The organism is Nonomuraea sp. NPDC004702 (assembly GCF_053601695.1).
In genome coordinates this window covers 56,348-113,513 of record NZ_JBSGCE010000015.1, presented here as the reverse complement: position 1 = coordinate 113,513, position 57,166 = coordinate 56,348, and the positions used below count along the sequence as shown (strand labels likewise).

Annotated in this window: 53 protein-coding genes (2 of these 53 cut by a window edge); 44 read left to right on the top strand and 9 right to left on the bottom strand. The window is 71.5% G+C overall.

The window, feature by feature from the left end; translation table 11 throughout:
* The 3 genes from ACWEJ6_RS20470 to thrS all read left to right on the top strand — a co-directional run.
* Positions 1-666: the 3' portion of an LLM class F420-dependent oxidoreductase gene (locus ACWEJ6_RS20470; protein WP_352361378.1), read on the top strand. Its footprint begins 237 nt before the window's first position; the window shows 666 of its 903 coding nt (coding positions 238-903); its start codon lies off the left edge, out of view; the stop codon is at positions 664-666.
* 36 nt (positions 667-702) lie between these two features.
* A complete protein-coding gene (locus ACWEJ6_RS20465; RefSeq protein ID WP_352361380.1) occupies positions 703-1,299 on the top strand; it encodes a glycoside hydrolase family 25 protein in 597 nt (198 codons plus the stop codon).
* A 64-nt stretch (positions 1,300-1,363) separates the two neighbouring features.
* On the top strand, positions 1,364-3,325 hold the full coding sequence (gene thrS / locus ACWEJ6_RS20460; protein ID WP_358285709.1) for a threonine--tRNA ligase: 1,962 nt from the start codon (positions 1,364-1,366) through the stop codon (positions 3,323-3,325).
* Between the two features lie 115 nt (positions 3,326-3,440).
* Here thrS and ACWEJ6_RS20455 read toward each other — a convergent pair whose 3' ends face one another.
* Positions 3,441-4,163, bottom strand: a complete 723-nt coding sequence (locus ACWEJ6_RS20455) for a PIG-L deacetylase family protein (protein ID WP_452425329.1) — start codon at positions 4,161-4,163, stop codon at positions 3,441-3,443.
* An 83-nt stretch (positions 4,164-4,246) separates the two neighbouring features.
* Here ACWEJ6_RS20455 and ACWEJ6_RS20450 point away from each other — a divergent pair, with 83 nt between their 5' ends.
* On the top strand, positions 4,247-4,780 hold the full coding sequence (locus tag ACWEJ6_RS20450) for an HIT family protein (protein ID WP_387665085.1): 534 nt from the start codon (positions 4,247-4,249) through the stop codon (positions 4,778-4,780).
* An 88-nt stretch (positions 4,781-4,868) separates the two neighbouring features.
* Here ACWEJ6_RS20450 and ACWEJ6_RS20445 read toward each other — a convergent pair whose 3' ends face one another.
* Both ACWEJ6_RS20445 and ACWEJ6_RS20440 read right to left on the bottom strand, forming a co-directional pair.
* Positions 4,869-6,941: a hypothetical protein gene (locus ACWEJ6_RS20445; RefSeq protein ID WP_452425327.1), complete on the bottom strand. Its 2,073-nt coding sequence runs from the start codon at positions 6,939-6,941 to the stop codon at positions 4,869-4,871.
* A 107-nt stretch (positions 6,942-7,048) separates the two neighbouring features.
* Positions 7,049-7,948 carry a branched-chain amino acid transaminase gene (locus ACWEJ6_RS20440; RefSeq protein WP_452425325.1) on the bottom strand — a complete coding sequence of 300 codons (900 nt, stop codon included), beginning with the start codon at positions 7,946-7,948 and terminating at the stop codon, positions 7,049-7,051.
* Positions 7,949-8,038: 90 nt separating this feature from the next.
* Here ACWEJ6_RS20440 and ACWEJ6_RS20435 point away from each other — a divergent pair, with 90 nt between their 5' ends.
* Positions 8,039-9,364, top strand: coding sequence for an aminotransferase-like domain-containing protein (locus ACWEJ6_RS20435; RefSeq protein WP_452425323.1), 1,326 nt, complete (start codon positions 8,039-8,041; stop codon positions 9,362-9,364).
* Between the two features lie 83 nt (positions 9,365-9,447).
* On the opposite strand, the gene ACWEJ6_RS20430 is transcribed toward ACWEJ6_RS20435, so the two are convergent.
* Positions 9,448-10,965: a glycoside hydrolase family 10 protein gene (locus ACWEJ6_RS20430; protein WP_452425321.1), complete on the bottom strand. Its 1,518-nt coding sequence runs from the start codon at positions 10,963-10,965 to the stop codon at positions 9,448-9,450.
* 203 nt (positions 10,966-11,168) lie between these two features.
* Complete coding sequence (locus ACWEJ6_RS20425; protein WP_452425319.1) at positions 11,169-13,319, bottom strand: elongation factor G-like protein EF-G2; 2,151 nt, start codon at positions 13,317-13,319, stop codon at positions 11,169-11,171.
* Between the two features lie 163 nt (positions 13,320-13,482).
* Between ACWEJ6_RS20425 and pgsA the strand changes: the two genes are divergently transcribed.
* The 21 genes from pgsA (at position 13,483) to ACWEJ6_RS20320 (ending at position 35,747) form a co-directional block, all read left to right on the top strand.
* On the top strand, positions 13,483-14,085 hold the full coding sequence (gene pgsA, locus ACWEJ6_RS20420; protein ID WP_452425317.1) for a phosphatidylinositol phosphate synthase: 603 nt from the start codon (positions 13,483-13,485) through the stop codon (positions 14,083-14,085).
* The gene (locus tag ACWEJ6_RS20415; protein WP_397215985.1) at positions 14,082-14,990 is read left to right on the top strand and encodes a phosphatidylinositol mannoside acyltransferase; all 909 of its coding nucleotides are present in this window, start codon (positions 14,082-14,084) and stop codon (positions 14,988-14,990) included. The genes pgsA and ACWEJ6_RS20415 overlap by 4 nt, the downstream gene beginning before the upstream one ends.
* Entirely contained in the window at positions 14,987-16,117 is a 1,131-nt protein-coding gene (locus ACWEJ6_RS20410) for a glycosyltransferase family 4 protein (RefSeq protein ID WP_452425315.1), read from the top strand. The genes ACWEJ6_RS20415 and ACWEJ6_RS20410 overlap by 4 nt, the downstream gene beginning before the upstream one ends.
* Positions 16,118-16,149: 32 nt before the next feature.
* Positions 16,150-16,692, top strand: a complete 543-nt coding sequence (locus tag ACWEJ6_RS20405; protein WP_452425313.1) for a hypothetical protein — start codon at positions 16,150-16,152, stop codon at positions 16,690-16,692.
* Positions 16,693-16,771: 79 nt separating this feature from the next.
* On the top strand, positions 16,772-17,776 hold the full coding sequence (locus ACWEJ6_RS20400; RefSeq protein WP_387665102.1) for a DUF3048 domain-containing protein: 1,005 nt from the start codon (positions 16,772-16,774) through the stop codon (positions 17,774-17,776).
* A 112-nt stretch (positions 17,777-17,888) separates the two neighbouring features.
* Positions 17,889-18,806: a pyridoxal 5'-phosphate synthase lyase subunit PdxS gene (pdxS, locus tag ACWEJ6_RS20395; RefSeq protein WP_352322555.1), complete on the top strand. Its 918-nt coding sequence runs from the start codon at positions 17,889-17,891 to the stop codon at positions 18,804-18,806.
* A 191-nt stretch (positions 18,807-18,997) separates the two neighbouring features.
* The gene (locus ACWEJ6_RS20390; RefSeq protein WP_387665104.1) at positions 18,998-20,680 is read left to right on the top strand and encodes an alkaline phosphatase D family protein; all 1,683 of its coding nucleotides are present in this window, start codon (positions 18,998-19,000) and stop codon (positions 20,678-20,680) included.
* Positions 20,681-20,767: 87 nt separating this feature from the next.
* Entirely contained in the window at positions 20,768-21,202 is a 435-nt protein-coding gene (locus tag ACWEJ6_RS20385) for a MarR family winged helix-turn-helix transcriptional regulator (protein WP_352361412.1), read from the top strand.
* A gap of 9 nt (positions 21,203-21,211) precedes the next feature.
* Complete coding sequence (locus tag ACWEJ6_RS20380; RefSeq protein ID WP_452425310.1) at positions 21,212-22,408, top strand: MFS transporter; 1,197 nt, start codon at positions 21,212-21,214, stop codon at positions 22,406-22,408.
* A gap of 46 nt (positions 22,409-22,454) precedes the next feature.
* Positions 22,455-23,078 carry a pyridoxal 5'-phosphate synthase glutaminase subunit PdxT gene (gene pdxT / locus ACWEJ6_RS20375; RefSeq protein WP_387665108.1) on the top strand — a complete coding sequence of 208 codons (624 nt, stop codon included), beginning with the start codon at positions 22,455-22,457 and terminating at the stop codon, positions 23,076-23,078.
* Positions 23,079-23,081: 3 nt separating this feature from the next.
* Positions 23,082-23,831 (top strand): YebC/PmpR family DNA-binding transcriptional regulator, encoded by a 750-nt coding sequence (locus tag ACWEJ6_RS20370; RefSeq protein WP_352322550.1) that lies wholly within the window; start codon positions 23,082-23,084, stop codon positions 23,829-23,831.
* Between the two features lie 168 nt (positions 23,832-23,999).
* Positions 24,000-25,655 carry a carbohydrate ABC transporter permease gene (locus ACWEJ6_RS20365; protein WP_452425307.1) on the top strand — a complete coding sequence of 552 codons (1,656 nt, stop codon included), beginning with the start codon at positions 24,000-24,002 and terminating at the stop codon, positions 25,653-25,655.
* 11 nt (positions 25,656-25,666) lie between these two features.
* A complete protein-coding gene (locus ACWEJ6_RS20360) occupies positions 25,667-26,818 on the top strand; it encodes a GNAT family N-acetyltransferase (RefSeq protein ID WP_452425305.1) in 1,152 nt (383 codons plus the stop codon).
* Between the two features lie 105 nt (positions 26,819-26,923).
* Positions 26,924-27,445, top strand: coding sequence for a crossover junction endodeoxyribonuclease RuvC (gene ruvC / locus ACWEJ6_RS20355; RefSeq protein ID WP_358285996.1), 522 nt, complete (start codon positions 26,924-26,926; stop codon positions 27,443-27,445).
* Between the two features lie 59 nt (positions 27,446-27,504).
* Positions 27,505-28,125: a Holliday junction branch migration protein RuvA gene (gene ruvA, locus ACWEJ6_RS20350; protein WP_358285749.1), complete on the top strand. Its 621-nt coding sequence runs from the start codon at positions 27,505-27,507 to the stop codon at positions 28,123-28,125.
* Between the two features lie 48 nt (positions 28,126-28,173).
* On the top strand, positions 28,174-29,205 hold the full coding sequence (gene ruvB / locus ACWEJ6_RS20345; RefSeq protein ID WP_358285751.1) for a Holliday junction branch migration DNA helicase RuvB: 1,032 nt from the start codon (positions 28,174-28,176) through the stop codon (positions 29,203-29,205).
* A 212-nt stretch (positions 29,206-29,417) separates the two neighbouring features.
* Complete coding sequence (gene yajC, locus ACWEJ6_RS20340) at positions 29,418-29,804, top strand: preprotein translocase subunit YajC (protein ID WP_397165459.1); 387 nt, start codon at positions 29,418-29,420, stop codon at positions 29,802-29,804.
* Between the two features lie 91 nt (positions 29,805-29,895).
* Positions 29,896-31,644, top strand: coding sequence for a protein translocase subunit SecD (gene secD, locus ACWEJ6_RS20335; RefSeq protein WP_452425447.1), 1,749 nt, complete (start codon positions 29,896-29,898; stop codon positions 31,642-31,644).
* A gap of 1 nt (position 31,645) precedes the next feature.
* Positions 31,646-32,635, top strand: coding sequence for a protein translocase subunit SecF (gene secF, locus ACWEJ6_RS20330; RefSeq protein ID WP_352361431.1), 990 nt, complete (start codon positions 31,646-31,648; stop codon positions 32,633-32,635).
* A 231-nt stretch (positions 32,636-32,866) separates the two neighbouring features.
* Positions 32,867-33,385 carry an adenine phosphoribosyltransferase gene (locus ACWEJ6_RS20325; RefSeq protein WP_358285759.1) on the top strand — a complete coding sequence of 173 codons (519 nt, stop codon included), beginning with the start codon at positions 32,867-32,869 and terminating at the stop codon, positions 33,383-33,385.
* Between the two features lie 172 nt (positions 33,386-33,557).
* A complete protein-coding gene (locus ACWEJ6_RS20320) occupies positions 33,558-35,747 on the top strand; it encodes a RelA/SpoT family protein (RefSeq protein WP_352330550.1) in 2,190 nt (729 codons plus the stop codon).
* Positions 35,748-35,758: 11 nt separating this feature from the next.
* Here the strand turns inward: ACWEJ6_RS20320 and ACWEJ6_RS20315 are convergent, their stop codons facing one another.
* The 3 genes from ACWEJ6_RS20315 to ACWEJ6_RS20305 all read right to left on the bottom strand — a co-directional run bounded on the left by ACWEJ6_RS20315 (position 35,759) and on the right by ACWEJ6_RS20305 (position 39,067).
* Positions 35,759-36,847 (bottom strand): cupin domain-containing protein, encoded by a 1,089-nt coding sequence (locus tag ACWEJ6_RS20315; RefSeq protein WP_452425301.1) that lies wholly within the window; start codon positions 36,845-36,847, stop codon positions 35,759-35,761.
* Between the two features lie 40 nt (positions 36,848-36,887).
* The gene (locus ACWEJ6_RS20310; protein ID WP_364340886.1) at positions 36,888-38,117 is read right to left on the bottom strand and encodes a DUF349 domain-containing protein; all 1,230 of its coding nucleotides are present in this window, start codon (positions 38,115-38,117) and stop codon (positions 36,888-36,890) included.
* Positions 38,118-38,179: 62 nt separating this feature from the next.
* Positions 38,180-39,067, bottom strand: a complete 888-nt coding sequence (locus ACWEJ6_RS20305) for a peptidylprolyl isomerase (RefSeq protein WP_452425299.1) — start codon at positions 39,065-39,067, stop codon at positions 38,180-38,182.
* A gap of 123 nt (positions 39,068-39,190) precedes the next feature.
* On the opposite strand from ACWEJ6_RS20305, the gene ACWEJ6_RS20300 reads away from it, so the two are divergent.
* From ACWEJ6_RS20300 to aspS, 3 genes are read left to right on the top strand one after another with little or no spacing between them, the layout of a single operon-like run.
* A complete protein-coding gene (locus ACWEJ6_RS20300; protein ID WP_364340882.1) occupies positions 39,191-39,868 on the top strand; it encodes an MBL fold metallo-hydrolase in 678 nt (225 codons plus the stop codon).
* Positions 39,868-41,127: a histidine--tRNA ligase gene (gene hisS / locus ACWEJ6_RS20295; protein ID WP_358285769.1), complete on the top strand. Its 1,260-nt coding sequence runs from the start codon at positions 39,868-39,870 to the stop codon at positions 41,125-41,127. Before ACWEJ6_RS20300 ends, hisS begins: the two co-directional genes overlap by 1 nt.
* Complete coding sequence (gene aspS / locus ACWEJ6_RS20290; RefSeq protein ID WP_452425297.1) at positions 41,124-42,860, top strand: aspartate--tRNA ligase; 1,737 nt, start codon at positions 41,124-41,126, stop codon at positions 42,858-42,860. Before hisS ends, aspS begins: the two co-directional genes overlap by 4 nt.
* A 59-nt stretch (positions 42,861-42,919) precedes the next feature.
* Here aspS and ACWEJ6_RS20285 read toward each other — a convergent pair whose 3' ends face one another.
* Positions 42,920-43,807 carry a peptidylprolyl isomerase gene (locus ACWEJ6_RS20285; protein ID WP_452425295.1) on the bottom strand — a complete coding sequence of 296 codons (888 nt, stop codon included), beginning with the start codon at positions 43,805-43,807 and terminating at the stop codon, positions 42,920-42,922.
* A 169-nt stretch (positions 43,808-43,976) separates the two neighbouring features.
* On the opposite strand from ACWEJ6_RS20285, the gene ACWEJ6_RS20280 reads away from it, so the two are divergent.
* From ACWEJ6_RS20280 to ACWEJ6_RS20210, 15 genes are all read left to right on the top strand, one after another.
* Positions 43,977-44,477, top strand: coding sequence for a hypothetical protein (locus ACWEJ6_RS20280; RefSeq protein ID WP_452425293.1), 501 nt, complete (start codon positions 43,977-43,979; stop codon positions 44,475-44,477).
* A 69-nt stretch (positions 44,478-44,546) separates the two neighbouring features.
* A complete protein-coding gene (locus ACWEJ6_RS20275; protein ID WP_452425445.1) occupies positions 44,547-45,788 on the top strand; it encodes a replication-associated recombination protein A in 1,242 nt (413 codons plus the stop codon).
* 32 nt (positions 45,789-45,820) lie between these two features.
* The gene (locus tag ACWEJ6_RS20270; RefSeq protein ID WP_452425291.1) at positions 45,821-46,570 is read left to right on the top strand and encodes a hypothetical protein; all 750 of its coding nucleotides are present in this window, start codon (positions 45,821-45,823) and stop codon (positions 46,568-46,570) included.
* Between the two features lie 184 nt (positions 46,571-46,754).
* Complete coding sequence (locus ACWEJ6_RS20265) at positions 46,755-47,129, top strand: DUF948 domain-containing protein (protein WP_452425289.1); 375 nt, start codon at positions 46,755-46,757, stop codon at positions 47,127-47,129.
* Complete coding sequence (locus ACWEJ6_RS20260) at positions 47,126-47,356, top strand: hypothetical protein (RefSeq protein ID WP_452425287.1); 231 nt, start codon at positions 47,126-47,128, stop codon at positions 47,354-47,356. Before ACWEJ6_RS20265 ends, ACWEJ6_RS20260 begins: the two co-directional genes overlap by 4 nt.
* A 22-nt stretch (positions 47,357-47,378) precedes the next feature.
* On the top strand, positions 47,379-50,051 hold the full coding sequence (alaS, locus tag ACWEJ6_RS20255; RefSeq protein ID WP_387665143.1) for an alanine--tRNA ligase: 2,673 nt from the start codon (positions 47,379-47,381) through the stop codon (positions 50,049-50,051).
* A 1-nt stretch (position 50,052) separates the two neighbouring features.
* Positions 50,053-50,535: a Holliday junction resolvase RuvX gene (gene ruvX / locus ACWEJ6_RS20250; protein ID WP_352327834.1), complete on the top strand. Its 483-nt coding sequence runs from the start codon at positions 50,053-50,055 to the stop codon at positions 50,533-50,535.
* Between the two features lie 517 nt (positions 50,536-51,052).
* Positions 51,053-52,126, top strand: a complete 1,074-nt coding sequence (gene mltG / locus ACWEJ6_RS20245) for an endolytic transglycosylase MltG (protein ID WP_387665148.1) — start codon at positions 51,053-51,055, stop codon at positions 52,124-52,126.
* A 211-nt stretch (positions 52,127-52,337) separates the two neighbouring features.
* Positions 52,338-53,495 carry an endolytic transglycosylase MltG gene (mltG, locus tag ACWEJ6_RS20240; RefSeq protein WP_358285788.1) on the top strand — a complete coding sequence of 386 codons (1,158 nt, stop codon included), beginning with the start codon at positions 52,338-52,340 and terminating at the stop codon, positions 53,493-53,495.
* An 81-nt stretch (positions 53,496-53,576) separates the two neighbouring features.
* Positions 53,577-54,458 carry a shikimate dehydrogenase gene (locus ACWEJ6_RS20235; RefSeq protein WP_452425283.1) on the top strand — a complete coding sequence of 294 codons (882 nt, stop codon included), beginning with the start codon at positions 53,577-53,579 and terminating at the stop codon, positions 54,456-54,458.
* A 354-nt stretch (positions 54,459-54,812) separates the two neighbouring features.
* Positions 54,813-55,388 (top strand): translation initiation factor IF-3, encoded by a 576-nt coding sequence (gene infC, locus ACWEJ6_RS20230; RefSeq protein WP_452425281.1) that lies wholly within the window; start codon positions 54,813-54,815, stop codon positions 55,386-55,388.
* Positions 55,389-55,512: 124 nt separating this feature from the next.
* Positions 55,513-55,707, top strand: a complete 195-nt coding sequence (rpmI, locus tag ACWEJ6_RS20225; protein ID WP_125635662.1) for a 50S ribosomal protein L35 — start codon at positions 55,513-55,515, stop codon at positions 55,705-55,707.
* A gap of 24 nt (positions 55,708-55,731) precedes the next feature.
* On the top strand, positions 55,732-56,118 hold the full coding sequence (gene rplT, locus ACWEJ6_RS20220; RefSeq protein ID WP_358285792.1) for a 50S ribosomal protein L20: 387 nt from the start codon (positions 55,732-55,734) through the stop codon (positions 56,116-56,118).
* A 76-nt stretch (positions 56,119-56,194) separates the two neighbouring features.
* On the top strand, positions 56,195-56,998 hold the full coding sequence (locus ACWEJ6_RS20215) for a TrmH family RNA methyltransferase (RefSeq protein ID WP_357986153.1): 804 nt from the start codon (positions 56,195-56,197) through the stop codon (positions 56,996-56,998).
* A 50-nt stretch (positions 56,999-57,048) separates the two neighbouring features.
* On the top strand, positions 57,049-57,166 hold the 5' portion of the coding sequence (locus ACWEJ6_RS20210) for a sensor histidine kinase (RefSeq protein WP_352364892.1). The gene runs 974 nt beyond the window's last position; 118 of the gene's 1,092 nt are visible here — the first part of the coding sequence; its start codon is at positions 57,049-57,051; its stop codon lies off the right edge, out of view.

Below are 57,166 nucleotides of genomic sequence, written 5' to 3'. Positions count from 1 at the left end.
ATGACGGCCAACGCCGCGCTCGGCGGCCGGCTGGCCCTCGGCATCGGCCTGTCGCACCAGGTCGTCATCGAGCACATGTTCGGCCTCAGCTTCGAGCGCCCCTACCGCCACATGAAGGAGTACCTCGACGTGCTGCTCCCGGCCAGCCGGGGCGAGCAGGTCAAGGCGGCGGGCGAGACGATCAGGGCCGACGTGCGGCTCACCACGCCGGGCGCGGGCTTCCCGGTGCTCATCGCCGCCCTCGGCCCGCGCATGCTGAAGCTGGCCGGCACGGTCGCCGACGGCACGGTGCTGTGGATGACCGGCCCGAAGACGGTGGCCGAGCACGTCGCCCCGACCATCACCGCCGCCGCCGCGGAGGCGGGCCGCCCGGCGCCGCGGATCGTCTGCGCGCTGCCCGTCTGCGTCACCGACGACCCCGCCGCGGCCGTCGAGCGCGCCAACGAGATCTTCGCCGTCTACGGCACGCTGCCCTCCTATCGGGCCATGCTCGACCGCGAGGGCGCCGCCGGGCCCGGGAACGTCGCGGTGGTCGGCGACGAGGAGTCCGTGCTGGCCCAGCTCGAACGGCTGCGCCAGGCCGGGGTGACCGACTTCGTCGGCGCGACGTTCGCCGAGCGGGAACGCACCCGTGAGCTGCTCATCGGCGCGTCGAAGGGTTCATAGGGGGACATCTCAATAAACTCCGGCAAGGTGAAGCGCTTGCTGCATGGCATAGACGTGTCGAACTGGCAGGGCTCCGTCGACTGGGCCGGTCACGCCGAGGCCGGGGTGTCCTTCGCCTTCGCCAAGGCCACCGAGGGCGGCGACTGGACCGACCGGTGGTTCGCCCGCAACTGGTCAGGAATGCGCGAGAGCTGGCTGGTGTGCGGGGCGTACCACTTCGCCCGGCCCAAGGGCGACCCGATCGAGCACGCCCGGCACTTCCTGGCGGTGCTCAGGTCGGCGGGCGGCCTGCGCAGGGGCGACCTGGTGGCGCTCGACCTGGAGACCGGCGACGGGCAGCGCCCCGAGCAGGTCGCCAGGTACGCGCGCCGCTGGTGCCACCACGTCGAGCGGCACGCCGGCCTGCGGCCCTTCATCTACACCTTCCACTGGTTCGCCCGCTCGGGGAACTGCGCCGGCCTGGCCGACTACCCGCTGTGGATCGCCTCTCCGGAGAGGCCGCGCGGCGAACCCCTCGTGCCGCCGCCGTGGCGCGACTGGACAATCCACCAATATGCCAGCAGTCCGCTCGACCGGAACATCTTCCATGGCACCCGCCAGGACCTGACAAGGCTGGGGTTTCACCCGCGATAGCATCGGTGTTCACCATCGAACCAGCCTCGGTGCCGCACATCGAGCGCGATCCAAGGGAGACACCGTGTCAGCCGAGCTACGCATCACCCTCGCCGGAGCCGAGCGTGTGGTCGCGGCCGGCACGACGGCCGGTGAGGCGCTGGAGGCCGACGGCCGCACCGTCATCGCGGCCCGGGTCAACGGCGAGCCGCGCGACCTCGCCCACCCGCTGGCCCAGGACGACGTGGTCGAGCCGATCGAGGTCTCCAGCGAAGACGGCCGGGCCATCGTCCGCCACTCCACCGCGCACGTCATGGCGCAGGCGGTGCAGGAGCTGTTCCCCGAGGCCAAGCTGGGCATCGGCCCGCCCGTGGAGAACGGCTTCTACTACGACTTCGACGTCAAGCAGGCGTTCAACCCCGACGACCTCAAGCGCGTCGAGAAGCGCATGCGGGAGATCGTCAAGCAGGGGCAGCTGTTCTCCCGCCGGGCCGTCAGCGACGACGAGGCGCGCGAGGAGCTGGCCGGCGAGCCGTACAAGCTGGAGCTGATCGGGCTCAAGGGCGGCGCGGCCGACGAGGAGAGCGTCGAGGTCGGGGCCGGGCAGCTCACGATCTACGACAACCTCGACGCCAAGACCGGCGAGCTGTGCTGGAAGGACCTGTGCCGGGGGCCGCACGTGCCCTCCACCCGGTCGATCCCGGCGTTCAAGCTCATGCGCTCCGGCGGCGCCTACTGGCGCGGCAGCGAGAAGAACCCGCAGCTCCAGCGCATCTACGGCACCGCCTGGGAGTCCCGCGACAAGCAGGACGAATACCTGAAGATGCTGGAGGAGGCCGAGCGGCGCGACCACCGCAGGCTCGGCGCCGAGCTCGACCTGTTCTCCTTCCCCGACGAGCTGGGCTCGGGCCTGGCGGTCTTCCACCCCAAGGGCGGCGTGATCCGCAAGGTGATGGAGGACTACTCGCGGCGCAGGCACGAGGAGGCCGGCTACGAGTTCGTCAACACCCCGCACATCACCAAGGAGAACCTCTACCAGGTCTCGGGCCACCTCGACTGGTACAAGGACGGGATGTTCCCGCCCATGGAGCTGGAGGGCGCCCGCTACTACCTCAAGCCGATGAACTGCCCGATGCACAACCTGATCTTCAGGGCGCGCGGGCGGTCCTACCGCGAGCTGCCGCTGCGGCTGTTCGAGTTCGGCACGGTCTACCGCTACGAGAAGTCCGGCGTGGTCCACGGCCTGACCCGGGTGCGCGGCCTGACCCAGGACGACGCCCACATCTACTGCAGCCGCGAGCAGATGCGCGACGAGCTCACCTCGCTGCTGCGCTTCGTCCTCGACCTGCTGCGCGACTACGGCCTGGAGGACTTCTACCTCGAACTGTCCACCAAGGACCCGGAGAAGTTCGTCGGCTCCGACGAGGTGTGGGAGGAGGCCACCACCACGCTGCGCGAGGTGGCCGAGGCCGAGAACCTCCACCTGGTGATGGACCCGGGCGGCGCGGCCTTCTACGGGCCGAAGATCTCCGTCCAGGTGCGCGACGCCATCGGCCGCACCTGGCAGATGTCCACCATCCAGCTCGACTTCAACCTGCCCGAGCTGTTCGACCTGCAGTACCAGGCGGCCGACGGCTCCCGGCAGCAGCCGGTCATGATCCACCGGGCGCTGTTCGGCTCGGTCGAGCGTTTCTTCGGCGTCCTGGTCGAGCACTACGCCGGGGCGTTCCCCGCGTGGCTGGCGCCGGTGCAGGTGGTCGGCATCCCGATCGCCGACGCCCACGTGCCCTACCTCCAGGACGTCGCCAAGCGGCTGCGCGAGCGGGGCATCAGGGTCGAGGTCGACGCGGCCGACGACCGCATGCAGAAGAAGATCCGCAACGCCCAGAAGGCGAAGGTCCCGTACATGCTGCTGGCCGGTGACGACGACATCGCCAACGGCGCGGTGTCCTTCCGTTACCGCAACGGCGAGCAGAAGAACGGCGTGCCCGTCGAGGAGGCCATCGCCGAGATCGTCAACGCCGTGGAACGCCGCGTCCAGGTCTGACCCGCCGCTCCAGGCCCGGCGAGCCTTCCCGGCCTGCCGGGCCTGAGCCGTGCTCCGGGCGGCCCAGGCCCCGGCCGGGTGTCAGTGCCGGCAGGGTGTCAGCGTTGGCCGGGCGTCAGCGGGGGAACAGGCGGAAGGCGACCGCCGGGCGGCCGTCGAAGCGTTCGGCGGCCTCCCGCGCGGAGCCCTCGATCAGCTCGCGGGCGTAGACCTCCGGGGCCTGGTCGGTCAGGGCCTCGATGTAGGCGCGGTGCTCCAGCAGCGACCGAACGCCCCGCTCCAGCCCGTCGGTGACGTCCACGGCGTGGGTGGGGGAGTTGGAGCCGGCGACGGCGACCCAGCGCACGCCGTTCCAGGGCTCGGCGTCGGTGTCAGGAAATATCCAGCGATTTCCGGCGTCTCCGGCGGCGTCCAGCACGGCCCGGCCCACCGCCCGGTGGTCGGGCGTGTTCCAGTACGTGCCGCCCCACGTGTCGTCGGGGTTGAGGGTGATCACCAGCTCCGGGCGGTGCCTGCGGATGGCGGCGGCGATGTCCCTCCTGAGCGCCGTCCCGTACTCGACGACCCCGTCGGCGTGGTCGAGGAACTCCACGGTGGTCACCCCCACCACGGCGGCGCTGGCCCGCTCCTCGCGCTCGCGCACCGGCCCGCACGCGGCGGGGTCGAGCGTGTCGATGCCCGCCTCGCCGCGGGTGGCGATCAGGTAGGAGACCTCGCGCCCGGCGTCGGTCCAGGTGGCGACGGCGGAGGCGCAGCCGTACTCCAGGTCGTCGGGGTGGGCCACGACGGCCAGGGCGCGCTGCCAGTCGGCGGGCATGGGTTCGAGTCGCTGTGCCATGCCCTCACCTTAGGCCCGTCGCGGAGGGCGGAGGATCACGCCGGAAGAGCGGCCCCTCGGCGCGGGGTCCTATGCTGCTTGGTATGCACGATCAGGCAGGAGCCGGGGCGCCCGACAACTTCCAGCGGCTGTGGACCCCGCATCGCATGGCCTACATCAAGGGCGAGAACAAGCCGACCGGCACCGGGCCGGGCGACGGCTGCCCGTTCGACGAGATCCCCCGGATGAGCGACGAGGACGGCCTGATCGTGGCCAGGGGAGAGGTCGTCTACGCCGTCCTCAACCTCTACCCGTACAACTCCGGCCACCTGATGGTCGTGCCCTTCCGGCACGTGTCCGGCTACGACGAGCTGACCCAGGCCGAGGTCGCCGAGCTGGGCGAGTTCACCCAGCGGTCGTTGCGCGCGCTGCGCAAGGCCAGCGGCGCGCAGGGCTTCAACGTGGGCATGAACCTGGGCCAGGTCGCGGGCGCCGGCATCGCCGCCCACCTGCACCAGCACGTCGTGCCGAGGTGGGGCGGCGACACGAACTTCATGCCGGTCGTGGCCCAGACGAAGGTACTGCCCCAGCTCCTGCACGACACCCGGCAACTCCTGGCCGACGCCTGGGCGGACTGACGACACCGGTCGCGGGCCCGCCACCCGAGGCGGCGTCGGCCTGAGGCACCGGTCGGCGGCGTCGATCCCGGGCCCGCCGCCCGAGGCGTCAGTCGCCGGCGTGGGCCAGGTGGGCGGCGGCGGCCTCGGCCGGCTTCTCGCGGCCGAGCGCGCCGATGCCCGCCGCGAGCAGCAGCGGCACGGCCAGCGCCAGAGCCATCGACAACACCGCGGCGCCCGAGTCGTTGACCAGCATCCCGATCACCCCGCTGACCAGCGTGCCGATCAGGCCGGCCCGCAGGGCGGGGGAGTGGCGGAACGCCGCGGGCACCACGCCCGCACTGGCCTGCTCGGGCCGCAGGATCGCGTAGACGAGGAAGGCCACGGCCGCGATCACGATGGGCATGAGGTTGGGGCTGAGCAGGGTGGCCAGCATGGCCTGGAGCTTACGGAAGATCACCTCGAACGCCTCGCCGCTGAGCACCTGGCCCACGAACCTGCCCAGGTGCGTCTGCTCGTCGGGCGGACGCAGGTAGTTGAGCACGGCGAACGTCATCACGATCACCGCCCCGGCCACGCAGAACGCCCCCAGCTTCACGATCGACACCCGCTTGCCGGCCACCAGCAGCGCGGTCACCGCGATGCCCGGCACGAACGCGATCACGCCGCCGAAGTCGCTGCCCATGCCCGAGCCGCCCAGCACCATCGCGAACGCCCCGAGCACCACGATCGCGGCCACCCCCGGCCGCCCCGGCCAGCGGTGGGCGATCACGGTGGTGGCCAGCAGCGTGCCGGTGGCCAGCAGCGCGAACGGGATGTTGCCCAGGCCGTAGTAGCGGGCCCCGACCTCGGCGCTGTAGCCCATGACGCTGTTGAGCTGCAACGTCGTGCCCGTCAGCAGGTCGCCGGCGAGCGTGAGCGCGGTGATGCCGGCCACCACGGCGAGCGGGCCGAGCGGACGACGCCGCCAGGGCCCGCCGAAGGCCAGCGCGGTGACCAGGACGACCCAGCCCAGCACCCCGGCGACCAGTTGCGGCAGGGTGGACCAGGGCAGCAGGTTGACCAGGTAGCTGGAGACCGGCAGGGCGGCCAGCGCGACCGCGGCCAGGCGCACCGGCGACAGGCCCTTGCGCCGCCGCAGCAGCAGGAACGCGACCACGTAGAACAGCACCTGCAACACCGCCACGACGGTGAAGTAGACGCCCTTGACCGACCGGATGGCCTGCGCGGTGGCGTCGGCCCGGCGCAGCCGGTCGATCGTCGCACCGGCGTCGCCGAGTTGCAGCGGCACCCCGACGACCGTGGCCGGCGCCGGCACGCCGAGCCGGGCCAGCACGGTCGCGGTCAGGTCGGGCAGGATCGAGATGTCGGCGCGGCGGGTCGAGGCCGCGCCCAGCAACCGCCCCTGCGCCCCCGGCTCACGCAGCGCGGCCACCCGCAGGTGCGGCACGGAACCGTGGTCGGACAGGCCGGCGAGCAGCACGGTGGTGCCGGGCGGCAGGATCGACAGCAGCGCGCCGGCCTTGGCGTCGGCCAGGCGCAGCGCGTCGCGGCGCTCCTTCGGACCGAGCTGCTCGGGCACCTTGGGCAGCTTGCCACTGGCCAGGTAGGGGTGGACGAGGTCGTCGACGTCCATGGCGATCAGCGGGCACTGCTCCAGGTCGGCCGTGCGGACCTGGAGCGGGGAGGCGTGGTAGCGCTGCACCGCGCCCTGCCGGTCGGCCAGCGCGAGCGCGGCGCCGGGGCCGATCGCGATCGAGCACCGGCCCGCGGCCTTCAGCGCCTCGCCCAGCGTGCCGGCGTTGCGCTGCCCGGCCACGTCGATGAGGTAGCGGTAGTCGGGGATGGCCGCGCCCGCGCCCCGGGTCTCGGGGGCGGGAGGCGCGCCGCAGGCGTAACCGGCGGCGGACCTGGTGCCGGCCGACACCGTGAGCCAGCCGTCGTAGGGGCAGGTGATGTTGCTGACCGTGCGCACCGACAGCGAGCCGATCGCGCTGCCACGCGTCAGCTCCCACAGGTTGGGGGCGTCTGCCTGGTTGACGTCGTCCCAGCTGAGGCCGGAGACGCCGATGAGCGCCACCCTGCCCGCGCCGGGAGCCGAGCCGCCGGCCGTGGCCGTGCCCTGCAGGCCGAGCAGTACGGAACCGGCCAGAACGGCCAGCACCACGAGCGCGCGCCTCACCCCGACGACCTCCCGCGATCGATGACGTCCGTGGCACGCTAGAGCACGTCGCGATCCGGCGCCACCGATTCCCCTACCTTCTCACGGGCGGCGGCGGGCACGGTCCGTCAGCCGCGCACGGGGGTGAGCCAGTGGCGGTAGCGGTCGTCGCGCCCGTGCACGGCGGCCTCGTAGGCGTCGGCCAGCTTGCCGGTGACCGGTCCGGGGCCGCCGAACTCGCAGTGGTCGACCGCGCTGACGTGCACGATCCCGGCCGCCGTGCCGCAGACGAAGATCTCGTCGGCCGTGTACAGGTCGGTGCGCAGCAGATCCTCCCTGGTGACCGTCAGCCCCAGGTCGGCGGCCAGCCGCGCGACGGTGTCCTGCGTGATGCCCTCCAGCGCGCCGGCGTGCGGCGGAGGCGTGGTGAGCACGCCGTCGCGCACGACGAAGACGTTGGCGCCGGTGCACTCGCTGACGTTGCCGGCCGCGTTCAGCAGCACCGCCTCGTCGAAGCCCGCCTGCATGGCCTCGGACTTGGCCATCACCGAGTTCAGGTAGGGGCCGGTGGCCTTGGCCGCGGTCGGCGTCACCCGGTGGTCGTTGCGCTGCCACGAGCTGGTCATCAGCCGCACGCCCGCCTCCAGCAGCGCGCCCCACTCCCAGGACGCGATCGAGACCACCGTCGGGCAGCCGCGCGCCGCCACGCCCATCTCGCCGTAGCCGCGGTGGGCCAGGTGGCGGATGTAGCACGTGGACTGGCCATTGGCCGCGACCGTGGCCAGCGTGGCCGCGCGCAGCTCCTCCAAGGTGTACGGCAGCGGCATCCCGATGATCCGCGCGCTGCGCGCCAGCCGCCGCAGATGTTCGTCCAGCCGGAACACCGCCGGGCCGTCCGGCGTGTCGAAGGCCCTGGTGCCCTCCAGCACGGCGGTGCCGTAGTGCAGGGCGTGCGTCAGGACGTGCACCCGGGCCTCGCCCCAGGGCACCAGCTCGCCGTCCATCCAGATGTGCTCGGCCTCGCGCATCGTGCCGCTCCTCTCCGTAAATGGCCGCCAACAATCACAAGATGTAGGCCAATTCATTGATAAGTGGCACAGTAACCGGATAATAGTGGCGTGGGAAGAGAAGAAAACCTTGTCACCCTGGTCCGCGACCGGCTCCGGCTCCACGAGGGCACGGCCAGCCGGCGGCTCGCGGGCGCGCTGACCGACCTGGCCCAGACCGGCGCCATCGCCCCGGGCACCCGCCTGCCCTCCGAGCGCGACCTGGCCCAGGCGGTCGGGCTCAGCCGCGGGACGGTCGCCGCCGCCTTCAACGCCCTGTGCGAGGAGGGCCTGTGCGAACGCCGGCACGGCAGCGGCACGTACGTGCTGGGCGTCCCGACGTTCGGCGGCCTGCTCCAGGGCGGCGCGGTGCTGGCCGACCTGTCGACCTCGGTCGTCCCCGACCCCTCGCACCTGGCGGTGCCCCCGCTGGACGCCGCCGCCCTGATGCGCGCGCCGAGCGGCCACGGCTACGACGCCATGGGCGACTCGCGGCTGCGCGCCGTCCTGGCCGCCCTGGACGCCGGGCCGCACCGCGAGATCCTGGTGACCTCGGGCGCCCAGCAGGGCATCGACCTGGCGGCCCGGGTGCTGCTGCGGCCCGGCGACCGCGTGCTGGTCGGCGACCCGGCCTACGGAGGCGCGCTCAGCGTGTTCCGGCGTGCCGGGGCCCACGCCGTCCCCGTGGACCTCACTGACGCGGACGCCGTGCGCGACGCCCTGGCCCGCCACCGCCCGGCCGCCGTGTACGCGCTGCCGGTGGACAACCCGACCGGCCGCGTGGCCGACCTGCGGCACGTGGCCGAGCTGGCCGCGGCGGCGGACGTCCCGCTGGTGGAGGACCGGACTCTCGCGCCCGTGGTGTTCGACGGCCGGACGCCTCCCGAGCCGCTGGCCCTGGCCCATCCGCACGGCACGGTGACGGTGGGCTCGTTGTCGAAGGTGTTGTGGGGCGGCCTGCGGGTGGGCTGGCTCACCGCCCCCGAGCCGCTGCTGGCCCGGCTGCTGGAGGCCAAGCTCGACGCCGACCTGGCCACCAGCGCCGTCTCCCAGCGGCTGGCCGCCGACCTGCTCGACGGCGACCCCGTGCCGGCCTGGCTCGCCGAGCTGGCCCGCCGCCGCGACCACTTCACCGCCGCGCTGTCCGCGCGCCTGCCGTCGTGGACCTGGTCACGCCCGCAGGGCGGCCTGTCGGTGTGGGCCCGGCTGCCGGGCGCCGACACCGACCGGTTCGCCGCCGTCGCCCGCGAGCAGGGCGTGGCCGTCGCCCCCGGCTCGCTGTTCTCCCCGGACGGCCGCCACCGCGACCGCCTGCGCCTCAGCTTCGCCCTGCCGCCCGCCCTCCTCGACCAGGCGGTCGCCGCCCTGGCCCGCGCCTGGCAGCAGACCGGTCGCTGAGCCCCCGGCCCCGGAACACGGCGACGCCACGCCGGTGATCCGGCGTGGCGTCGGCGGACGAACGTGGCGGGACGGGCCTCGGCTCAGCCCACCTTGACCTTCACCGGCTTGCTCTCGTGGTGCTGCCGGTCGAGCGAGGTGATCAGGTACGTGCCCGGCTTGGCCGAGTACGACGCCGTCGTCACCACGGCCGCCAGGTTGCGGGCGTCGGTGGTGTGGCAGTCCTTGCCCGACTCCGGCACCCGGTACACCGCGTAGGCCCGCGCCCCCTCGGATGGAGTCCAGGACACGGTGGAGCCGCTCGCCTTGACGCCGGCCGGCTTGCCGGGGGCCTCGCCGCCGCGGTCCTCCATGATCGGCAGCAGCGCCGGACGGCTGTAGTGCTCCTTGGCCACCCGGTCGATCGCGCCGAGCGGGTTGGTCAGGAGCTGCTTGGCGCTGAAGTAGATGTCGCCGTCGACCTGCTCGTAGCGCCGGTTCACCGTCAGGTGCGCCGACAGCTCGCCCGGGTTGGCCCAGGCGGCGTTGGTCCTGGTGCCGACCTGGTAGAGCGCCTGGCCGATGTAGAGCTGGACGTCGGTGCCCTTGACCGCGCCCGCCCACCAGGCCGTCAGCGTCTTGTAGTCGGCCGCCTTGAAGCCGCGCGGCCAGTAGAGCTGCGGGGCGACGTAGTCGACCGTGCCGTCCTCGATCCAGGAGCGGGCGTCGGCGTAGATCGAGTCGTAGGCGGACATGCCGGCCGTGGCCGACCCGTCGGGGTCGTTGGACTTGTTGCGCCAGATGCCGAACGGGCTGATGCCGAACTTCACGTGGTTCTTCGTGTCGTGGACGGCCGCGTCGACCTTGGCCACCAGCTTGTTCACGTTGTGGCGGCGCCAGTCGGCCAGCGTCCGGCCCTTGCCGTACTTGGCGAAGGCGGCCTTGTCGTCGAACGTGCCGCCGCCGCCCGGATAGGGGTAGAAGTAGTCGTCGAAGTGCACGCCGTCGACGTCGTAGCGGCTGACCACGTCGGTGATGACCTTGGTGACGTGCTCGCGCACCTGCGGCAGGCCGGGGTTGTAGTAGAGGCCGCCGCCGTACTTGACCGTCCAGTCGCGGTGCTGCTTGGCCGGGTGGTTCGCCGGGAGCTTGGACAGGTCGGCGCCCTCGGCCGCGCGGTAGGGGTTGAACCAGGCGTGGAACTCCAGGTTGCGCTTGTGGGCCTCGTCGATGAGGAACGGGAGCGGGTCCCAGCCCGGGTCCTTGCCCGCGGTGCCCGTCAGGTACTGCGACCAGGGCTCCAGCGAGGAGCGGTAGAGCGCGTCGGAGGCGGGCCGGACCTGGACGAAGACGGCGTTGAGATTGCGCTTGACCGCGCTGTCGAGGATCTTGACGTACTCGGCCTTCTGGCGGGCCTGGCCGAGGCCGGCGCGCGAGGGCCAGTCGATGTTCTTGACCGTCGCGATCCACACCCCGCGCAGCTGGCGCTTGGGGTAGCGCGGGTCGGGCTTGCAGGCCGCCGTCGCCTCGGCGGTGGCGGGGGCGGTGGTCGTCGTCTTCTTGGTCGCTGCGGGGCTCTCGGTCGCGCCGGGGCCGAACACGTAGGCGGCGCTGGTGGTCACGACCGCGAGGGCTGCAGCGGCTAGGAGTGGGCGTCCAGTTCGCATAGTGCAAACCAGTCTGGCAGCTGCTCCCGCGTGATCGGACCTGAAAAAAGAAATGCAGTCGTGATGCTTCTGTTACGAAACGGTAGATGTGTGATCAAACGTGCGGGCCGGGAGGGACATGCCGCCCTCCCGGCTCAGCGCCGCTCAGTCCGTACCCCTTACTCGGTGGCCGCCACCTTGCTCGCCAGGTTCGGCGGCAGCGGCTCGTAGCGCAGGAACGTGCGCGTGAACGTCCCGGTGCCGTGCGACATCGAGCGCAGGTCGATGGCGTAGCGGGTGATCTCCAGCTCGGGCACCTCGGCCTTGACCAGCGTGCGCCCGGTGCCCACCGGCTCGGTGCCGAGCACGCGCCCGCGCCGCGAGGACAGGTCGGACATCACCGAGCCCACGTGGTCGTCGGCCACCAGCACCGACAGCTCGTCCACCGGCTCCAGCAGCAGGGTCGGGACCTTCGAGGCCGCCTCCTTCAGCGCGAGCTGGCCCGCGATCTGGAAGGCCATGTCGGAGGAGTCGACCGAGTGGGCCTTGCCGTCGTAGAGCGTGACGCGCACGTCCACCATGGGGTAGCCGGCCACCACGCCGCGCTCCATCTGGGCCCGCACGCCCTTCTCCACCGACGGGATGAACTGCCGGGGCACCACGCCGCCGACGATCTTGTCCACGAACTCGAACCCGCCGCCCGAGGGCAGGGGCTCGACCTCCAGGTGGCAGATCGCGTACTGGCCGTGGCCGCCGGTCTGCTTGACGTTGCGGCCCATCGCCTGGCACCGGCCGCCGAACGTCTCACGCAGCGGCACCCGCAGCTCGATCCGCTCGACCTCGACGCCGTGCCGGTTGGCCAGGCGGTCGAGCAGCACGTCGGTGTGCGCCTCGCCCATGCACCACAGCACGAGCTGCCGGGTCTCGGCGTTGTTCTCCAGGCGCAGCGTCGGGTCCTCGGCCACCAGCCGGCCGAGCGCCTGGGCCAGTTTGTCCTCGTCGGCCTTCGACTTCGCCCTGATCGCCACCGGCAGCAGCGGCTCGGGCATCTGCCAGGACGTCATCAGCAGCGGACGGTCCACCTCCGACAACGTGTCGCCGGTCTCGGCCCGCGACAGCTTGGCCACGGCCACGATGTCCCCGGCCGAGCCCTTGGCCGCCGGGCGTTGGGTCTTGCCCAGCGGGCTGGTCAGCGTGCCGATGCGCTCGTCGACGTCGTGGTCCTCGTGCCCGCGGTCGGCCAGGCCGTGGCCGGAGACGTGCACGGTCATGTCGGGGCGCAGCGTGCCGGAGAAGACGCGGACGAGGCTGATGCGGCCCACGTACGGGTCGCTGGTGGTCTTGACGACCTCGGCCACGAGCGGGCCGTCGGGGTCGCACGCGATGCCGCCGACCGGCTTGCCGGACAGGTCGGTGATCTCGGGCATCGGGTGTTCCAGCGGCGAGGGGAAGCCCTGGGTCACCAGCTCCAGCAGCTCCGTCATGCCCACCGCGTGGCCGTCGCCGAGCCCGCTGCACAGCACCGGGAAGAAGCTGCCGCGGGCGACCGCCTTCTCCAGGTCGTCCACCAGGACCTTGGTGTCGATGGGCTCGCCCGCCAGGTAGCGGTCCATGAGCGACTCGTCCTCGCTCTCCTGGATGATGCCCTCGATCAGCTCGCCGCGCCGCTCGTCGATCTGCGCCTTGTACTCGGCGCCCGGCTCCTTCTCGGTGCGGGCGCCGGTCGCGTAGTTGTAGAACTTCTGCGACAGCAGCCCGATCAGGCCGTTGACGTGCCCGTTGGTGATCACCGGCAGGTAGAGCGGCGCGACGCCGTCGCCGAAGACGTCCTGGCAGGTGGCCAGCACCTCGTCGAAGTCGGCTCGCTGGTGGTCGATCTTGGTGATCACCACCGCCCTGGGCATGGCGACCTGGGCGCACTCCTCCCAGAGCATCTGCGTGAGCCCGTCGATCCCCTCGGAGGCCGACACGACGAACAGGGCGGCGTCGGCGGCGCGCAGCCCGGCGCGCAGGTCGCCGACGAAGTCGGCGTAACCCGGGGTGTCGAGCAGGTTGATCTTGATGCCGTTGTGCACGAGCGGCGCCAGCGCCAGGTTGACCGACCGCTGCTGGCGCACCTCGACCTCGTCGAAGTCGGTGACCGTGTTGCCGTCCTCCACCCGGCCCGGCCGCTGGACGGTGCCCGTCGCCGCGAGCAGCTGCTCGACCAGGGTGGTCTTGCCCGCTCCCGAGTGGCCGACCAGCACGACGTTGCGTATCGCGTCCGCCCTGTCGGCCGTGGGTGCCCTGCCCGCGGCTCCCATGGCCCCGCCGGAGTTCCTTTCCGCCACTTCGCCTCCCACGTCGTCGGTGCATCCAACGCCGCGCCCGCGCGGAGGGTGTCAGGAACCGCATGGACGCGGTGTGTTCACCAAATACCCATGTGGCGAATATCACAAGGGGTGCGGGGCAAAGAAAGTGGCCGCTCACGTGATGGCCTACGATCGGACCGCGATGCTCAAACTCCTGCGACCGGCCATGACCCGGATACTCACCCCGCTGGGCAGGGCTCTCGTCGGCCGCGGGATCGGCCCGAACGCCGTCACGGCGATCGGCACCCTCGGCACGGTGATCTCGGCCCTGCTCCTGTTCCCGCTGGGCCAGCTGGCCTGGGGGGCGCTGCTCATCACCGTCTTCGTGCTGTTCGACCTGCTCGACGGCGTCGTGGCCCGGCTGGGCGGCAAGGGGGGCACCGTCTGGGGCGCCTTCCTCGACTCCACGCTCGACCGGGTGGCCGACGCCGCCATCTTCGCCGGCCTGATCCTGTACTTCGTCGCCGGGGGCGACACGCTGATGGCCGGCGTGACGCTGGCCTGCCTCGTCGCCGGGTCCCTGGTCTCCTACGCCAAGGCCAGGGCCGAGGGCCTCGGGCTCACCGCGGACGTGGGGCTGGCCGAGCGTCCCGAGCGGCTGGTCGTGGCCCTGGTCGCGACCTTCTTCTCGGGGATCGGGGTGCCGTACGTGCTGCCGCTCGGGATGTGGCTGCTGGCGGCGGCCTCCACCATCACCGTCGTGCAGCGGGTCGTGCACGTCCACCGGCAGACGAGGGAGCGATGAGCGAGAAGACCTCGATCGGCGACCGCATCGTGGCGGCGGGCTTCGCGGCGGGCTGGAAACTGGTCCCGCTGCTGCCCCAGCGGCCCACGGCGGCGGTCTTCCGCCTCCTGGCCGACCGGGTGTGGCGCAAGCGCGGCAAGTCCGTGCGCCGCCTGGAGTCCAACCTGGCCAGGGTCACCGGCATCGACGCCGGCAGCGCGGAGCTGCGCGAGCTGAGCAGGGCCGGCATGCGCTCCTACTTCCGCTACTTCCACGAGGTCTTCCGCCTGCCCTCGATCCCGCGGCCGGAGATCGTCCGGCGCACCCACGTCATCGGGGCCGAGCACATCCACGACACCCTGGCCACGGGCCGGGGCGTGGTGCTGGCCCTGCCGCACATGGGCAACTGGGACGCGGCGGGCGCCTGGCTGGTCGGCGTCGGCCACCCGTTCACCACGGTCGCCGAGCGGCTGAAGCCCGAGTCGCTGTTCCGGCGCTACGTCGCCTTCCGCGAGGGGCTCGGCATGGAGGTGCTGCCGCTCACCGGCGGCGACGGCCACAACTTCGGCACCCTCGCCGGCCGCGTGCGCAAGGGCGGCGTGGTCTGCCTGCCCGCCGAGCGCGACCTGACCAAGAGCGGCATCGAGGTGCGCTTCTTCGGCGCCGCCACCAAGGTGCCCGCAGGGCCGCCGCTGCTGGCCGTCCAGACCGGCGCCGCGCTGCTGCCGGCCACCGTCTACTTCGTGGGCGACGACTGGGGCATCCACATCCACGAGGAGATCCCGGTGCCCGCCGAGGGCACCCGGCAGGAGAAGGTCGCGGCCGTCGCCCAGGCCATGACGGACGTCTTCGAGAAGGGCATCGCCGAGCACCCGGAGGACTGGCACATGTTGCAGCGGCTCTGGCTGGAGGACCTGCCGAAATGAAGGTCGGCATCGTCTGCCCCTACTCCTGGGACATGCCGGGCGGGGTCAAGCAGCACATCGACGACCTGGCCCAGGCGCTGATGGCGCAGGGGCACGAGGTCTCGGTCATCGCGCCCGCCGCCGACGACGACGAGCTGCCCCCGTACGTGACGGGCGCCGGCCGGGCGGTGCCGGTGCCCTACAACGGGTCGGTGGCCCGGATGTCGTTCGGGTTCCTGTCGGCCGCGCGGGTGCGGCGCTGGGTGCGTACGGGCGACTTCGACGTGCTGCACATCCACGAGCCGCTGATCCCGAGCCTCGGCGTGCTGGCCTGCTGGGCGGCCAAGGGGCCGATCGTGGCCACCTTCCACGCCTCCTTCACCCGCTCGCGCGCCATCGCGGTGGCCGAGCCGCTGCTGCGCAGCGCGCTGGAGAAGCTGAGCGGCCGCATCGCGGTCTCCGACGCGGCGCGCAAGAGCCTGGTCGAGCAGTTCGGCGGCGACACCGTGCTGATCCCCAACGGGGTGACCGTGGCCCGCTACACCGAGGCCGAGCCGCTGCCCGGCTGGGGCCCCGACGGCGCCACGATCGGCTTCCTCGGCCGCATGGACGAGGAGCGCAAGGGCCTGCCGATCCTGCTCGACGCCTTCAACGTCCTGGCCGCCGAGCGTCCCGGCCTGAAGCTGCTCATCGCCGGGCCCGGCGACGCCAAGGACGTCTACGACAAGGTGCCCAAGCCCTTCCACGAGCGGGTCACCGTGCTCGGCATGGTGAGCGAGGCCGACAAGATCCGCGCCTACCACTCGGTCGACGTGTTCTGCGCCCCCAACACCCGGGGCGAGAGCTTCGGCATCGTGCTGGCCGAGGCCATGGCCTCGGGGGCGACGGTGCTGGCCAGCGACATCCCGGCCTTCCGCAAGGTGCTGGGCGAGGGGCAGGCCGGCGCGCTGTTCGCCAACGGCGACGCCGCCTCGCTCGCCCGCGAGGCCGCCGCGCTGCTCGACGCGCCCGAGCGGCGCGCCAAACTGGCCGCCGAGGCCCTGGTGGCGGTCAGGAAGTACGACTGGTCCACGGTCGCCCGCGACGTGGTGCGCGTCTACGAGACGGTGACCACCGGCGGCGCGGGCCGGGTGGAGGAAGACCTGTGACCGCCTGCCGAGAGCTCCTGTAGGGAACCGCTGTGACATCCACCATGATCGTGCTGATCGTGGGCATCGTCGTCGTGCTCACGGCCGTCTACATCTCCTGGCGCGCGGGCCGGCTCGACCGCCTGCACATCCGGCTCGAACTGGCCCGCGAGGCGCTGGACGCCGCGCTCATGCGGCGCCGGGCCGTGGTGCTCGAACTGGCCGGCTCGCGCTTGCTCGACCCCGCGACCTCGCTGGTGCTGGCCGCCGCCGCCCACGAGGCCAGGATCGCCGGGCCCGAGGAGCGCGAGCACGCCGAGAGCGACCTGTCGCGGGCCCTGCGGGCCGCGGTGGACCAGGAGCGTTTCCGGGAGAAGCTGGCCGAGGTGCCCGGGGGCGGCGACCTGCTGGAGGAGCTTGACGCGGCGGTGGCCAAGGTCGTCTATTCGCGCCGGTTCTACAACAACGCGGTCGGGGTCACCCGTACGGCGCAGCGGCGCTGGCTGGCCAGGACGCTGCGATTGGCCGGTCACACCGAGTTCCCGGAATTCTTCGAGATTGATGACAATCCGCCCGCAACTATGTCGCCTGAATGACCAAATGTGGGGAGGCCGGTAAGCTTCTCCCGATTTCTGGGCAAAGGCGAGGAGTTGTTGCAAGGTGCGGCTATCCCGGATGATCTCGGTGACTCTGGCAGGGGCGGCCGTGCTGGGGCCCGTCGCGGCCTGCTCGTCCGACGAGCCTCCCGCGTCCGGCAAGGCGCCGCAGGCGGCCACCGCCGCCCCCTCGGAGGAGCCCACCGAGCAGGCCGAGGGGCACCCGTTCACCGGACAGCCCTTCGAGGAGCTCAAGCCGGTGCTCGCGGTGAAGATCGAGAACACCGCCGCGGGCAAGCCCCAGCTCGGGCTCAAGAGCGCGGACGTCGTCTACGTCGAGCAGGTCGAGGCCGGCCTGACCCGGCTCATGGCGATCTTCTCCTCGAAGATCCCGGCCAAGGTGGGCCCGGTGCGCAGCGCCCGCATCTCCGACCTGCACATCGTCCCGCAGTTCGGCAAGCCGGCGTTCGCCTACTCCGGCGCGCAGACCAAGATGTTGCCGTTCATCGCCAAGGCCCCGCTGTACGACGTGGGCGACACCCGCAACCCCGGCGCCTACTTCCGCCAGCCGGGCCGCTACGCCCCCTACAACCTGTTCGCCAACACCAAGAAGCTGCTGTCGGGCGCCCCCAAGGCCACCGAGGCCAAGGACATCGGCTTCACCTTCGGCGACGCGCCCGCCGAGGGCGGCGTGGACAAGAAGTCGTACACCGTCAGGTGGCCCGCGGCGCGCTTCACCTTCGCCTGGTCGGAGGCCAAGAAGCAGTGGCTGATCTGGCAGGACGGCAAGAAGGACATGGCGGCCGAGGGCGGCCAGCTCGGCGCGCCCACGATCGTCGTGCAGTACACCAAGACCGAGCGCTCGCAGTTCCACGACTTCCACCAGAGCTACACCCCGCTCGTGCACACCACCGGCAAGGGCAAGGCCGTCGTGCTGCGCGACGGCAAAGCCTACGCGGCCAACTGGGAACGGGAATCGGAGGAGACCGGTACGACGTTCACCACTGAGAGCGGCGAGCCGATGAACTTCGCCCCCGGCCAGGTCTGGATCGCGCTCGCCAGCCGCAAGCCCGTCACCCCTTGATAGACCGTTCTGTATAAGTTGAGCGGCAAATCCTGACATCGTGGCATGTCGGGGGAGGGGTCCATCAGGACCTACGATGGGTTTGATAACTTACCGTCCGCCCTGAGAGCCCGTGAGGAAGACCGTGTCCAGCACGCCTGAAAGCACCCCCGTCACCGGAACGGCCCGCGTCAAGCGCGGCATGGCCGAGATGCTCAAGGGTGGCGTCATCATGGACGTCGTCACCCCCGAGCAGGCCAAGATCGCTGAGGATGCCGGCGCCGTCGCCGTCATGGCCCTTGAGCGTGTGCCCGCCGACATCCGCGCCCAGGGCGGCGTGTCCAGGATGAGCGACCCCGACATGATCGACGGCATCATCGCCGCCGTGTCGATCCCCGTCATGGCCAAGGCCCGCATCGGCCACTTCGTCGAGGCCAAGGTCCTGCAGTCGCTCGGCGTCGACTACGTCGACGAGTCCGAGGTGCTCACCCCGGCCGACTACGCCAACCACATCGACAAGTGGCAGTTCACCGTGCCCTTCGTCTGTGGCGCCACCAACCTGGGCGAGGCCCTGCGCCGCATCACCGAGGGCGCGGCCATGATCCGCTCCAAGGGCGAGGCCGGCACCGGCGACGTCTCCAACGCCGTCACCCACATGCGCACCATCCGCGCCGAGATCAGGCGCCTCACCACGCTGGCCGAGGACGAGCTCTACGTGGCCGCCAAGGAGCTGCAGGCCCCCTACGAGCTGGTCGCCGAGGTCGCCAGGAACGGCAAGCTGCCGGTCGTGCTGTTCACCGCGGGCGGCATCGCCACCCCGGCCGACGCCGCCATGATGATGCAGCTCGGCGCCGAGGGCGTGTTCGTCGGCTCGGGCATCTTCAAGTCGGGCGACCCGGCCAAGCGCGCCGCGGCCATCGTCAAGGCCACCACGTTCTACGACGACGCCGACGTCGTCGCCAAGGTCTCGCGCGGTCTCGGCGAGGCCATGGTCGGCATCAACGTCGACGAGATCCCGCAGCCGCACCGGCTGGCCGAGCGCGGCTGGTGAACCGGCGCGTCGTCGCAGGTCGGCGGCCCGCCGTAGGTCCATGATCGTCATGTGACGATGAAAAGCTTCGTAAGAGGCGGCATTCGCGAAGGATGTCGCCTCTTTCGTGTTGTCCGCGGTTCAGCGGCCTGTCATGCGACTCGGTCAGGCTACGGGCGTCCCTCACCCTTGATCGTCCCGAGGAGCGCACCGTGTCCCAGCTGAACCGACGGCACTTCCTGGTCACCGGCCTGGCGGCGGGCGCCGCCGCCGCGATCCCCGCCACCGCGGCGAGCGCCGAGCCGGACCCCGCCGCAGAGACCGCGCAGGCACTGGCCTCGCGCGGGCTGTCCACCGACCCCTTCACGCTCGGCGTGGCCTGCGGCGACCCCGACCACGAGGGGTTCGTGCTGTGGACCAGGCTGGCGCAGAACCCGCTGGCCGAGGACGGCTTCGGCGGCATGCCGCAGCGCCCGTTCCCGGTGCAGTGGCAGGTCTACGCCGACGAGCGCGGGCGCCGCGTCGTCCGGTCGGGGGTGGCCGTCGCCGTGCCGGAGTGGGGGCACAGCGTGCACGTCGAGGTCGACCGGCTGAGCTCGGACCGGGACTACTGGTACCGCTTCCGCGTCGGCCCGTACGTCTCGCCCATGGGACGGGCGCGCACGGCCCCCCACCCGCTGTCCTACGGCGGCGCGCTGTCGATGGCCTTCGTCTCCTGCGCCCAGTACGAGCACGGCTGGTTCACCTCCTACCGCAGGCTGGCCGAGGAGCACCCGGACCTGATCCTGCACCTGGGCGACTACCAGTACGAGTACACCAAGGACACCTACACCATCCCGGGCGGCAACGTCCGCGACCACGAGGGCCCCGAGACCGAGACCCTGGCCGGCTACCGCCAGCGGCACGCCCAGTACAAGGCCGACCCCGACCTGCAGGCCGCGCACGCCGCCGCGCCCTGGCTGGTCGTCTGGGACGACCACGAGCTGGACAACAACTGGGCCGACGAGGTGCCGGAGAAGCCGGAGGTGCCCCAGCCGGACTTCCTGGCCCGCCGCGCCGCCGCCTTCCGCGCCTACTACGAGAACATGCCGCTGCGCCGCACGTCGATCCCGCGCGGCATCGACATGCAGCTCTACCGGCGGATCCGGTGGGGCAGGATGGCCACCTTCCACATGATGGACACCCGCCAGTACCGCGACGACCAGGGCTGCGGCGACGGCTACCGCGACTGCCCGGCCGCCGTGGACCCGGCGCGCTCGATCACCGGCGCGGCGCAGGAGCAGTGGCTGATCGACGGCTTCCACCGCTCGCGCGCCCAGTGGGACATCCTGGGCCAGCAGGTGTTCTTCGCCCAGCGCGACAACAACGCCGGCCCCGCCAAGATCACCTCGATGGACGCCTGGGACGGCTACGTCGCCTCCCGCCGGCGCATCACCCAGGGCTGGGTGGACGCCGAGGTGCGCAACCCGGTGGTGCTGACCGGCGACGTGCACGCCCACTGGGCCAGCGACCTCAAGCTCGACTACGACGACCCGACCGGGCCCACCGTGGGCTCGGAACTCGTGGCCACCTCCATCACCACGGGCGGCGACGGCGCGGACTCCGACCCGGCGACGCATCCGTACCTGACGATCAACCCGCATCTGAAGTTCTACAACAACCAGCGCGGATACGTGCTGACGAAGATCGAGCGCGACCTGCTCACGGCCGACTTCAAGGTCGTGCCGCAGGTGCGCGAGCCTGGGGCGCAGGCGTACACGCGGGCGACGTTCGTGGTGGAGGACCGGGTGCCGGGGGTGCGGCAGACGTACCTGCGGCCGCTGGACCCGGCGATCGGCGCCAGGAAGCAGGTGACGGTGGAGGACACCGTCCGGCTGGAGACCGAACGCCCGTAGCCCTGAGGCAGGCGGCGTCCCCGGGGGCCGGGACGCCGCCTTTTCTTCGCCCGGAATATTAGCCAGACTAAGTTAGTTGGGCTAAGTATGAGGGACGATCCCACCCAGATGGCCGAGCAGGTCTCCAAGGTGCTGCGCCACCTGGTCCTGCTGCTGCGGCGCTCCAGCGCCGGCCAGCCCGTCACCACCCAGCAGTACGCCGTGCTCGGCTCGCTCGAACACGGCCCGCGCCGGATGACCGAGCTGGCCGAGGAGCACGCCGTCCAGTTGCCGACCATGACCGTGCAGATCAACCGGCTGGAGTACGCGGGCCTGGTGGCGCGCGGCTCCGACCCGGCCGACGCCCGCGTCAGGACGGTCGAGCTCACCGGCGAGGGCCGCGACCGGCTGCACGCCGTGCGCCGGGCCAGGATCGCCCGCCTCGCCCAGGACCTGGCCGCGCTCACCGACGACGAGCGCGACGTGCTCGCGGCGGCCCTGCCCGTCCTGGCCAAGCTCGGCATCGACAGAACCACCCAGTAAGGGGACAACATGCAAACCGGCGGCGGAATCCTGCGCCAGCCGATGTCCGTCTGGGCCACCGCGTTCGCCGCGGTCGTGGCCTTCATGGGCATCGGCCTCGTCGACCCCATCCTGCCCTCCATCGCCCAAGGGCTGCACGCCACGCCCAGCCAGGTGTCCCTGCTGTTCACCAGCTACTTCCTGGTCACCGCCGTGGCCATGCTGATCACCGGCTGGGTCTCCAGCCGCATCGGCGGCAAGCGCACGCTGCTGGCCGGGCTGGCGCTGGTCGTGCTGTTCGCCGCGCTGGCCGGCACCTCCGGCAGCGTCGCCGAGCTCGTCGGCTTCCGCGCCGGCTGGGGTCTCGGCAACGCCCTGTTCGTGGCCACCGCGCTGGCCGTCATCGTCGGCGCGGCCAGCGGCGGCGCGGAGTCGGCCATCATCCTGTACGAGGCCGCGCTCGGTCTCGGCATCTCGGCCGGCCCCCTGGTCGGCGCGCTGCTCGGCGACTGGAACTGGCGGGCGCCGTTCTTCGGCACCGCCACGCTGATGGCCGCCGGTTTCGTGCTGATCGCCACCCTGCTCAGGACGGGGCCGAGGCCCGCGGTCAAGACCAGGCTCAGCGCCCCCATCCGCGCCCTGGCCCACGGCGGGCTGTCCACGACCGCCTTCACCGCCCTGTTCTACAACTTCGCCTTCTTCACGATCCTCGCCTTCACCCCGTTCATCCTGCACATGTCGCCGTACGGCATCGGCGCGGTGTTCTTCGGCTGGGGCGTCTGCGTGGCGCTGGCCTCGGTGTTCGGCGCGCCGCCGCTGCAGCGCAGGATCGGCTCGGTGAACGTGCTGCACCTGGCCCTGGGCCTGCTCGCGCTCTTCCAGGTCGGCATCGCCGTGTCGGGGACGGCCGGGGCGCACGCCGGGATCATCGTGTTCACCGTCCTGTCCGGCATCCCGATCGGGCTGAACAACACCGTCTTCACCGAGTCGGCCATGGAGGTCTCCGACGCCCCGAGGCCCGTCGCCTCGGCCGGGTACAACTTCGTGCGCTGGATGGGCGGCGCGCTGGCGCCGTTCGTCGCGACCAAGCTCGGCGAGGAGATCGGCATCGCCGTCCCCTACGTCGTCGGGGCCGCCTGCTGCGCGATCGGCATGGCCTTCCTGTACGCCCGCCGCCACCACCTGAGCGCCCTGGCCCGCGTGGACGCCGTCCAGGCCGCCGCCTGACCCGCTTTTACGCCAGAGTGCTCTGGTAGGAAGATGCCGGGCCATCATGGTGTTGAATTGTCGGAAACCGGACCTTAACGGAAGGATCGCTGTGCCCACGATCGGTGTACTCGCTCTCCAGGGGGACGTGCGCGAGCATGCGCGCATGCTCCAGGAGGCCGGCGCGTCGGCCGTCGCCGTGCGCCGCCCGGCCGAGCTCGACGCGGTCGACGGCCTGGTGATCCCCGGCGGCGAGTCGACCACCATGTGGAAGCTCGCCGACACCTTCGACATGCTGGAACCGCTGCGGATGCGGATCAAGGAGGGCCTGCCCGCCTACGGCTCGTGCGCCGGCATGATCATGCTGGCCGACCGCATCGAGGACGGCATCGAGGGTCAGCAGACCATCGGCGGCATCGACATGGTGGTCAGGCGCAACGCCTTCGGCCGCCAGGTGGACTCGTTCGAGTCGGACCTGGACTTCGCGGGCGAACGCGTCCACGCTGTGTTCATCCGGGCTCCGTGGGTGGAATCGATCGGCACTGACGTTCAGGTGCTGGGCACGGCCGAGCCTGGGGATAGGATCGTCGCGGTCCGTCAAGGGCCGTTGCTCGCGACCTCGTTCCACCCCGAGCTGACCGGGGACACGCGCGTGCACCGTTACTTCGTAGACATGGTGAGGGAGCTCTAGGTAATGTCCGGCCACTCCAAATGGGCGACGACGAAGCACAAGAAGGCCGCGCTCGACGCCAAGCGCGGCAAGCTGTTCGCGAAGCTCATCAAGAACATCGAGGTGGCGGCACGGACCGGTGGCCCTGACCCGGACGCCAACCCCACCCTCTTCGACGCCATCTTCAAGGCCAAGAAGAACTCCGTGCCCAACGACAACATCGAGCGGGCGCGCAAGCGCGGCGGCGGCCTGGAGGCCGGCGGCGCCGACTGGCAGACCATCATGTACGAGGGCTACGCGCCCGGCGGCGTCGCGGTGCTCATCGAGTGCCTCACCGACAACCGCAACCGCGCCGCCTCCGAGGTCCGCGTCGCGCTGACCCGCAACGGCGGCTCGCTGGCCGACCCGGGCTCGGTGTCGTACATGTTCAACCGCAAGGGCGTCGTGATCGTGCCCAAGAACGGCCTCGACGAGGACACCGTCCTGATGGCCGTGCTCGACGCGGGCGCCGAAGAGGTCAACGACATGGGCGACTCCTTCGAGGTCGTCTCCGAGGCCGGCGACCTCGTGCCGGTCCGCAAGGCGCTCCAGGAGGCCGGCATCGACTACGACTCGGCCGAGTCGAGCTTCCTGCCGACGATGAGCGTGCCGCTCGACGAGGAGGGCGCCAAGAAGGTGTTCCGCCTGATCGACGCGCTGGAGGACAGCGACGACGTCCAGAACGTCTACGCCAACTTCGACGTCTCCGACGACGTCCTGGCCGCCCTCGACTGATCCCGCGCCACCGAGGGCCCGGGGGGCGACCCCCGGGCCCTCACTCTTTCCCGGGGCCGGTTTCCGCCCTTGACCTGGCACTTGCCGGGCCCGCGGGTGTTCGACACCAAATGCCCACCCGGCCGTTACGCGTGCGCCCGCGCCCTGACGCGGCTAGGGTCGGGCGACGTGAATTCCCCCATCCCACCGACTCCTGTCCCCGTGCCCCCGGCCGCCCGGCCCCCGGCGTCCTACCGCGCGCTGGGCTGGCTGCTGGCCGTGCCCGCGCTGCTCGGCACCCTGATCACGCTGGTCCTGCCGACGGTCCAGACGATCGTGCTCAGCCTGCACAGCGGCGGCGTGCTGCAGCCGAGCAGGTTCGTGGGCCTGGACAACTACGGCAAGGTGCTGGGCGGCGAGGAGTTCTGGCGGGCGCTCGGCTTCACGCTCTCGCTGACCGTGGGGCCGCTGCTGGTGGCCGTGGTCGTGGGGCCGCTGCTCGCCCTGGCGCTCGACCGGGGCGGCGCCCTGCCGCGGCGCGCGGGCCTGGTCGTGTCCTCGCTGGCGATCGTCACGTTCTCGCCGATCGGCGTGGCGGCGGCCTGGCTGCGGGGGACGTCGCCCGACGGTCCGGGCATCGCCACGCTGGCCGAGGGACTGCGCGACCCCGCCACGGCCCCGGGGACGCTGCGGCTCATCGTCGTGGCCGCCACCTTCGGGGTGGTGTGCGCGCTGGCGCTGACGGCGTTCCTGCCCGCGCTGCGCGGCGGCACCGCCGGGCGCGCCACGGTCGTGGTGGCGGTGCTGGTGGCGCTGGCGACCGTCGCCGTCGGGGCGCAGGCGTTCTCGATCGGCATGGCGCTCACCCGGGGAGGCCCTGAGCGCGCCACACAGACCCTCGCGGGCCTCCAGTACGACTTCGCCTTCAGAATGGCCCAGTTCGGCCCTGGCGCGGCCGTCGCGGCCCTGACGGGCGTGCTTCTCGGCGTGCTCGGCGTCGTCGCGGTGGTCGTCGCCGTGGCCGCCCGCCTCCGTGTCACCGTGCTCCCCAAGCGTGCTCGGCGTGGAGCGTTCCCCGGCTCGGATTCCGGGCGGGCGCGGGCCGGAGGCGGTGTCGTCGCCGGGGCCGTCGCGCTGGTGCTGGTGGTGGCCGTCGGGCTGGTCTGCGCCTGGCCGTGGATCTCCGGCGTGCTCGCGGGCGGCGACGGCGCCGCGTCCGGCGGGCTGCGCGCGCAGGTCAACACCTGGGTCCCCGCCGTGGCCGGCGCGCTGGTGTCGGTCGGCGTGGCCTACCTGGCCGCCCTCGGCATCGGCGGCCTGCGTCCCCTGGGCGCGCGCAGCGAGTGGCTGCTGCTGCCGTTCGCCCCCTGGCTGTTCGTCGGCACCGGCCCCCTCGGCGTGGCCGACTGGCAGAACATGCGCAACCTGCGGCTCGTGGACACCTTCTTCGCCCTGTTCCCGCCGCTGCTGGTCAGCGTCCCGGCGCTGCTGGTGCTGACGCTGCTGTGCAAGGGGCTGGCCGAGCGGAACGACCGGGACTTCTTCGGCGGCGTCCTGCTGCCGTCCCTGCCGATGGCGGGCGTGCTGGCCGGCGCCGTCACGCTGGTCAACGCCCAGGACGTGCTCTGGCCGCTGCTGGTGGCCCAGAGCCCGGAGCTGTTCACCGTGCCCGTCGCGCAGATGGGCCGGCTCGGCGGCTTCCACGGCGTCCCCGACGTCGGCGCGAGCACCCCGCTGGTCGTCGTCGTGGTCGCGCTGGCCGCCGTCGTGGCCGCCCAGCTGCGGTATCTCGACAGGCTCGCCGTCAGCGTAATCGGATCGCGACCCGCCCGTACCAGCCCGTAGGTTGAGTGGTTGTGGAAATTCGCGATCTCACCCCTGACGACCTCGACGACGTTCTCGACCTGCGTAAACGTTCCTTCGGCCCGATCTCCGGCGCGGAGGCCGAGCGGTGGCGCCGCACCGTGACGCCCACGCTCGGCGAGGGCCGCTACCTGGGCGCGTTCGAGGGCGGCAGGCTCGCCGCCTCGGCCCGGCTGCGCGGCTTCACCCAATGGTGGTACGGCCGTCCGCAGGCCATGGCCGGCGTCGCGGGGGTCACCGTCAACCCGGAGGACCGCGGCCACGGCGTCGGCACCGCCATCATGCGCGCCGTCATCGACCGCGCCGCCGCCCACGGCGACGCCGTCTCGGCGCTCTACCCGGCCACCACGCCCCTGTACCGCTCGCTCGGCTACGAGCACGCCGGAGCCCGGCACATGATCACGCTGCCCGCCGAGTCGCTGCGCCGCATCAGGCCGTCCGGCGAGGTCAAGCTGCGCAGGATGGGCCCCGCCGACGCCGCCGAGGTCGTCTCCCTGCTCCACCGCACGCACGAGGCGGCCCGCTCCAGCGGCCCCGTCGCCTGGGACGAGAACGCCTGGCGCGTCTGGCTGTCCAACGAGGACGACTTCCTCTACCTGGCCCCCGACGGCTATCTCGTCTACCGCTGGAACGGCGACGACATGCACGTCGAGAACCTGGTCGCCGGGTCCGGGGAGACGGCCAGGGCGCTGTGGTCGATGGTGGGCAGCTCGTCGTCCATCGCCAGGAAGGTCACCGCGCCGGTCGCCCCCGACGACCCGGTGCTGTGGCTGCTCGGCGAGCGCTCCACCGACCGCGTCACGCAGGTGCGCTGGATGTTCAGGGTGCTCGACGTGGCCGCGGCCGTGGCGCGCAGGGGTTTCCCCGCCGCCGTCACGGGCGGGGCCGTGGTCTCCGTGGACGACCCGCTGCGCGGCGGCGGCTCCTTCCGGCTGGAGTTCTCCGGCGGCTCCGGCACGGCCGTCCCGGCCACCCCGGCCGACGGCGAGGGCGCGGCGCTGAGCGTGGGCGGCTTCTCCGCCCTTTACGCGGGCGTGCCCACCGCGACGCTGCGCAGGACCGGCCTGATGTCCGGCGACGACCGTCACGACGAGCTGCTCGACACGGCCTTCGCCGCCAAGCCGTACATGCTCGACTACTTCTGACGGGCCTGCCCGCCGTTCGCGGCGGGCGATTCACGGTGCGCGGCCAGCTCAGCCGGGGTAGAGTCTCGTGCCGAACAGATGTTCGGCGGCGCGGGAGGCAAGCCGGTGCGGGTGATGGGCGTCGATCCGGGGCTGACCCGGTGCGGCCTGGGCGCGGTCGAGGGCCGGCCGGGCGCGCCGCTGTCGCTGGTGGCCGTCGGGGTGGTGCGCACGGGGTCCGACGAGGAGCTCGGCACCCGGCTGGTCGGCATCGAGGCGGGCATCGAGCGGTGGCTCGACGAGGTCCGTCCCGACGCGGTGGCCGTGGAGCGGGTCTTCGCCCAGCACAACGTCCGCACGGTCATGGGCACCGCGCAGGCGGCCGGGATCGCCGTGCTGTGCGCGGCCCGGCGTGGGCTGCCGGTCGCGCTGCACACGCCCTCGGAGGTCAAGGCCGCCGTCACCGGCAGCGGCACGGCCGACAAGAAGCAGGTCGGCACGATGATCACTCGGCTGCTGCGGCTGGCCGAGATGCCCAAGCCGGCCGACGCCGCCGACGCGCTGGCCCTGGCCATCTGCCACATCTGGCGCGGCGGCGCCCAGCACCGGCTGGCCGAGGCCATGGCCCGCGCCGGCAAGGGGCGCTGACCCGTGCGGCAAGCGCGGGCCGGCCGTTTCGTGGAGTTCGTGGAGAAGGAGATCGAGTCGTGATCGCGTCGGTGGCGGGCAGGGTGGCGTCGGTCGCGCCCGACGGAGCCGTGATCGAGGTCGGGGGCGTCGGCATCCTCGCCCACTGCACCCCCGGCACGCTGGCCACGCTGCGCGTGGGCGAGCAGGCCAGGCTGGCCACCTCGCTGGTGGTGCGCGAGGAGTCGCTGACCCTCTACGGCTTCGCCGGCGACGACGAGCGGGCCGTCTTCGAGATGCTCCAGACCGCCAGCGGCGTCGGCCCCAAGCTGGCGCTGGCGATGCTCGCCGTCCACACCCCCAACGCGCTGCGGGTGGCCGTGGCCGCCGCCGACCTCAAGGCACTCACGCGGGTGCCGGGCATCGGGCAGAAGGGCGCCCAGCGCATCGTCCTGGAGCTGAAGGACCGGCTCGGCACCCCCGAGGAGGCCGTCAACGCGGCGATCGGCGGGGAGCGGCGGGCCGCCCTGTGGCGCGAGCAGGTGCACTCCGGCCTGGTGGGCCTGGGCTATTCGAGCAAGGACGCCGACGAGGCGGTGGCCGGGGTCGCGCCCGAGGCCGAGGCCGACCTCGCCGCCGGGCGCCAGCCGCAGGTGGCCGCGCTGCTGAAGGCCGCGCTCCGGTCGCTCAGCGTACGATGATCATGAAGTCCGAGACGACGTCCCGGCGCGCGGGAAGGAGCGGTGGCCATGGACTATGAGCGCGAGCTGGTCTCCGCCGACGCCGGCGGCGACGAGCTGCAGATCGAGGCGGCGCTGCGGCCCAAGCGGCTGGGCGAGTTCATCGGCCAGGGCCGGGTGCGCGAGCAGCTGTCCCTGGTGCTGGAGAGCGCCATGCGCCGGCAGCGTCCGCCCGACCACGTGCTGATGAGCGGGTCACCCGGCCTGGGCAAGACCACCCTGGCCATGATCATCGCGGCCGAGCTCAACATGCCGCTCCGCATCACCTCCGGCCCCGCCCTGGAGCGGGCCGGCGACCTCGCCGCCATCCTGTCCACGCTGACGGAGGGCGAGGTGCTGTTCATCGACGAGATCCACCGCATGGCCAGGCCCGCCGAGGAGATGCTCTACCTGGCCATGGAGGACTTCCGGGTCGACATCGTCGTGGGCAAGGGGCCGGGCGCGACCGCGATCCCGCTCGACATCGCGCCGTTCACGCTGGTCGGCGCCACCACGCGGGCCGGCCTGCTGCCGGCGCCGCTGCGCGACCGGTTCGGGTTCACCGCCCACATGGACTTCTACGAGGTCGGCGAGCTGGAGCAGGTGCTCCACCGGTCGGCGCGGCTGCTCGGCGTCGTCCTGCCCGAGGAGGGCGCCCACGAGATCGCCCGGCGGTCGCGCGGCACGCCCCGCATCGCCAACCGGCTGCTGCGCCGCGTCCGCGACTTCGCCGACGTGCGCGCCGACGGAGTGATCGATCGAGACATTGCCTCGGCCGCGCTCAATCTTTACGAAGTCGACGCCGAAGGGCTCGACCGGCTCGACCGGGCGGTGCTCGGGGTGCTGCTGCGCAAGTTCGGCGGCGGTCCCGTCGGTCTCTCCACGCTCGCCGTGGCCGTGGGGGAGGAGCCCGAGACCGTCGAAGTGGTGGCCGAGCCGTTCCTCGTGCGGCAGGGGCTGCTGGCCAGGACCCCGCGCGGCCGGGTCGCGACCGCTTCCGCCTGGACACACCTGGGTATGACACCACCGCCGGACGCTTTCGGGGCCGCCGTTTCACCGTGATCACGAAACGGTTGCAACCATTTCAAATCGGGAACTTCCCCGCGCGCCGAATCGCTGCCTCGTTGCCGCGTTTCATAACAACCGCCTACACTCCGTGCCTTGGCTGGCTGTGTAGGCTGACGGGCTGAGCGGCGCGGCCCGAGAGCTACGCAACGGAATTTCCGGCGCGAGGCCGGTGTCAAATTCTTGAACGACTATGGAAGGTCGCCCCTATGGACATGGGACAACTCGGAAGCATCCTGCCGCTGATCCTTCTGGTGGTGGTGTTCTACTTCCTGCTGATCCGTCCGCAGCGCAAGCGCCAGCAGGAAGCGCAGCAGATGCAGAACTCCTTGACCCCGGGCGCCCGCGTCATGACCACGACCGGCCTGTTCGCCACGGTCGTCGCGGTGGACAACGAGGACGTCGTGCTGGAGGTCGCGCCCGGCATCGAGACGCGCTGGGTCAAGGCGGCCATCGGCCGGGTGGTCCAGCCCGGTGACGCTCCGGTGGTGGCCGACGAGCCGGTCGTGACCGACGTGGCCGACGGTGACGCCAAGGAGTCCGACACGACCGTCGAGCCCAACGGCGATCAGGGCTCCAGCAGCAAGCAGTCCTGACTAAGCTCTGCGACAAACCCCTATCTGAGAGAATCGACGACCAGTGGCCCGACCGACCAGCCGCCACAGCCGACCAGGGCGCACGCTCTTGGTGCTGCTGGCGCTCATCCTCGCCCTGGGCGGGACGATGTTCCTGCAGAAGGCGTTCACGCCGAAGCTGGGACTCGACCTCGCCGGCGGAACGACGGTGACGTTGTCACCCGTGACCCAGTCCGGTCAGTCTCCGCCTGAAGAGATCCTCGACCGCGCGGTCAACATCATCCGCGACCGGGTCAACGGCACCGGCATCTCCGACGCGGAGGTCGCCAAGTCCGGCGACAACATCATCATCTCCATCCCGGGCGTCGGACAGAGCGAGGCCATCAAGCTGGTCGCCACCACGGCGGAGCTGCGCTTCCGCCAGGTGCTCGCCATGGAGGCCACGCAGGTCCCGCAGAACCTGACCACCGAGGCGCCCACGCCGGGCGCCTCGCCGTCTGCCAAGCCGTCCTCGACCGCCAGGCCGTCGGGCAAGCCGTCCGGCACGCAGTCGGCGACCACGCCGAGCGCGTCCCCGACGGGCAAGGCGCTGTCGTCCGCGCTGACCGCGCCGACGCCGGGCGCCACGCCCGAGGCCACGCAGACCGGCCGCGGCCAGACGACCCAGAACCAGACGGGTCAGAAGCAGAACACCAAGGGCAGGAACGCCACGCCGACGCCGTCGCCGAGCACGCCGCCCACGCAGCCGAACCAGGACCCCAACGCCGGCATCAACACGCAGGGCATCGATCCCGCGGTGCTGCAGCAGTTCCACAAGCTCGACTGCTCCGACCCCAAGAACCGCGGCCAGGGCGTCCAGGACGACCCGAACAAGCAGTACGCGGCCTGCGAGACCGACGGCAGCTACAAGTACGTCCTCGACGTCGCCAAGGTCGTCGGCACCGACATCGACACCGCCTCGGCCGGCGTGCGCCAGGGCACCGTGGAGTGGATCGTCCAGCTCGACTTCAAGAGCAAGGGCGCGGGCGAGTGGAGCAAGCTCACCACCACCGCCTACAACGCCCAGGAGCCGCGCAACAAGGTGGCGGTCGTCCTCGACGGCGTGGTCATCACGGCCCCCAACATCATCAGCCCGATCCCCGGCGGCCGCGCCGAGATCACCGGCGGCTTCGACCAGGTCAGCGCCACCAACCTGGCCGACCAGCTCAAGTACGGCGCCCTCCCGCTGAAGTTCCAGCGCAGCTCGATCGACACCGTGTCCTCGACGCTCGGCGCCGACCAGCTCGAAGGCGGCCTGATCGCCGGCATCATCGGCCTCGGCCTGGTGGTCATCTACTCGCTGCTGTACTACCGCGGCCTCGGCATCGTCGCGGTGCTGAGCCTCGTCGTGGCCTCGATCCTGACGTACACGGCGGTGGTCGTGCTCGGCCACAACGCGGGCTTCCGGCTCTCGCTGCCGCACATCATCGGCCTGGTGGTCTCGATCGGCATCACCGCCGACTCCTTCATCGTGTACTTCGAACGCATACGTGATGAGATGAAGGAAGGCCGGCGGACGCTTCGCGCGGCCGTCGAGGTGGCCTGGGTCCGTGCCCGGCGCACGATCCTGATCGCCGACGCCGTCATGTTCATCGCCGCCATCGTGCTGTACTTCCTGGCGGTGGGCGGTGTGGCCGGGTTCGCCTTCGCGATGGGCCTGACCACGCTGATCGACATCGTGGTGGTGTTCATGTTCACCAAGCCGTTCATCGCCCTGCTGGCGAGGCTGAAGTTCTTCGCCAAGGGCCACCCGCTGTCCGGCCTCGACGCAGAGCGCATGAGCACCGAGCCGGCCGCCACGACCACTCCGCAGGAGGCCTGAGATGGGACTGGGGCGTCGCCTCTACCGCGGCGAGATCGATGTCGACTTCGTCGGCAAGTGGAGGCTCTGGTACAGCCTGTCCGGCCTGCTGCTGGCCGTCTCCCTGGCCGGCATCCTGTTCAACGGGCTCAACCTGGGCGTCGAGTTCAAGGGCGGAACGGTCTTCACGTTCCCGGCCAGCAGCGGCACCGTCGAGGAGGTCCGCGAGGACTTCCGCACGCAGGGCGCCCACCAGGTGATCGTGCAGCGGGCCCGCGACAACTGGCGGGTCACCACCGAGACCCTGACGGAGTCGACGCTCAACCAGATGCAGACGACGATCGCCAAGGAGTACAAGGTCCCGGTCAAGGACGTCAGCGTCCAGTCGATCGGCGCCTCCTGGGGCGGTGAGGTCTCCCAGAAGGCCTGGATCGGCCTGGGCGTCTTCATGCTGGCGATCATCCTGTACCTGTCGATGGCGTTCGAGCCGAAGATGGCGTTGTCGGCGATCGTCGCGCTCATCCACGACCTCGTCATCACCGCCGGCGTGTACGCCTGGTCGGGCTTCGAGGTCACGCCGGCGACGCTGCTGGGCTTCCTGACCATCCTCGGTTACTCGCTCTACGACGCGGTCGTGGTGTTCGACATGATCAAGGAGGTCACGGCCAAGCTGGGCACGACCTCCAAGATGACGTACTCGATGGCGGCCAACAACGCGCTCAACCACACGCTGATCCGGTCGCTGAACACCTCGCTGGTCGCGATCCTGCCGGTGGCGGCGATCCTGTTCATCGGCACCACGCTGCTCGGCGCGGGCACGCTGAAGGACCTGTCGCTGGCCCTGTTCGTCGGCATGATCGTCGGCACCTACTCGTCCCTGTGCGTGGCCACGCCGATGCTGGTGACGCTCAAGGAGCGGGAGCCGAAGTACCAGGCCATCGCGCGCCGGCTCGCCTCCACCACCGGCAAGGGGGCGAAGGGTTCCAAAAGCGCAGCCGTAGCGAAGGGCTGAGCCCCGTCCGTGGCTCGTCCCGGCGCCCCCGTCCGTCAGGGCGGGGGCGCCGTCGCGTTCAGGGGGGCCGTTCGGCGCCGGATGGGGTCCCGGGGCACCACGGGGGCGGGCTCGTTCCCGGCGGGCGTCTGAGGCCCGTCACAGGCCGTCCAGGGCGTCGCGCGGTCCGAGGAGGGTCCGGAGTAGGCCATCATGGAGCGCGGCACCCACGAGGAAGGCGATGGAAGCACGATGAGCGAGCTCAGCCAGTTGATCCTGGACCGGATCAGGGACGTCCCCGACTATCCCAAGCCCGGCGTGCTGTTCAAGGACATCACCCCGCTGCTCGGCGACCCCGTCGCGATGGCGGCCGTGGTGGAGGAGCTGGCCGGCCTCACCGAGGTGGACAAGATCGTCGGCATCGAGGCCAGGGGCTTCATCCTGGCGGCGCCGGTGGCCTACCGGGCGGCGGCCGGGTTCGTCCCGGTGCGCAAGAAGGGCAAGCTGCCGGCCGCGACGCTGGAGGAGTCCTACGACCTGGAGTACGGCTCGGCCACCATCGAGGTGCACCGCGACGCCTTCGCGCCCGGCGACCGGGTGCTCATCGTCGACGACGTGCTGGCGACCGGCGGCACGGCCAAGGCCACCATCGAGCTCGTCGAGCGGGCGGGCGCGCACGTGGTCGGCATCGCGGTGCTGATGGAGCTGGCTTTTCTCAAGGGGCGCGAGCGTCTGCCGGCCGTCGACCTGCACTCCCTGGTGATCGTCTGAGACGGCCCGAGCGAGTCCGGGTTCCCAGCCTGGATACACTGGGGAGATCTGGACTCGATCGTGAGGAGTCTGAGTGCCCCGTGATGTGGTCGCGCCCGACGTAACCGACGCTGGTAATGCCGACGCGCCCGGCGTTCCTGCGGTGCGTCGACGGCGGTTTGGGGGTGGGGCCATGAATCCGGTGCTGGAGCCGCTGTTCCGCACGGTCCGGGCCACCCATCCCAAGGCCGATCTGCGCCTGATCGAACGCGCCTACGACATGGCCGCCTACCACCACCGCGACCAGAAGCGGAAGTCGGGCGACCCGTACATCACCCACCCGCTCGCCGTCGCGACGATCCTGGCCGAGCTGGGCACCGACGACGAGACGTTGTGCGCCGCGCTGCTGCACGACACCGTCGAGGACACCGCCTACAGCCTCGACGAGCTGCGCGCCGACTTCGGCGACACGATCGGCTCGCTGGTCGACGGCGTCACCAAGCTCGACAAGGTCAAGTTCGGCGACGCGGCGCAGGCCGAGACCGTGCGCAAGATGGTCGTGGCGATGTCGCGCGACATCCGCGTGCTGATCATCAAGCTCGCCGATCGGCTGCACAACATGCGCACCATGCGCTACCTGCCCGAGCACAAGCGCCACCAGAAGTCCCGCGAGACGCTGGAGATCTTCGCGCCGCTGGCCCACCGGCTCGGCATGAACACGATCAAGTGGGAGCTGGAGGACCTCGCGTTCGCCATGCTCTACCCCAAGCGCTACGACGAGATCGCGCGCATGGTGTCCGAGCGCGCGCCGCGGCGCGACCTGTTCCTGCAGGAGGTCATCGAGAAGGTCTCCGGCGACCTGCGCGAGGCCAAGATCCGCGCGGTGGTCAAGGGCCGGCCCAAGCACTACTACTCCGTCTACCAGAAGATGATCGCCCGCGACGTCGCCTTCGACGACATCTACGACCTGGTGGGCATCCGGGTCCTGGTCGACAGCGTGCGCGACTGCTACGCGGCGCTGGGCACGATCCACGCGCGCTGGAACCCGGTCCCCGGCCGGTTCAAGGACTACATCGCGATGCCCAAGTTCAACATGTACCAGTCGCTGCACACCACGGTGATCGGTCCCGAGGGCAAGCCGGTCGAGCTGCAGATCCGCACCCACGCGATGCACCACAGGGCCGAGTACGGCGTGGCCGCCCACTGGAAGTACAAGGAGGAGGTCGGCGCGCCGGGGCCCACCGGCAAGGTCAAGCCGGGCAGCGACATGGCCTGGCTGCGCCAGCTCCTCGACTGGCAGAAGGAGACCTCCGACCCGGGCGAGTTCCTGGAGTCGCTGCGCTTCGACCTGTCGGTCTCCGAGGTCTACGTGTTCACCCCGAAGGGCCAGGTCATCGCCCTGCCCGAGGGCGGCACGCCGGTCGACTTCGCCTACGCCGTCCACACCGAGGTCGGCCATCGCTGCATCGGCGCGCGCGTCAACGGGCGGCTGGTGCCGCTGGAGTCGCGGCTCGGCAACGGCGACACGGTCGAGATCTTCACCTCCAAGTCGCCCGACGCCGGTCCGTCGCGCGACTGGCTGAAGTTCGTCAAGTCCGGCCGGGCCCGCAACAAGATCCGGCAGTGGTTCTCCAAGGAGCGCCGCGAGACCGCGATCGAGGCGGGCAAGGAGGCCATCGGCCGCGCCATGCGCAAGCAGGGCCTGCCGCTGCAGCGCCTGATGTCCGGCGAGGCGCTGCTGGCGCTCGCCCGCGACCTGCGCTACCCCGACGTCTCGGCGCTCTACGCGGCCGTGGGGGAGGGGCACATCGCCGCGCAGGCGGTCGTGCAGAAGCTCGTGGCCTCGATCGGCGGTGTGGAGAGCGCCGAGGAGGACATCGCCGAGACGTCCCTGCCGACTCGGCTGCGCGGCCGTCCGCGCGGCGGCGGCGCGGGCGTGGTCGTGGCGGGCGACGCCGACGTGTGGGTGCGCCTGTCCAAGTGCTGCACGCCGGTGCCCGGCGACGAGATCGTCGGCTTCGTCACCCGCGGCCACGGCGTGTCCGTGCACCGCGCCGACTGCACCAACGTCCAGCAGCTCAGGGAGCAGCCCGACCGGCTGGTCGAGGTGAGCTGGTCGCCCGGCGACGACAGCGTGTTCCTGGTGGCCATCCAGGTCGAGGCCCTCGACCGGCCGCGCCTGCTGTCCGATGTCACGCGCACCCTGTCCGACCAGCACGTCAACATCCTCAGCGCGTCCGTGACGACCTCGCGCGACCGGGTGGCGATCAGCAAGTTCACCTTCGAGATGGGCGACCCGAAACACCTGGGCCACGTGCTCAAGGCCGTGCGCAGCATCCAGGGCGTCTTCGACGTCTACCGGGTGAGCGGCGCCGGCAGCTGAGCGGCCGCGGGTCAGCCCTTCAGGTCCGGCAGGTTGACCACGATGGCCTCCTGCGTGCTGCGCGCGATCACCACGACGGCCTCCCGCTCGGGGTCGGGGTTCTCCTCGCGGTGCGGGGTGTAGGGCGGCACGTACACGTAGTCGCCGGGGGCCGCCTCGATGCGCCGCTCGCGGCCGTCCTGGAGGAAGACGAAGCGCGGCGTGCCGCTGACGACGTAGATGGCGGTCTCGGAGGCGCCGTGGTGGTGGTCGGAGGAGCGGGTGGCGGGCGCGACGTGCGTCTGGCCCATCCACAGGGCCGAGGAGCCGGCCGTGACCCCGCTGACGGCGGCCAGCCTGCGCATCCCGGCGCTCTGCGCCGTGTCGCCCGACAGCGCGTCTGAGGCGATGTGACGCAGCGGGAGGTGGAAGGGGTCGCCCTCGGCCCGGTAGCCCTCCCACAGGCGCCCTCCGGCCCGTTCCAGGACGCCTGAGGCCACCGAGGTCAGCAGCTCCGGGTCGGAATGGGCCGCCAGCAGCTCGTCGGCCAGCGCCGGGTCGTGCCCGCGCAGCTCGCGCAGCAGCCACTTGCCGTTGCCCCGCCACCTGCCGCCCACGTCGAGGGCCAGCCTGGCGGTCTCCTGGACCACCTGCCAGCGGATGAACAGCTGCTCGCCGGGGTCGGTCGCGCCGGCCAGGTCGTCGAGCAGGTCGGACAGGGCGTACCGGGCCTGGTCGGCGCGGGCGGCGGCCAGGCCGCCGGGACCGGCGGCCAGCCGGTCGCCGAGCGCCGCCTGAAGGTCGCTGGCCCGGCCGCCGGTGCGGTCGACCAGCACCGCGCCGTCGGCGCACATGCGGGCCACGCCCGGCTTGCGCTCGGCCAGGTCGCGGTCGACGTAGGCGTCGAGGCTGGTCTCGCTGTGGACGTACAGCTCGACGGGCCAGCCGTGCCAGCGCAGGGACTCGCGGTAGGGCACGGCCAGCCCGTCGAGCACCACCACGACGTCGAGGTCGGAGGTGCTGGTGCGGCGCTCGGTGAGCACGCTGCCGCCGACGAAGGCGTACAGGGCGCCGGGGAACAGCTCGTCGACGAGGGCGCGCGCGACGCTGACGGGGTCCATGCCGTCAGCGTAGGACCCCGGCCGCCTCCCGAAGATCGGTTCAGCTGAACTCGGTCAGCGTGCGCTCGGCCTCCTCCAGCCACGAACGGCGGGCGACCAGCGCCTCCTCGGCCTCCTTGACGTCCTTGGCCCGGCCGGCGGCCTGCGCCTTCGACAGCCGCTTCTCCAGCTGCTCGATGGAGGCGCGCAGCTGGTCGACCGTGCTCTGGGCGCGGGCCCTGGCCTCGGGGTTGGACCGCTTCCACTCGGCGTCCTCGGCCTTGCGCACGGCCTCGTCGACCTTGCGCAGCCCGCCTTCGAGCCGGTCGCGCTGCTCGCGCGGCACCGGTCCGGCGGCCTCCCAGCGCTCCAGGACGTGCCGCAGCGCCGCCCTGGCCGTGCGCGCGTCGGTGACCGGGAGGATCTTCTCGGCCTCGGCCAGCAGCTCCTCCTTGACCTCGGCGTTGGCCGCCAGCGAGGCGTCGCGCTCGGCGAAGACCGCTGAACGGGCCTGGAAGAACTGGTCCTGGGCGGCCTTGAAGCGGCCCCACAGCTCGTCCTCGGCCTCGCGCGAGGCGCGCCCGGCGGTCTTCCACTGCTGCATCAGCTCGCGGTAGATCGCCGCGGTCGTGCCCCAGTCGGTGGAGCCGGCGATGGCCTCGGCCTCGGCGACGATGCGCTCCTTGGCCGAGCGGACGCCCTCGCGCTGCTCGTCCAGGCCCGCGAAGTACTGCTTGCGGCGCTTGGCGAAGGCGGTGCGGGCGGCCGACAGCCGCTTCCACAGCGCGGCCTCGGTGACCCGGTCGATCCGGTCGGCGGCCTTCCACTCCTCCACGAGCTGGCGCAGCCGTTCGCCGCCCGACTTCCAGTGGGTGGTCTCGTCGGCGATGCGCTCGGCCTCGGCGACGATGCGCTCCTTGACCGCCCTGGCCTCGGCGCGCGCCTGGTCGCGGGCGGCCTTGACCTCCTCGCGGCGATGGCCGACCAGCTCGGTCAGCCCGTCGAGGCGGGCCGTCAGCGCCGCCAGGTCGCCCACGGCGTGGGCGTCGGCGACGGCCTCGCGCAGCTTGGCGATGCTCGCCTCGGCCTGCGCGGGCGCCAGGTCGGTGCCCTTGACCCGCTGTTCGAGGAGCTGTACCTGGCCGGACAGCTCGTCGTACTTGCGATGGAAGTAGGCCAGTGCCTCTTCGGGTTCACCGGCCTGCCAGGAGCCGACGGCCCGCTCTCCCTCAGCCGTACGCACGTAGACGGTGCCGTCGTCGTCTACCCGGCCCCACGGGTCGGTGCTCACCGTGTCCTCCCGCACTATCCATCAGACCCTTCGGGACTACTTCGTCCCTAGTTTGTATTACGTCAGCTCTTGCCGGCGATTGTCACGTCTTTGATTTCGAGGGTTTGCTTCGGTGCTCCGGTCCCATCTCCCATGTCAGCGATGACGCCCGCTTTGTTCACCTTGTCCAGGATGTCGAGCCCCTTGGTGATCGTACCCACCGGCGTGTAATCCGGGGTGAGTCCGAGATCGCCGTAAACGAGGAAGAACTGGCTCCCCGTGCTGCCCGGCGCCGAGGTCTTCGCCATCGCCACCGTGCCGCGCTTGTACGTGGCCCCCTGGAGGTTCTCCTCGGCCATCACGTAGCCCGGGCCGCCCGCCCCGTCCTGGCTCTTGCCGTCGGCCTTGGCCGTCGGGTCGCCGCACTGCAGCATGGGGAACTTGTCGCTGCCGAGCCGGTGGCACTTGCTGCCGTCGTAGAACTTCTTGCTCGCCAGGAAGGCCAGCGAGTTGGTCGTGCACGGCGCCTTGGCGTTGTCGAGCTCGACCACGATGTCGCCCAGGTTCGTGGCGAGCGTCATCGTCTTCTTGGCCGGCTCGGGCTTGACCTTGGCCGGCGGCATGCCGACGTCCTTGACCTGGCCGCCGGCGGCCTCCTTGACGTAGTCGCAGGTGCCGGTCGCCGCGTTGTACGGCTTCGGCCCCGTGCTGGCCGCGGCCGACGCGGTGTCCTGCGGGGCCGAGGCCGAGGGCGAGGCGGACGCCTCGGTCGTCGAGTCGCCGCCGCCGAGCAGCGCGACCGCGGCCACGATGCCGCCCACCACGACCACCACGCCGACCGTGGAGCCGATGATCGCGGTGCGCTTGGCCTTCTGCTCGCGCTCGATGCGGCGCTGCATCTGCCGCTCGTAGTGCTCACGTGCCAGCTGCTTCTGCCGGTCCTTGCCCGTGGCCACCGCTTTGCCTCCCATAGTCAATCAACTGAGGTGGGCGAATCGTATCGGCCAATGGGTAATGATTCGCAGCCCGGCGACCCGCACCGGTACCCTTCGGTTACATTCCCATTGGCTTTTCGACGAGATCACCTGAGGCAGATGCTCATCGCAGGCTTCCCCGCAGGGGCCCTCCAGACCAATTGTTACGTCGTCGCGCCCGCGGCCGGCGAGGAGTGCGTGATCGTCGATCCGGGCCAGGACGCGGCCGAAGGCGTCGACGAGCTGCTGCGCGAGCACCGGCTCAAGCCGGTCGCGGTGCTGCTCACGCACGGCCACCTCGACCACGTGTGGTCGGTCGCCCCCGTCTGCGGCGCGCGCGACGTCCCCGCGTGGATCCACCCCGACGACCGCCACCTGCTGAGCGACCCCTCGGCCGGCTGGGGCGGCGGCGTCTCGCTGTTCGGCGACATCAGGCTGAGCGAGCCCGACGACGTGCGCGAGCTGTCCGACGGCGCCGCGCTCAGCCTGGCGGGCCTCGATCTCGTGGTCGACCACACCCCGGGCCATACCAGGGGGTCGGTGAGCTTCCGGCTGCCCGGCGACGAGATCATGTTCTCGGGCGACCTGCTGTTCGCCGGCTCCATCGGCCGCACCGATCTTCCCGGCGGCGACTACGCGACCATCCTGAGCAGCCTGGCCACCAAGTGCCTGCCGCTGCCTGACGATACGGTCGTCCTGCCGGGCCACGGACCACAGACCACGATCGGCCGCGAGCGCGCCACCAACCCTTACCTGAAGGAAGCGGCGCCGCAGGCCGGTCCCACACGAGGGATCTAATGAGCTTCCAAGCACCCAAAGGCACCTTCGACTGGCTGCCGCCCAGCTCCGAGGCCATCCTGGCCGTGCGCGAGGCACTGGCCGCGCCGCTGCGGCAGGCGGGCTACGGCTACGTCGAGACCCCGGTCTTCGAGGACACCGAGCTGTTCAAGCGCGGCGTGGGCGAGTCCACCGACGTGGTGTCGAAGGAGATGTACACCTTCCCCGACAAGGCGGGCAGGTCGCTGACCCTGCGCCCCGAGGGCACCGCCTCGGTCGTGCGCGCCGTGCTCCAGCACAACCTGCACAACGGCCAGCTCCCGGTCAAGCTGTGGTACTCCGGCAGCCAGTTCCGCTACGAGCGTGCCCAGAAGGGCCGCTACCGCCACTTCTGGCAGGTCGGGGCCGAGGCCCTCGGCTCGGAGGACCCGGCGCTCGACGCCGAGCTGATCCTGCTCGGCGCGCGCGGCTTCGCCTCGCTCGGCCTGCGCCAGGTCAGGCTGCTGCTCAACTCGCTCGGCGACCGCAACTGCCGCCCCGCCTACCGGGCCGCGCTCCAGGACTTCCTGCGCGGGCTCGACCTCGACGAGGAGACCAGGGCCCGCATCGACATCAACCCGCTGCGGGTGCTCGACGACAAGCGGCCCGAGGTGCAGGCCCAGCTCACCGGCGCGCCGCTGGTCGTCGACCACCTGTGCGCGGCCTGCAAGGCCTACCACGAGGAGGTCCGCTCGCTGCTGACCGCCTCGGGCGTGGCCTTCGAGGACGACCCCCGGCTGGTGCGCGGGCTCGACTACTACACGCGCACCACGTTCGAGTTCGTGCACGGCGGGCTCGGCTCCCAGTCGGCCGTCGGCGGCGGCGGCCGTTACGACGGGCTCAGCGAGATGCTGGGCGGCCCGCCGCTGCCCAGCGTCGGCTGGGCGCTCGGCGCCGACCGCACGTACCTGGCCATGGAGTCCGAGGGTCTGCTCGGCGAGGCCGCGCCGGGCCGCGTCCAGGTGTACGGTGTCCCGCTGGGCGACGACGCGCGCCGCCGCATGTTCCTGCTCGTCTCCGAGCTGCGCGAGGCGGGCGTCAGCGCCGACATGGCCTTCGGCGGCAAGGGGCTCAAGGGAGCGATGAAGGGCGCCGACAGATCCGGCGCCCGCTTCGCGCTGATCCTGGGCGAGCGAGACCTCGCGGCCGAGGCCGTGCAACTGAAGGACCTGACCACCGCAGAACAGACCCAGGTGCCGCTGGCCCAGGTCGCCGACGTTTTGAAAGGGAAAGTGCAGTGATCCGCACGCATACGGCCGGGTCGCTCCGTGAGGAGCACGCCGGGCAGCAGGTGACGCTCGCAGGATGGGTGGCCCGCCGCCGTGACCACGGCGGCGTTGTCTTCATCGACCTGCGCGACGCCTCCGGCTCGGCGCAGGTGGTCTTCCGCGAGGAGGACCACGCCCACGACCTGCGCGCCGAGTACTGCGTGCAGGTGGTCGGCCAGGTCAGGGTGCGCCCGGAGGGCAACGAGAACCCCGAGCTGCCCACCGGCGCGATCGAGGTCGTGGCCGAGCGGGTCGAGGTGCTGAGCGAGTCCGCGCCGCTGCCGTTCCCCATCGAGGGCAACGTCGGCGTGTCGGAGGAGGCCCGGCTCAAGTACCGCTACCTCGACATCCGCCGCCAGCAGGTCGCCGCCGCCATGCGCACCCGCTCCAAGGCCACCTACCTGGCCAACGAGGTGATGCACGAGCTCGGCTTCGTCTACGTCGAGACCCCGACGCTGACCCGCTCGACCCCCGAGGGCGCGCGCGACTTCCTGGTGCCGGTCCGCCTGCAGCCCGGCAACTGGTACGCCCTGCCGCAGTCGCCCCAGCTGTTCAAGCAGCTCCTCCAGGTCGCCGGCCTGGAGCGCTACTACCAGCTCGCCAAGTGCTACCGCGACGAAGACCTGCGGGCCGACCGCCAGCCCGAGTTCACCCAGATCGACGTCGAGATGTCCTTCGTCGACCAGGAGGACGTCATCGAGGTCGGCGAGAAGCTGGTCGGCCGCCTGTGGCGGGAGATCCTCGGCTACGAGATCCCCATGCCGCTGCCGCGCATGACCTACGCCGACGCCATGGCCCGCTACGGCTCCGACAAGCCTGACCTGCGCTTCGGCCAGGAGCTCGTCGAGATGACCGACTACTTCTCGGCCACCTCCTTCCGCGTCTTCCAGGCCGACTACGTCGGCGCGGTGGTCATGCCGGGCGGCGCCTCGCAGACCCGCAAGGAGCTCGACGGCTGGCAGGAGTGGGCCCGCAGCCGCGGCGCCAAGGGCCTGGCCTACGTGCTGGTCCAGGAGGACGGCACGCTCGGCGGCCCGGTCGCCAAGAACCTGTCGGAGCAGGAGCTGTCCGGCCTGGCCGCCAAGGTCGGCGCCGCCCCCGGTGACGCGATCTTCTTCGCCGCCGGCGCCCGCTCGGCCTCCCGCGACCTGCTGGGCGCGGCCCGCCTGGAGATCGGCCGCCGCTGCGGCCTGATCGACGAGTCGCAGTGGTCGTTCCTGTGGGTGGTCGACGCCCCCATGTTCGAGGAGGACGGCGAGGGCGGCTGGACGGCCGTGCACCACCCGTTCACCGGCCCCAAGCCGGAATGGGCCGACAACTTCCAGGACCACCCGGCCGAGGCCCTGGCCTACGCCTACGACATGGTCTGCAACGGCATGGAGATCGGCGGCGGCTCGATCCGCATCCACCGGGCCGAGATGCAGCAGCGGGTCTTCGACGTGCTCGGCATCTCCAAGGAGGAGGCCGAGAGCAAGTTCGGCTTCCTGCTTGAGGCGTTCAAGTACGGCCCGCCCCCGCACGGCGGCATCGCCTACGGCTGGGACCGGATCTGCATGCTGCTGTCCGGCGGCGACTCGATCCGCGACGTGATCGCGTTCCCGAAGACCGCCTCCGGCTTCGACCCGCTGACCGGCGCGCCGACGCCGATCACGGCCGACCAGCGCAAGGAGGCGGGCGTCGACGCCCAGCCCAAGTCCGAGGTCTGACACGACGACGGCGGGCGCCCCCCTTTCGAAGGGGAGCGCCCGCCGTCGTGTTCCGCGTGCTACCGCACGGTGACGCGCTTGATGATGATCGGGTTCTTCGGCGCGGTCGAGCCGCCGTCGCCCACGATGTCGTCGCCGTTGACGATGACGCCGTCCTTGGCGACCTTCTCGATGATCTCCAGGCCCGAGCGGACCATGCCGAGCACCGAGTACTGCGGCTCCAGCTGGCCGTTCTCGTCCGACAGCGAGATGGCGAACTGGCTGCTGTTCTGCCCCGCCGCGCCGTCGGGCTGGGTCAGGAACACCACGCCCTTGGTGTAGGGCATGCCGACGGCCTCGTCGGCGTACACGTAGCCGGCCGTGCCCTGCCCGTCGGTCGGGTTCCTGCCGTCGGCCTTGGCCTGCGGGTCGCCGCACTGCAGCAGGAACAGGCCGGCCGTCTCCGGCGTCACCAGCCGGTGGCACTTGGTGTTGTTGTAGAAGCCCTTCCTGGCCAGGAAGGCCATCGAGTTGACCGAGCACGGGGTCGCGTTCGCGTCGACGTCGATCACGATGTCGCCGTGGTTGGTGCTCACGGTCATCGTCTTGAGCTTGAGGTTGGGCCGCTTGCCCGGCAGGCCGACGAACTTGTTGGGCGCGGAGTCGTCCCGCTTGTAGGTGCACGACACCTTGCCCGCCTGCTTCGGCGGCGTGGTGCTCGGCAGCGACGTCGGCGCGGGGATGCTGGTGCTGGCGGAGGGCGAGGGCGTGCTCGCCGCCGCGGCCGTCTTCTTGTCGTCGCCCATCAGGGTGGTCGCGGCGAAGATGCCGCCCGCCACCACGACGACGGCCACGCCCGCGCCGATGAAGGTGTTCCGCCTGGCTTTGGCGGTCTGCTCGGCCGCGCGCCTCGCCTGCCGCTCCTTGTGCTCCCGGGCCAGCTCGCTCTGGCGGTCGTCGCCGCTCACCGGTTGTCTCCTTCATCTTTGCCGACACATGACCAAACAACTCCGCGAATGCTACCGGCCTCCGATATGTGCCGGGCGTAAGTGGCGGAAGCCGCAGAGTGGGGCAAGTGAGGAGAGAACCATTTCGCAGGCAGATACGTAGTCCAGGTGAGCCCTCCAAGGAGTGACCGTGTTCGACCAGATCCTCGGCCTGCCGGCCCATCCGCTGATCGTGCACCTCGCCGTGGTGCTGACGCCGCTGCTCGTCCTCGTGGGCGGGGCGTACGCGCTGGCGCCTCGCGTGCGGGCCGTGACGGCGTGGGCGGTGGTGCTGCTGGCCGTGGCCGCCCCCGTGGCGGTCCTGGCGGCCAAGGAGAGCGGGGAGAGCCTCAAGCGGGCCCGTTTCACCGGCGTGGAGGGCCCGCTCGGCACGCGGGTCGCCGTCCACGAGGGCTTCGCGACCCCGCTGCTGCTGTCGGCGGCCGGGCTCGCCGCCGCCTGCCTGGCCCTGGTGTACGCCACCACCCCCGCGCGCGGCTCGCTCACCCGCGACCGGTTCGGCAGGGCCGTCACGCTGGCGCTGTCGGCGCTGACGGTCGTCCTGGCCGCCGTGGCGGGCTACTTCTGCTTCCGGGCGGGCGACTCCGGGGCCAGGGCCGTGTGGGCCGCGGCGGGTCTGACCGGCGTGTAATCTCGCGTTGTGGATAGCCTGTTCGATTCGGCGGCTGAGGAGGCCACCCCGCAACCCCTCGCGGTGCGGATGCGCCCGCGCACCCTCGACGAGGTGATCGGGCAGCGGCATCTGCTGGGCTCCGGCACCCCGCTGCGGCGGCTGGTCGAGAGCGAGGCCCCCATGTCGCTGTTCCTGTGGGGCCCGCCCGGCACCGGCAAGACGACCCTGGCCTACGTCGTCTCCAACGTCACCAAGCGCCGCTTCGTCGAGATCTCCGCCGTCTCGGCCGGCGTCAAGGACGTCCGCGCCGCCATCGACAACGCCCGCCGCGAGCTGGGCATGAGCGGCCGGCAGACCGTGCTGTTCGTCGACGAGGTCCACCGCTTCAACAAGGCCCAGCAGGACGCGCTGCTGCCGGCGGTGGAGAACCGCTGGGTCACCTTCATCGGCGCCACCACCGAGAACCCGTACTTCTCCGTCATCTCGCCGCTGTTGTCGCGCTCGCTGCTGCTCACGCTGGAGTCGCTGTCCGACGACGACGTGCGCGCGGTCCTGGAGCGCGCGGTGGCCGAGCCCCGCGGCCTGGGCGGGCGGGCCCGGCTCGCGCCCGAGGCCCTCGACCACCTGGTGCGCCTGGCCGGCGGCGACGCGCGCAGGTCGCTGACCTACCTGGAGGCCGCCGCCCTGCTGGCCGACGACATCACCGTCGAGGTGGTGGAGAAGGCCGCCGACAAGGCGGCGGTGCGCTACGACCGCCAGGGCGACCAGCACTACGACGTGATCAGCGCGTTCATCAAGTCGATGCGCGGCTCCGACGCCGACGCGGCCCTCCACTACCTGGCCCGCATGATCGAGGCCGGCGAGGACCCGCGCTTCATCGCCCGCCGCATCGTCATCTTCGCCTCCGAGGACGTCGGCATGGCCGACCCCACCTGCCTGCAGACGGCGGTGGCCGTGGCCCAGGCCGTGCAGCTCATCGGGCTGCCCGAGGGGCAGATCAACCTGGCGCACGCCGTCATCCACTGCGCGATGGCGCCCAAGTCCAACGCGGTCGTCAAGGCCATCGGCGCGGCGGTCGGCGACGTCCGCAAGGGCCTGATCGGCCAGGTCCCCGGCCACCTGCGCGACGCCCACTATCCGGGCGCGGCCAAGCTCGGCCACGGCGGCGGCTACAAGTACCCCCACGATTTCGACCACGGCCTGGTGCGCCAGGACTACGCGCCCGAGCAGGTGCGCGACCGCCGCTACTACGAGCCCACCAGGCACGGCGCCGAGGCCCCGGTGGCCGACCGCTGGGCCCGGATCCGGGACTTCCTGCGCGGATCCTGAGCCCTGGCCGCCGCGCTAGATTGAGCGTCATCATGACCGACCACCGCGCGAGCTTCGACGCCCGCATCACCTTCGGCAACGGCGGCGACCTCGCCGTCCACGGCTTCCGCGTCGACCTGCCCGGCCCCGACGCCGCCGAGGACGAGATCGCCGCGCTGTTCGTGGCCTCGCTCGGCCTGCTGATGACCGACGGCGTCGAGCTGGACAACGTCGAGATCTTCGCCGAGCCGCACAAGGGCACCAGGGGAGGGCCCTCCGACCGCGCCGCGCAGGCCGCGCCGGCGGCCGGGGGAGCGCTGGTCGAGCTGGCCCGCCCGCCCGCCGACGGCGGCACGTACCTGGTGGCGCCCGGCGGCGACCTGACCGGGCTGCCCCTGGCCCGCACCGCCGAACTGCCCGCCGTGGTGGTGCGCGTGGCGGGCGCCGAGGCGCGGGAGATCGGCGTGGGCGCGCTGGCCGCCTTCGACGTGCGCGGCAGGGCGGTGCTGCTGCACACCGGCGCGCCCGGCGGGGGGCGGCTCACCCCGGAGGCCGCCTCGTGGCTGGCCGGGCGCGGCGCGTCCCTGGTCGGCACCGACGCCGACGGCCTCGACGGCCTCGACGGCGTCGGCGGGTCGGCGGCTCTCGACGTGCTGCTGGCGGCGGGCGTGCCGGTCGTGGAGCGGCTGGCCGGGCTCGACCGGCTGCCGCCCACCGGCGCCCTGTTCACGGCCGCGCCGCCGCTCCTGGAGGGCGTCGGGCGGGTTCCCGTACGCGCCTTCGCCCGCGTCCCCGAGGCGTGACAGGAAGCGTGACAGGAGGCGGGCCGGGCGGCGGAACGCCTGGTCGGAGCGGCATGTGATCGGTCACGGAAGTGTCCACAGGTGGCCTCGCCGCCGGATCCGGCCCGTTTTCCTCACTAACCTTGTCGCCGGGACGCGATAGGGTTCATGCCGTTCCGGCCCAGCGTACGAGGGAGATGAGCGGATGCTTACCGCTGGAGAGGTCGCCGGGCTGATCGCGGCCACGGGCTGGATTGTCCTGGTCTGCGTTCTCGCCATGGTGCTCGTCAAGCTCGCCAGGCTGCTCACCGAGACCACCAAGGCGGTCTCCGACCTGAACAACCGCCTGGTGCCGCTGCTCGACGACGTGAGCGTCACGGTCAACGAGACCAACAGGCAACTCGTCGCCGTCGAGGCGATCGCCCAGGACGTCAAGCAGGTCAGCGCGCACGCCGCCAAGCTCAGCGCGGTGACGCAGACCATCTTCACCGGCCCGTTGATCAAGGTGTCGTCGCTCGGCTACGGCGTGCGGCGCGCCATCGAGGCCCGCAGGCCCGTCCGGGTGAGGCGGTCCCGGTGATCAGACGGCTGTTCTACCTCTCGCTCGGCGCGTTCTTCGCCTTCTGGGTGATGCGCAGGCTGCAGGCGCTGCACCCGACCCACGTCGTGCGGCGCACCGCCGACGGCGCGGCGGGGATGCTCGCGCGGGTGAGAGACTTTACCTCTGACGCGCTCGGCGAGGCCGCCGAGCGCGAAACCCAGTTGCGGGCGCGCTTCGGGCTCGACAACGCTGAAATCGACAACTGACTACCAGCAAAGGATGGCCACAATGGAGTCGGCAGAGATAGCCCGCCGCTTCCTGCGCTTCTTCGAGGAGCGTGGGCACAAGGTCGTGCCCTCGGCCAGCCTGATCGCTGAGGACCCCACGCTACTCCTGGTTCCTGCCGGTATGGTGCCGTTCAAGCCGTACTTCCTGGGGCAGCGCAAGCCTCCGGCGTCACGGCTGGCCACCGCGCAGAAGTGTGTGCGCACGCCCGACATCGAAGAGGTCGGCAAGACCACCCGGCACGCCACCTTCTTCCAGATGCTCGGCAACTTCTCCTTCGGCGACTACTTCAAGTCCGAAGTGATCCCGTTCGCGTGGGAGCTGCTCACCAGGTCCGAGTCCGACGGCGGCTTCGGCTTCCCCGAGGAGCGGCTGTGGGCCACCGTCTACCTTGAGGACGACGAGGCCTACGACATCTGGCGCAACAAGGTCGGCGTGCCCGAGAGCCGCATCCAGCGCCGCGGCCTGGAGGACAACTACTGGCACATGGGCGTGCCCGGCCCTGGCGGCCCCTGCTCGGAGATCTACTACGACCGCGGCCCCGAGTACGGCAAGGAGGGCGGCCCCGTCGCCGACGAGGACCGCTACCTCGAGGTCTGGAACCTCGTCTTCATGCAGTACCAGCTCAGCCAGGTCCGCACCAAGGTCGACTTCGACATCTCCGGCGAGCTGCCGGCCAAGAACATCGACACCGGCATGGGCCTGGAGCGCATGGCGACGATCCTGCAGGGCGTCGACAACCTCTACGAGATCGACACCACCTACAAGATCCTCGACAAGGCGGCCGAGCTCACCAAGACCCGCTACGGCCGCGACCACCGCGCCGACGTGAGCCTGCGCGTGATCGCCGACCACGTGCGCACCGGCACCATGCTGGTCGCCGACGGCGTCATGCCCGGCAACGAGGGTCGCGGCTACGTGCTGCGCCGCATCCTGCGCCGCTCGGTGCGCAACCTGCGCCTGCTCGGCTCCGGCGACGAGCGCTACATGCACGAGCTGACCGACGTCGCGATCAACGTGATGGGCGAGCAGTACCCCGAGCTCAAGGTCGACGCGCCGCAGATCCACGCGGTCATCGACGCCGAGGAGACGTCCTTCCTCGGCACCCTCCGCACCGGCACCGCGATCTTCGACGTGGCCGTCGAGGAGACCAAGCGCAAGTCCGGCTCGACGCTCTCGGGCGACCAGGCATTCCAGCTCCACGACACCTACGGCTTCCCCATCGACCTCACCCTGGAGATGGCGGCCGAGCAGGGCCTGAAGGTCGACGAAGAGGGCTTCCGCCGCCTGATGAAGGAGCAGCGGCAGCGGGCCAAGGCCGACGCGGCGGCCAAGAAGACCGGAAACGCCGACATCTCCGTCTTCGGTCACCTGCTGGAGAAGGCCGGCAAGATCGACTTCCTGGGCTACGACGAGACCGAAGCCGAGACCACCGTCGTCGGCATCCTGGTCGACGGCGTCAGCGTGCCGGCGGCCGGCGCGGGCACGACCGTCGAGATCGTGCTCGGCCGCACCCCGTTCTACGCCGAGGGCGGCGGCCAGCTCGCCGACCAGGGCGTCATCCGCACGGCGGGCGCCGAGGTCGAGATCCTCGACGTGCAGTCGCCGCTCAAGGGCCTGATCGTCCACCGCGGCAAGGTCCGCAGCGGCGAGCTCAAGGCGGGCGACGAGGCGCAGGCCGAGATCGACGTCGAGCGCCGCCGGGCCATCTCGCGCAGCCACAGCGCCACCCACCTGGTCCACCGCGGCTTCAAGAACGCGCTGGGCGAGACGGCCGCGCAGGCGGGCTCGGAGAACTCCCCGGGCCGCTTCCGCTTCGACTTCACCGCGGCGGGCGCCGTCCCGGCCAGCGTGCTGCGCGACGTCGAGGACGAGGTCAACGCGGTGCTGATCAACGACCTCAAGGTCAACGCGTTCTACACCTCCCAGGCCGAGGCCAGGGCGATGGGCGCGCTGGCGATGTTCGGCGAGAAGTACGGCGACGAGGTCCGCGTGGTCGAGATCGGCGACTACTCGCGCGAGCTGTGCGGCGGCACCCACGTCCACAGCTCCGGGCAGCTCGGCCTGGTCAAGGTGCTGGGCGAGCAGTCGGTCGGCGCGGGCGTGCGCCGGGTCGAGGCGCTGGTCGGCATCGACGCCTTCCGCTTCCTGGCCCGCGAGAGCGTGCTGGTGGCCCAGCTGTCCGAGCAGCTCAAGGCGCGCCGCGAGGAGCTGCCCGAGCGCATCGAGGGCATCGTCACCCGCCTGCGCACCGCCGAGAAGGAGCTGGAGAAGGTCCGCTCGGCGCAGGTGCTCCAGGTGGCCGGCGAGCTGGCGTCCCAGGCCCGTGACCTGCACGGAGTCTCCGTGGTGACACACCGCGCGCCTGATGGCACCGGCGCCGACGACCTGCGTAAGCTCGCGCTTGATGTGCGTGGCAGATTCCCGGCCGACCGGCCGGCGGTCGTGGTGATCGCCGGCGCCCCCTCCGACCGGCCCGTGGTGGTCGCCGCGGTCAACGAGGCGGGGCGCGAGCGGGGGCTCAAGGCCGGAAGGCTGGTCGGCGTCGCCGCCAAGGCTCTTGGGGGTGGCGGTGGCGGCAAGGACGATGTCGCGCAGGGCGGCGGTACGCGGCCCGAGGCGATCGGCGACGCGCTCGGCCTGGTCGAACAGGCCATCGGCGAGCAGATCGGATGACATGAGGTTCGGTTCGCGGATCGGCGTCGACGTCGGTTCCGTCCGCATCGGCGTGGCGCGCAGCGATCCCAGCGGGACGCTGGCCACGCCGGTCGAGACCGTACGCCGGGGCAAGGGCGACCTCGACCGCCTCGCCGAGATCGTCGCCGAGCACGAGGCGATCGAGGTGATCGTGGGGTTGCCCACGTCGCTGTCCGGGCGTGAGGGGCAGGCGGCCGGGCTGGCCCGCGCGTTCGCCGCCGAGCTGGCCGGCCGGCTGGCGCCCACGCCCGTGCGGCTGTTCGACGAGCGGCTCACCACGGTCGCGGCCCAGCACGGGCTGCGGGCCAGCGGCGTACGCGCCAAGAAGCAGCGCGGGGTCGTCGACCAGGCGGCCGCCGTCGTGCTGCTCCAGGACGCCCTCGACTCCGAACGCGCCACCGACAGACCACCAGGCAGGCCCGTCGAACCGCCCCCCGCGGCGGCCGACGGACCTGCCTCATGACCGGGCGGCACCACGAGGCCCGTCACGAGGCCCGTCACGAGACTTGTTGTGAGGGCATGGTTCGTGCGCAGGCCCCGATCTCGCCCGCCGGGCGTCCGACCGGCGAGGTGGCCGCGTGAACACCACCCCCGACGACGACGGCGGCGAGGTGATCCCGTTCCTGCGGGCGGACTCCGAGCAGGAGACGCCCCCGGCGGCCGAGGAGCACCCCGGACACAGCCCGCGGCCCGCGGGCGAGAACCCTGCCGGGAGCGGCCCGCGGCCGGCGGATAGGGATCCTGCCAGCAGCATGCCCCACCCGGTGGGCGAGGGGGCTGCCAACAGCGGCCCGCACCCGGTGGGCGAGGGGGCCGCCGGGAGCATGCCCCGCCCGGTGGGTGAGGGGTCTGCCGGGAGCATGCCGCACCCGGCGGGTGAGGGGTCTGCCGGGAACATGCCTCACCCGGCGGGTGAGGGGTATGCCGGGAACATGCCTCACCCGGCAGGTGAGGCGTCTGCGGGGAGCGGCCCGCGACCGGTGGCTGAGGAGGCTGCCGGGGGCAGTCGGTCGTCGCGCCGTGGCCGGGCCCTGGGCAAGGCGGGGCTGGTCTCCGCCGCGCTGGTCGCCGCCCTGGTGGCGGCGGGCGCGGGCGTGCTCACGGTGGTCAGGCCGTACCTGAGCCCCGAGGACTTCGAGGGCATGGGCAGCGGGACGGTCACCGTCCGCATCCCGCCCGGGGCGAACGCCGAGGAGATCGGCACGGCGCTGGCCGACGCCGGCGTCGTGGCAAGCTCGCGTTCGTTCGTGAACGCGGCCCAGGAGCGGGCCGTGGCCAACCGGCTGCGTCCCGGCCACTACCGGCTGCGCAAGGGCATGGCCGCGGGCGCGGCGCTCGACCTGCTGCTCGCGCCCGCCTCCCGGCTCGTCAGGCGGGTGGCGGTGCCGGAGGGGCTGCGCGCGGGCGAGGTGCTGCGGCGCGTCGCCCAGCTGGCCGCGCTGCCGCTGAAGGAGCTGCAGAGCGTGGACAAGAGCCTGCTCGGGCTGCCCTCGTACGCGCCCGGGATCGAGGGTTTCCTGTTCCCCGCCACGTACGACGTCGAGCCCGGCGACAAGGCGGTGGACGTGCTGGCCGCCATGGTCGAGCGGTGGGGGGTGGCCGCCCGGCAGATCCACCTGGCGGAGGGGGCCCGGCGGCTCGGCCTGACCCCGCTGGAGGCGCTCACGGTCGCCAGCCTCGTGCAGGCGGAGGGCGGCACCGACGCCGATTACCCCAAGATCGCCAGAGTGATCTACAACAGACTCAAGAGCAACACGCCGCTGGAGCTGGACACCACGGTCCTGTACGCGCAGAACCGCCGGTCACTGAAGGTCACCGAGAGCGACACCAAGGTGAACTCGCCCTACAACACCTACCACCGTCGCGGGCTGCCGCCGGGGCCCATCGCGAATCCGGGGGAGAAGGCGCTGCTGGCGGCCCTGAATCCGGCCGCGGGTGATTGGCACTGGTTTGTGACGACGGATCCGGCGCATAGAATCACCAAATTCACCAACAAAGAGAGCGAGTTCGTGAGATACCGGGAAGAGTTGAACAAGAACCTCGGGACGGACTGATGTTCGGCGGGACCCCCCCTGTGCCCGCGCAAAAGCCCCATACCGGGTCATGCGCCCTCTTCCCATCCCCTAGCATGGCTACCCAGAGTGATCTCCGCTGGTCGTGGGAGCATGCCCGGCGGATCCCCCCGTTTCGCCCGGTGAGCTCCGCCGGTTCGGCACAACCGCTTGACGCCGAACGGGCCGTACCGGGAGATTGGCCAGCGCAGCTATGAGCGATCTCGACCTGAACTCCCTGCTCGGCACCGAGGACGACGAGGGCCGGTCCCGGCGCCGTGCCCGCGGCTCCGGCAAGCGCGGCGGCAACCGCCGGCGGCGCAGACGTCGTAACCGCGGCGGCTTCATCGCGCCGTTGCTCGCCTTCGTCGTGCTGGCGGGCATCATCGGCGGCGGCGGCTACTACGGCTACCTGTGGGTCAGCGACGCCCTCGTGCCCGACGACTACACCGGCCAGGGCACCGGCGAGGTGATCGTCGAGATCAAGGACGGCCAGAGCGCGTCGGAGGTGGCCGAGGAGCTGGTGCGCCTCGGCGTCGTGGCCAGCGCCAGGGCGTTCAGCACCGCCATCGGCAACGCCGGCAAGAGCGGTTCGCTGCAGCCCGGCCAGTACAAGATGCGCAAGAAGATGGCGGCGGCCGACGCGGTGGCGATGCTGAGCCCCGAGAACAAGCTGCTGGCCAAGGTGGGCGTCAAGGAGGGCCTGCGGCTGTCCGACACGCTGACCACGCTGGCCAAGGCGACGGGCAAGCCGGCCAAGGGCTTCGCGGCCGCGGCCAAGGACACCGCCGACCTCGACCTGCCGTCGTACGCCAAGGGCAAGCTGGAGGGCTACGCCTTCCCGGCCACCTACGAGTTCCCGCCCAACGCCACCCCGGCCCAGATCCTGGGCGCGATGGTCAAGCGGTTCAACCAGACGGCCGACGAGGTCGACCTCGAAGGCGGCGCCAAGGCCCTGGGCCGCAAGCCCCAGGACATCGTGGTCATCGCCAGCATCATCCAGGCCGAGGCCGGCCGGTTCGAGGACATGCCCAAGATCGCCCGCGTCATCTACAACCGGCTCGACCGCGACCCGGAGATGAAGCTGGAGATGGACAGCACGGTCATGTACGCGCTCAACAAGTACCGCACCGCCGCCACCATCGCCGAGACGAAGACCAAGAGCCGGTACAACACGTACATGTACCTCGGCCTGCCGCCGGGCCCGATCTCGAACCCGGGCCAGCACGCCATCGAGGCGGCGCTCAACCCGGCCAAGGGCGACTGGCTGTACTTCGTCGCCACCGACCCCAACAGCCGCGTCACCAAGTTCGCCACCACCGAGGCCGAACGCCAGGCGCTGCTGGCCGAGTACAAGCGGAACGGCGGCTGACCTCCGCCGCGGGAGCCGTCCGACGACCGGCGGCCCCGCGGCGTGGTAGGAGTAGGGACCGTGTTTCCGGAAGGAGTGTCGATGCGGGCTGCGGTCATGGGCTCGCCGATCGGGCATTCGCTCTCGCCCCACCTGCACAGGGCCGCCTACGCGGCGATGGGGCTCGACGGGTGGAGCTACGAGGCGATCGAGTGCGACGAGGCGCGGCTGCCCGGCCTGCTCGCCGGGCTGACCCCCGTGCGCGGGCAGCGCGACGGTGAGGAGCGCGGCGCCGAGCAGGGCGGCGAGCGCGTCTGGGCCGGGTTGTCGCTGACGATGCCGCTCAAGCGCGCCGTGCTGCCGCTCCTCGACACCGTCTCCGACCTGGCCGTCGAGGTGGGCGGGGCCAACACCGTGGTCTTCGCCGACGGTCTGCGCCACGGGCACAACACCGACGTCCACGGCATCGAGCAGGCGCTGGCGGAGGCGGGGGTGCCCGCGCCGCGGTCGGCGACCGTGCTGGGCGGCGGCGCCACGGCCGCCTCGGCGCTGGCGGCCCTGCGCAACCTGGGGCTGTTCGCGGCCACGCTGCTGGTCCGCGACCCGGCCAGGGCGGGGGAGACCGCCGAGGTGGCCGAACGGCTGGGCGTGGCGCTGGCAGTGGAGACGTTCGACAAGCTCGACGCGTACACCGGGGTGGACCTGGTGGTCTCCACGCTGCCCGCGGGGGCCGCCGACGCCTTCGCCGGACGGCTGGCCCGCGTGCCGGCGCTGTTCGACGTGGTCTACGCCCCCTGGCCCACCAGGGCGGCCACGGCCGTCCGCGACGCGGGCGGCACGGTGGTCGGCGGCTTCGCGATGCTGCTCCACCAGGCGGCGCGCCAGGTGGAGCTGATGACCGGCCGCCTGGACGTGCCGGTCGAGGCCATGCGCGCGGCGGGCGAGGCCGAGATCGCCCGGCGGGCCGCGGCCCGTCCGCAGTGATCTTCCCGGCGATTACCCGCGCCGGCGGGAAGATTCGAGGCGCCTGCGTGGTTGTGGTAGTGTAGCTCTCTGATCGGTCCGGCATGCCTTGCTGGACGCGCAAGCGGAGGTCTCCCTCCCACCCGAGTCGCCGAAAGGTGGCCGGGTCCAGGATCACGCCGGACTCTCCGGGGAGCTCGAGGCCACGAAGCCATAGAGCTCAGTGGCCCCGCATGCGCGACGTGCGGGGCTTTTCGCGTCTTCGGCGCGGAAGGCCCCCGCCACGACGAGCACGTAGGGATCGCAAACCTAGGAGGCCCCATCAGCACTGAGCCCCGCATCAACGAGCGTATCCGAGTTCCCGAGGTTCGCCTCGTGGGCCCGAACGGCGAGCAGGTCGGCATCGTCAGCATTCACGACGCGCTGAAGCTCGCCCAGGAGGCCGACCTCGACCTCGTCGAGGTCGCGGCCACGGCTCGACCGCCCGTGTGCAAGCTCATGGACTACGGCAAGTTCAAGTACGAGTCCGCGATGAAGGCGCGCGAGGCGCGCAAGAATCAGGCGCACACGATCATCAAGGAGATCAAGCTCCGGCCGAAGATCGACCCGCACGACTACGAGACCAAGAAGGGTCACGTGGTGCGGTTCCTCAAGGCGGGGGACAAGGTCAAAGTCACGATCATGTTCCGCGGACGTGAGCAGTCCCGGCCGGAGCTCGGCTTCCGGCTGCTGCAGCGGCTGGCGGAGGACGTCCAGGAGCTCGGGTTCGTGGAGTCCCAGCCCAAGCAGGACGGCCGTAACATGATCATGGTGATCGGTCCGCACAAGAAGAAGGCCGAGGCCAAGGCCGAAAAGGCTGCCGCCAAGGCGCAGCGTGGCGGCGAGGAGCTTCCCGCATCGGAAGAGGAGTCTTCCGTGCAGGCGGCGGAGCCTTCCGTACAGGAAGCGTGACCCGCGGCTGGGGTTAGCCTTACACCACGCGCCCCGGCAGCCACCGGCAGACGAACAAGCCGCGACCGGGCCGGCCAGCACCGGCCCGGCCACCGGCACGACCGAATTGAGGAGAGACGGCGACATGCCGAAGATGAAGACGCACAGCGGTGCGAAGAAGCGGTTCCGGCTCACCGGCACCGGCAAGCTCAAGCGCCGCCGCGCCAGCCGCGCGCACTACAACGAGTGGAAGTCGTCCACGCTGACGCGTCGTCTCAAGGGTGAAGTCGTCGTTTCGCCGGCAGACACCAAGAAGATCAAGAAGCTGCTCGCCAAGTAGCGCGAACCCCCGGGGAGAAGAAACATGGCACGCGTGAAGCGGGCGCTCAACGCCAAGAAGAAGCGCAAGGTCGTCCTCGACAGGGCGAGCGGTTACCGTGGCCAGCGGTCGCGGCTGTACCGCAAGGCCAAGGAGCAGATGCTCCACTCGATGACGTACGCCTACCGGGACCGCAAGGACCGTAAGGGTGCGTTCCGCCGTCTGTGGATCCAGCGGATCAACGCCGCTGCCCGCGCCAACGGCATCACCTACAACCGCCTGATCCAGGGCCTGCGCCTGGCCAACATCGAGGTCGACCGCAAGATCCTCGCTGACCTCGCGGTCAACGACGGCGCGACCTTCGCCACGCTCGTCGAGGCCGCCAAGAAGGCGCTCCCGGCGAACGTGAACGCTCCGGCCACCGCGAGCTGAGGTCGCCTTCAGACACAGAGGGCCCACCGTCACGGTGGGCCCTTTTGCTGTATCCACGCACGATCAGGGGGAGAGCATGGCCGGGTCCGAGCTGACCAACGTGAAGTCGCCGAGGGTGAAGGCCGCACGCAGGCTCACCAAGCGCGCCTTCAGGGAGCAGGACCGCAGGTTCCTGGCCGAAGGGCCGCAGGCGGTGCGCGAGGCGCTCAAGCTCGACGGCGTGACGCTGGAGCTGTTCACCACGGCCGAGGCCGAGCTGCGGCACGCCGAGCTCATCACCCAGGCCACGCTGCAGGGGGTGCCCGTCCACCGGGCCAGCGGCGAGGTCATGTCCGAGCTGTCCCAGACGGTGACCCCGCAGGGGCTGCTGGCGGTGTGCCGGCTCGTGCACGTGCCGCTGGAGGAGGCGCTGGCCGGGGAGCCGAAGCTGGTCGCGATGCTGGCGCACGTACGCGACCCGGGCAACGCCGGCACCGTCATGCGGGCGGCCGACGCCGCCGGGGCGGACGCGGTGATCTTCACCGACGCCTCCGTCGACCCCTACAACGGCAAGTGCGTACGCGCCAGCGCGGGCAGCCTGTTTCATCTGCCGGTCGTCATCGGTGCACCGGTCGCCGCCGCCGTGCGTCAACTGAGGGAGCGGGGCATGCGCGTGCTGGCGGCCGACGGCGCGGGCAAGCACACGCTCGACGACGTGGATCTTTCCGGACCGACTGTGTGGATCTTCGGGAACGAGGCCTGGGGACTGCCGGAGGAGATACGCGCCGAGGCGGACGATGTGGTCAGAGTGCCCATCTACGGACAGGCTGAAAGTCTCAACCTGGCCACCGCCGCGGCGGTGTGCCTTTACTCCTCCGCCAGGGCTCAGCGAGTGCCCTAGGCGGCCGGAAACCCGCTATTGTCGGCGTTGTAGGCGGAGGAGGCGAGGTCGTGCACGGCGCAGAAACCGACGGGCGAGTCGTGGCCGCCGCGTGCACGATCTCCATCGACGACCTCCCCGACGGTCTTATCGTGACCGACCGATATGGGTGCGTGCTGGCCGTCAACC

What these genes read in the sequence shown, in the direction of transcription:
- ACWEJ6_RS20410 (WP_452425315.1), top strand. Translation starts at nt 14,987, where the DNA reads ATGAAGGTCGGCATCGTCTGCCCCTACTCCTGGGACATGCCGGGCGGG.
- rplT (WP_358285792.1), top strand. Translation starts at nt 55,732, where the DNA reads ATGGCACGCGTGAAGCGGGCGCTCAACGCCAAGAAGAAGCGCAAGGTC.
- ruvX (WP_352327834.1), top strand. Translation starts at nt 50,053, where the DNA reads ATGAGGTTCGGTTCGCGGATCGGCGTCGACGTCGGTTCCGTCCGCATC.
- rpmI (WP_125635662.1), top strand. Translation starts at nt 55,513, where the DNA reads ATGCCGAAGATGAAGACGCACAGCGGTGCGAAGAAGCGGTTCCGGCTC.
- hisS (WP_358285769.1), top strand. Translation starts at nt 39,868, where the DNA reads ATGAGCTTCCAAGCACCCAAAGGCACCTTCGACTGGCTGCCGCCCAGC.
- ACWEJ6_RS20315 (WP_452425301.1), bottom strand. Translation starts at nt 36,847, where the DNA reads ATGGACCCCGTCAGCGTCGCGCGCGCCCTCGTCGACGAGCTGTTCCCC.
- mltG (WP_358285788.1), top strand. Translation starts at nt 52,338, where the DNA reads ATGAGCGATCTCGACCTGAACTCCCTGCTCGGCACCGAGGACGACGAG.
- ACWEJ6_RS20270 (WP_452425291.1), top strand. Translation starts at nt 45,821, where the DNA reads ATGACCGACCACCGCGCGAGCTTCGACGCCCGCATCACCTTCGGCAAC.
- ACWEJ6_RS20440 (WP_452425325.1), bottom strand. Translation starts at nt 7,948, where the DNA reads ATGCGCGAGGCCGAGCACATCTGGATGGACGGCGAGCTGGTGCCCTGG.
- ACWEJ6_RS20455 (WP_452425329.1), bottom strand. Translation starts at nt 4,163, where the DNA reads ATGGCACAGCGACTCGAACCCATGCCCGCCGACTGGCAGCGCGCCCTG.
- alaS (WP_387665143.1), top strand. Translation starts at nt 47,379, where the DNA reads ATGGAGTCGGCAGAGATAGCCCGCCGCTTCCTGCGCTTCTTCGAGGAG.
- yajC (WP_397165459.1), top strand. Translation starts at nt 29,418, where the DNA reads ATGGACATGGGACAACTCGGAAGCATCCTGCCGCTGATCCTTCTGGTG.
- ACWEJ6_RS20215 (WP_357986153.1), top strand. Translation starts at nt 56,195, where the DNA reads ATGGCCGGGTCCGAGCTGACCAACGTGAAGTCGCCGAGGGTGAAGGCC.
- ACWEJ6_RS20450 (WP_387665085.1), top strand. Translation starts at nt 4,247, where the DNA reads ATGCACGATCAGGCAGGAGCCGGGGCGCCCGACAACTTCCAGCGGCTG.
- ACWEJ6_RS20415 (WP_397215985.1), top strand. Translation starts at nt 14,082, where the DNA reads ATGAGCGAGAAGACCTCGATCGGCGACCGCATCGTGGCGGCGGGCTTC.
- ACWEJ6_RS20325 (WP_358285759.1), top strand. Translation starts at nt 32,867, where the DNA reads ATGAGCGAGCTCAGCCAGTTGATCCTGGACCGGATCAGGGACGTCCCC.
- secF (WP_352361431.1), top strand. Translation starts at nt 31,646, where the DNA reads ATGGGACTGGGGCGTCGCCTCTACCGCGGCGAGATCGATGTCGACTTC.
- ACWEJ6_RS20275 (WP_452425445.1), top strand. Translation starts at nt 44,547, where the DNA reads ATGCGCCCGCGCACCCTCGACGAGGTGATCGGGCAGCGGCATCTGCTG.
- ACWEJ6_RS20305 (WP_452425299.1), bottom strand. Translation starts at nt 39,067, where the DNA reads ATGGGAGGCAAAGCGGTGGCCACGGGCAAGGACCGGCAGAAGCAGCTG.
- pdxT (WP_387665108.1), top strand. Translation starts at nt 22,455, where the DNA reads ATGGTGTTGAATTGTCGGAAACCGGACCTTAACGGAAGGATCGCTGTG.
- ACWEJ6_RS20320 (WP_352330550.1), top strand. Translation starts at nt 33,558, where the DNA reads ATGAATCCGGTGCTGGAGCCGCTGTTCCGCACGGTCCGGGCCACCCAT.
- ACWEJ6_RS20265 (WP_452425289.1), top strand. Translation starts at nt 46,755, where the DNA reads ATGCTTACCGCTGGAGAGGTCGCCGGGCTGATCGCGGCCACGGGCTGG.
- pgsA (WP_452425317.1), top strand. Translation starts at nt 13,483, where the DNA reads ATGCTCAAACTCCTGCGACCGGCCATGACCCGGATACTCACCCCGCTG.
- ACWEJ6_RS20385 (WP_352361412.1), top strand. Translation starts at nt 20,768, where the DNA reads ATGAGGGACGATCCCACCCAGATGGCCGAGCAGGTCTCCAAGGTGCTG.
- ACWEJ6_RS20300 (WP_364340882.1), top strand. Translation starts at nt 39,191, where the DNA reads ATGCTCATCGCAGGCTTCCCCGCAGGGGCCCTCCAGACCAATTGTTAC.
- ACWEJ6_RS20235 (WP_452425283.1), top strand. Translation starts at nt 53,577, where the DNA reads ATGCGGGCTGCGGTCATGGGCTCGCCGATCGGGCATTCGCTCTCGCCC.
- ACWEJ6_RS20380 (WP_452425310.1), top strand. Translation starts at nt 21,212, where the DNA reads ATGCAAACCGGCGGCGGAATCCTGCGCCAGCCGATGTCCGTCTGGGCC.
- ruvB (WP_358285751.1), top strand. Translation starts at nt 28,174, where the DNA reads ATGGACTATGAGCGCGAGCTGGTCTCCGCCGACGCCGGCGGCGACGAG.
- ACWEJ6_RS20370 (WP_352322550.1), top strand. Translation starts at nt 23,082, where the DNA reads ATGTCCGGCCACTCCAAATGGGCGACGACGAAGCACAAGAAGGCCGCG.
- ACWEJ6_RS20400 (WP_387665102.1), top strand. Translation starts at nt 16,772, where the DNA reads ATGATCTCGGTGACTCTGGCAGGGGCGGCCGTGCTGGGGCCCGTCGCG.